This window comes from Modicisalibacter luteus DSM 23508 (genome assembly GCF_000378505.1).
Classification (GTDB): Bacteria; Pseudomonadota; Gammaproteobacteria; order Pseudomonadales; family Halomonadaceae; genus Modicisalibacter; species Modicisalibacter luteus.
The window spans coordinates 291,736-349,406 of sequence record NZ_KB899989.1 but is presented as its reverse complement, the minus strand read 5'-3'; the positions used below and the strand labels follow the sequence as shown (position 1 = coordinate 349,406).

Sequence of the window (57,671 nt, the reverse complement as noted above, 5' to 3'; positions counted from 1 at the left end):
GTCACGGGCGATTTTACGCGCCTCTTTCACTGCCGCGGCGATACCGCCACAGGCCGCGATGTGGTTCTCCTTGATCAGGAAAGCATCGTAAAGCCCGATACGGTGGTTATGCCCGCCACCGCAGGTAACGGCGTACTTCTGTGCAAGACGCATGCCGGGCAGCGTCTTGCGGGTATCCAGCAGGCGCACCCCGGTATCGGCGACCTGGCGAACATAATCGCGCGTACGGGTGGCAGTGCCCGATAGCGTCTGAAGCAGATTCAGGGCAGCGCGTTCACCGGTCATCAGGCTGCGAGCTGGGCCCTCGAGTTCCAGAAAGACACTGCCGGCAGTGATGGCATCGCCGTCGGCGGCATGCCAGTGCAGACTCACGCGCTTGTCGAGGCGCCGGTAGACCTCATCAACCCAGGCTACGCCACACAGTACCGCATCCTCTCGGCTGATGACCTGGGCTGTGGCCCATTGACGCTCGGGAATCAGTTGGGCGGTGATGTCCCCCGGGCCGACGTCTTCCGCCAGCAGGCGGGCAGCGCTGATGCGTATGTCTTCCGCGAGGGCTTCATAATAGTGCATGGCTTTCCGTGCTCTTGGGTGTGCGACAATGGCTTCATTATAGGGAAAGTCCTGGGGTTACGGCAGGGGAGTGAATATGCAGGTTAACCAAGGCTGGCTGGATGGGAGCAGGCGGGTAGTATCGCCCAACGTCAACGAGCGGCCACATGGCGAGATCTCGGTGCTGGTCCTGCACTCGATCAGCTTACCGCCTGGACGCTTTGGCGGCGACGCCATCGAGCGGCTGTTCACCAATACGCTCGACCCTGACGAGCATCCTTATTTTGCCGGCCTTGCGGGACTCAAGGTCTCGGCACATCTACTGATTCGGCGTGATGGAGAATGCGTGCAGTTCGTACCATTCGATCGGCGTGCCTGGCATGCCGGACGCTCGTCCTGGTGGGATGGGGGACGGCTACGTCGTAACCTCAACGATTTCAGTATTGGTATCGAGCTCGAGGGGGATGAGATTCATCCCTACACTGCGCAGCAATATCGTGCTCTGGCCAGCGTCAGTCATGCGTTAATGGCGACCTATCCGGCACTAACAGCGCAGCGAATCACCAGCCACGCGCGAATCGCACCGCTGCGCAAGAGCGACCCCGGCCCGGCATTCGATTGGGCCTATCTGCGCCAGTGTCTCGATCGGCCTTGATCTTAGTGTAGTCAAGCTACACTGGGCAGAGGTGGCCCGGCTGGGCAGTGAAGTGACGTATAAGTGCTTAATGCTGCTATGCAATATGGCTTATGGAATTGTTTTCCAGACTGGCTTTAATTGGCAGCGGTCAGCGTTTGCGGTATCTTCGTGCGCAGAATTTGCGTGCCTGAGGCACCCATCTGTAAAGAAACTACAGACGGTTTACCGGAGACACGACCCGTAGAAGGTCGCGCCCGCACTGAAGAGCGCCATACGCCCCTCCGCCCGATGTGGAGGGCAGACTGACACAATATCTTCACTCGGAGAGACGTCTATGAGTCTGGAGGCAAGAGAAGATCTCGATCCGATCGAAACCACGGAATGGATAGAATCCCTGGAATCGGTCCTGGATCGTGAGGGCGAAGAGCGCGCCCAGTACCTGATGAGCCGTCTGGCAGATCGGTTCCGTCGCGACGGCATGCAGGTGCCCTTCTCAGTGACGACCCCCCATCGCAACACGATCCCTGTGCATCGCGAAGTGCGCATGCCTGGCGATCTGTTCATGGAGCGGCGCATTCGGTCGCTGATTCGCTGGAACATGGCCGCGCAGGTCATTCGCGCCAACAAGAAGCACAAGGGGCTGGGCGGCCACCTTGCCAGCTACATGTCGAGCGCCACGCTGTATGAAGTGGGCTTCAACCACTTCTTCCGTGCTCCCAATGGAGACTTTAAAGGCGACCTGCTCTACATTCAGGGCCACGTGTCCCCGGGCATCTATGCCCGCTCGTTCCTCGAGGGGCGGCTGACCGAAGAGCAGATGGACAACTTCCGCCAGGAAGTCGACGGCAATGGCCTGTCTTCCTATCCGCACCCGTGGCTGATGCCGGACTACTGGCAGTTCCCCACCGTTTCCATGGGCTTGGGGCCGATTACCGCGATCTACCAGGCGCACGTCATGAAGTACCTGGACTCGCGCGGCCTGCAGCCGATGCACGACCGCAAGGTATGGGCATTCCTCGGTGACGGCGAGTGTGACGAACCGGAATCCCTCGGTGCCTTGCACCTGGCCAGCCGCGAAAAGCTCGACAACCTGATCTTCGTGGTCAACTGCAACCTGCAGCGCCTCGATGGTCCGGTACGCGGCAACTCGCGGATTATCGACGAGCTGGAGGGCGTGTTCCGTGGCGCCGGCTGGAATGTCATCAAGGTCGTCTGGGGCCGCTTCTGGGATCCGTTGTTCGAAAAAGACACCAAGGGCTTCCTGCAAAAGCGCATGGATGAGGCGGTCGACGGCGAATACCAGAACTACAAGGCCAACGGCGGGGCCTACACCCGCGAGCATTTCTTCGGCAAGTACCCCGAGACCGCGAAGATGGTCGAGGATCTGTCCGACGACGATATCTGGAAACTCAACCGTGGCGGCCACGACCCCTACAAGGTCTATGCGGCCTACCACGAGGCGGTGAACAGTTCCAACGGTCGTCCCACCGTGATCCTGGCGCATACCGTCAAGGGCTACGGCATGGGTGGCGGTTCCGGCGAAGCCGACATGGAAGCGCACCAGATCAAGTCGATGGATACCGACGCGCTCAAGAAGTTCCGCGATCGCTTCGGCATCCCGGTTACCGACGAGCAGATCGACAGCGGCAATATCCCCTACTTCAAGCCGGCCGAAGACAGCCCGGAAATGAAGTACATGCATCTGCGCCGCGAACAGCTCGGCGGCTACCTGCCGTCACGCAAGAGCGACTTCGAAGCGCTCGAGATCCCCGGTCTCGACGACAAGATGTTTGCCAGCCAGCTCAAGGGCTCCGGTGATCGCGAAGTGTCCACCACCATGGCCTTCGTGCGCATCCTCAACGGCCTGGTCAAGCACAAGGGATTGGGCAAGCAGGTGGTGCCGATCGTGCCCGATGAAGCACGTACGTTCGGCATGGAGGGCATGTTCCGCCAGCTCGGCATCTATACCTCCGAAGGCCAGAAGTACGAGCCGATGGATGCCGGCCAGATCATGTACTACCGCGAGGACAAGGCCGGTCAGATCCTCGAGGAGGGCATCACCGAGGCGGGCGCCATGTCGGCGTGGATTGCCGCGGCGACCTCCTATTCCAACCACCACATGCCGCTGCTGCCGTTCTACATCTACTATTCGATGTTCGGCTTCCAGCGCATCGGTGACCTGGCCTGGCTTGCAGGCGACATGCAGGCGCGCGGCTTCATGCTTGGCGGTACTGCCGGTCGCACGACCCTGAACGGCGAAGGCCTGCAGCACCAGGACGGCCACAGCCATATCCAGGCCTCGACCATTCCCAACTGCCGCAGCTATGATCCGACCTATGCTCATGAGGTCGCCGTCATCGTGCAGGATGGCATGAAGCGGATGTATCAGGACAAGGAAAGCTGCTTCTATTACCTGACGCTGATGAACGAGAACTATCCGCACCCGGAAATGCCGGAGGGTTCTGCCGAGGGCATCATCAAGGGTATGTACCTGCTGCGCGAGACTGAGGGCAGTAAGGCACGCGTTCAGCTCCTGGGTTCGGGCACCATCCTGCGCGAGGTTGAGGCCGCGGCCGATATGCTCAAGGAAGAGTACGATATCGGCGCCGATATCTGGAGCGTGACCAGCTTCAACGAGCTTCGCCGCGAGGCGCTCGAACTCGACCGCAAGGCGTTCCTCGATCTGGACGCCGAGCCGATCAAGCCGCACGTCACCCAGTGTCTGGAAGGACGTGACGGCCCGGCAATTGCTTCAACCGACTACATGAAGCTGTTTGCCGATCAGGTGCGCGCTTGGGTACCTACCGATTACTACGTGCTCGGTACCGACGGCTATGGACGCTCGGATACGCGTGAAAAGCTGCGTTACTTCTTCGAAGTCGATCGCTATTTCGTCACAGTGGCAGCGCTCAAGGCGCTGGCCGATCGCGGCGAGCTCGACCGTAAGGTCGTCGCGGAGGCCATGAAAAAATACGGCATTGATGCGAACAAGCCCAATCCGTTGGTCAGCTGATCAGGCGGCAGGGCAGGCTACGCTTAAGGGGTGGCCTGCCCGTCCCGTGCACGATTTGGAAGGAGCGCGACCTTGAGTAGCGAAATCATCAAAGTTCCCGACATCGGCGGCAGCACCGATGTCGAAATTATCGAGATCGCGGTGTCCGAGGGCGACGTCATTGCGCCGGAAGACACCATGATCACCCTCGAATCCGACAAGGCCAGTATGGACGTGCCTGCGCCCAAGGGCGGCAAAGTGGTCAAGATCCTAGTCAAGGAGGGCGACACCGTTTCCGAGGGCGACGACATCCTTGAACTCGAAGCCGAAGCCGAAGCCGAAGCCGAAGCCGAGGGCGAGGGTAGCGGCGAGGCCGAGCAGGAAAGCGCCCCAGCTGAAGGGGATAAGTCCGAGGAAGACAAGCCTGCCAAGCAGACGACAGGCGACCAGGCGCAGGCCAAGCCAGCCAAGAAATCCGGCGGTGGCAAGCGCACGGTGGAGATCAAGGTTCCTGATATCGGTGGCAGTGAGAATGTCGAGATCATCGAAGTGGCGATTGCCGAGGGCGATGAGGTCAACGCCGAGGATGCCCTGATCACGCTGGAGTCCGACAAGGCCTCCATGGACGTGCCCAGCCCGCATAGTGGCAAGATCGTCTCGCTCGCCGTCAAGGAGGGCGATACCGTCTCCGAAGGTGATCTGATCGGCACCATGGAGATCGCTGGTGAAGGTGGCGGCGAGGACGAGGCGTCGGCGCAGGACGAAGGCCACGGCGGCGAGGAAATTCGCGAGACGGCCGAACCCGACGAGCCTCAGGAGGGCGAGGTCGAAGAGACCGAGGGAGAATCCCAGCGGAAGGAGATTCGTGTTCCGGATATCGGTGGCAGCGAGAACGTGCCGATCATTGAGGTTGCCGTCTCCGAAGGCGACGAGATCAATGAAGAGGATCCGTTGATCACGCTGGAGTCCGACAAGGCCTCGATGGATGTGCCCAGCCCCTTCAAGGGCAAGCTCGTCGAGTTGTCAGTGAAGGAAGGAGATACCGTCTCCGAGGGCGACCTGATCGGCTACGTGGAAGTGACGGGAGCCAAGAAGCCCAAGCAGGCACAGGCGCCCAAGCGTGAAGCGGCATCGAGCGATAACAAGCCTGCCGGCAAGCCACAGCAGGTCGCCGAGGTCGAAGCCACGGCCAAGCCCAGCCCTGAAGCGCAGGTGGCGAACCAGCAGCCTCGCAAGGGTACGCTGGCTCATGCCGGACCGGCGGTACGCATGCTGGCACGCGAGCTGGGCGTCGAGCTCTCTGAAGTCACACCCAGCGGGCCCAAGGGGCGCGTCCTCAAGGAAGACGTGCATGCCTACGTCAAGCAGGTGCTCAAGCAGCGCAAGGAAGCTCCGGCAACAGGGGCGACCGCTACGGCAGGCGGCGGTATTCCGCCAATCCCGGCTGTCGACTTCAGCCAGTTCGGTGAGGTCGAGGAGCAGCCAATGGGACGCCTGCTCAAGGCAGGCGCAACAAACCTGCACCGTAGTTGGCTGAATGTACCGCACGTCACCCAATTCGACGAGGCGGATATCACCGAGCTGGAGGCCTTCCGTAAGTCGATGAAGGCCGAGGCCGAAGCCGAAGGGGCCAAGCTCACACCGCTGCCGTTCTTGATCAAGGCGTGCGCCTTTGCCTTGCGCAAGTTCCCGCAGTTCAATGTCAGCCTGCACCCTGACGGCGACAAGCTGGTGTGGAAGAAGTACGTTCACATTGGAGTAGCCGTCGATACGCCGGATGGCTTGATGGTGCCGGTGATCCGCGATGCCGATAAGAAGTCGCTGTACGATCTGGCACGTGAATCCGTGGATCTGGCCAAGCGCGCTCAGGCCAAGAAGCTCAAGCGCGAGGAGATGCAGGGTGGCTGTTTCACCATCTCCAGTCTCGGGTCGATCGGTGGTACCGCTTTCACGCCTATCGTCAATGCCCCGGAAGTCGCCATCCTCGGCGTCTCCAAGGCACAGATGAAGCCGGTATGGGATGGCAAGGATTTCGCGCCGCGGCTGATGATGCCGCTGAGCTTGTCCTACGACCACCGTGCCGTCAATGGGGCCGACGCGGCACGCTTCACGGCGTTCCTGGCCCAGGCGCTGAGCGACATTCGGCGGTTGTTGTTGTAACGCAGCTCTGTCAGACAAGGCGGCCTTCGGGCCGCCTTTTTTATGGTTAACTCATGGTGGCAAGACGGCGTGCTGGGCAAGCGCAACCAAAGTGCAGTGGCACGATGCCAGGCGGTCGCTAAAGTGGTCGACATGCGTCATCATGACACCCATGACTTAAGTGTGCTTGTCTGGTAACCGCGCCACCGGTATCGTCTGACGCCTCGTTTTTATCCTTGGTCGGCAATGCCGGCCATGACCGACTTCGATAACAAACCATTGATTCGATACTTCAAGGAGCAGTACAGATGCGTTTGATTCTGTTGGGGGCCCCCGGTGCCGGCAAGGGTACCCAGGCCCAGTTCATCTGCGAGCGTTTCGGTATTCCCCAGATTTCCACTGGGGACATGCTGCGCGCCGCGGTCAAGGAAGGCAGCGAACTGGGTCTCAAGGTCAAGGAGATCATGTCCAGTGGCGGTCTGGTGTCGGATGACATCATCATTGCGCTGGTCAAGGAACGCATCAGCCAGCCGGACTGCGCCAACGGCTTCCTGTTCGACGGTTTCCCACGCACGATTCCCCAGGCCGATGCGCTCAAGGAATCTGGTGTCAAGCTCGACCACGTGGTCGAGATCGCCGTCGACGATGAAGAAATCGTCAACCGCCTGGCCGGGCGGCGCGTGCACCCCAGCTCGGGCCGTGTCTACCATGTCGACTACAATCCCCCCAAGGAGGATGGCAAGGACGATGTGACCGGCGAGGGATTGATCCAGCGTGACGACGACCGCGAGTCGACGGTTCGTAATCGTCTCTCGGTCTACCATGAGCAGACCGAGCCGCTAGTCAATTATTATTGTCAGTGGGCCGAGCAGGAACCAGCATCCGCCCCGACCTATCACCGCATCGAGGGCATCGGTAGCGTCGAGGACATCCGCGCACAGGTCATCAAGGCCTTGGAAGGCTAATGAAGACCGGCTAGCTTGCCATGTTGACGGCCCGGACAGTGTCCGGGCCGTCGTCGTTCTGGGGCGGGTTTTGCAGGGCGGGCCACGGTCGTATAATGCCCACTCATTTCATAACCCCGTGAACCGCCGATGTCGACGCTGTTGGCCCTGGATGCCTCCTCTAGCGCCTGTTCCTGTGCTGTCTGGCACAAGGGCGAGGTGATTTCCCGCTTCGCTCTCACGCCTCGTGAGCACACCCGACGGCTGATGCCGATGATCGACGAGGTTCTAGCCGAAGCGGGACTGATGCCCGCCGATCTGGATGCTCTGGCCTACGGGCGTGGACCGGGCTCGTTCACTGGCCTGCGTATTGCTGCTGGGGTTGCCCAAGGGCTGGCCTTTGGGCTCGATAGGCCGCTTATCGGCGTCTCGACCCTCGAGGCTCTGGCGCTGGCGGCGCATCGCCAGTATCACCTGCGCTACGTGATTTCTGCTCTCGACGCGCGCATGAACGAGATCTATGTGGCGGCCTACCGCTGCCAGGACGGTCGCCTGACCCAAGTGCTTGACGAAACTGTCATGCCGCCCGAGCAATTGCGCATTCCTTTGGCCTACCAGGATGCCGACTGGTGCGGTGTGGGTTCCGGCTGGGCGCTTTGGGACGCCATGCCGACGCTGGTCCAGGCGGCCCTGAGCCAACGGCTTCCCGACTTGCAGCCCGATGCGGCCGACATGGTCCGGCTCGCAGTCGATGCTTTCGAGGCCGGTGATGGCCAGTTAGCTCACGAGGTCGTCCCTGTTTATCTACGTGATCAGGTGGCTTGGCAGAAGCGCTAGGCCTCAACGCTCACGATAGGCAATATATCTCGGCGGCCTCGGGCCCATTTCCCCTCCCATGGATACAGGAAACATCAATGGACTGGTTTCAACTGGTAGTGCTGGCCCTCATTCAAGGGGTGACAGAATTTCTGCCTATTTCCTCGTCAGCTCATTTGATTCTGCCCTCGCAGGTGCTGGGCTGGCCTGACCAGGGGTTGGCCTTCGATGTCGCCGTTCACGTGGGCACGCTGGCCGCCGTGATGATGGCGTTTCGACGCGATATCGTCGCGATCCTGTCCGGCTGGTTTGGCCAGTTCGCCGGTTCGGGGTCGTTGGCCTCGCGCCAGAACGAATCCAGCTGGCTGGGCTGGATGGTGCTGCTAGCCACCGTGCCGGCCGTCATCATCGGCGGGTTGTTCAACGATCTCATTGAATCCTCGCTGCGCTCGTCGCTGGTGATCGCGATTACCACCATCGTGTTCGGTCTGCTGTTATGGTGGGCCGATGCCCGGGGTAGCCGTACCCGCGATTTGGCGACGCTGACTATCAAGGCCGCACTTATCATCGGTCTGTTCCAGGCCATTGCCCTGATCCCGGGCACGTCCCGTTCGGGAATTACCATTACGGCGGCGCTATTGTTGGGCTTCGATCGCCTCAGCTCGGCGCGGTTCTCTTTCCTGTTATCGATACCGTTGATCATTGCTGCCGGTACGCTCAAGGGACTGGAGTTGGTAGAGTCCGGCTCGGATGCAGCAATCTACGATGTACTGATTGGGGCTGGTCTCTCTTTCATCGCAGCGCTGATCTGTATCAAGTTGTTTCTGGCAGCGCTGGATCGCATTGGCATGTGGCCGTTCGTGGCCTACCGCCTGCTGCTGGGGGGTGTACTGCTCTGGATGTGGGTGGCGTGACGCAGGAAGCTAGAGAGCCGCAGGGCATCGTCGCGGTAGGTGAAGGGCTGCGCGAGTTGGCCGAACGTCTAGGTATGGCTTGGGTGCCGGTCCAGCCCGAGCACGGCCTGGCACTGCTCGAGACGCCCGCTGGGCTGGCCATCGCCGGTGACCCTAGGTCCTATGGCAATCCGCTCCAGGTTGATTTTATTGGCGGCAAGGCAGCACATCGTCGCCGCTTCGGAGGTGGCCGCGGCCAGTTGGTGGCCAAGGCGTGCGGGCTAGGCAAGGGCGGAATGGCACCGAGCATCGTCGATGCCACGGCAGGATTGGGGCGCGATGCCTTCGTACTCGCGACTCTGGGTGCCGAGGTATTATTGCTGGAGCGGGTGCCGGCGATCTTTGCACTGCTCGAGGATGGCCTGCGTCGGGCCCGGCAAGATGAGGACATCGCCATGATCGCTGCACGCATGCAGGCGGTACATGCCGATGCCGGTTGCGATCTTGCCAATGTCGTGGCGCAGAGTGGGGCGCCGCCGCAGGTTGTCCACCTTGATCCGATGTTCCCTCACCGGGACAAGTCGGCACTGGTCAAGAAGGAGATGCGTTTGTTTCGCGACTTGGCAGGCGACGATAGTGACGCTCCGCGCCTGCTCGAGGCCGCCCTTGACGTGGCAAGCCACCGCGTCGTGGTCAAGCGCCCCCGCAAGGCACCCCCCATCGAAGGTCCCAAGCCCGGTCACGTGCTCGAGGGCAAAACCAGTCGCTACGACCTCTACGTTCATCGTGCCTTGAAATGATGCGGTTGCCGTTTCACTGGCGGGCGATCTGACGCAAGCGGTGGCGCAGCCCAGGGTCGAACAGCACGCGGCCTCGCAACTGCGCAGCTGCCAGTGCCTTGTCGAAGCACAAGTGACTCCCCTCACGCCATAGCCAGCCTTCCTCCTCCAGCGTGTCGAGCAAGCCGCTGAACAGGCGCCGGTCGAAAAACTCCGGGGCGTTGAGACCGGACAGCAAGGTCAGCCGCTCGGCCAATTGGCGGCTGTGTTCCTCGAGTTCTTCCCGGGTCAGGCTACCGCTGGGGTAGCGCAGCAGGGCGGCGAGCAGCAGATAACCGCGTTCCAGTGACGGCTGAATCAAACGACCTAACAGACTGAGGCGTTCGCTATCCGCCTCGTGGCTGGGGGGGCGCCGCCAGATACCGTTCTCGTGGCGTAGCAAGCCCAGGCTTACCAGGCTTTCTAGCGTGGTGTCGAGCGCCTGGCGAAAGTTGCCGGGCAACGAGACGCTCAGCTCATGGTCGATCAATGGCCAGGCCGGGGCCAGCAGTTCGTACAACGTATCGCGATCCAGGCGTGCATTATTGCGGAACGCGAAGGCGACCAGTGCCGGTAGGGCGAACAAGTGAAGTACGTTGTTGCGATACCAGGTGAGTAGTGTGGCCTGCTGGCTGTTGGCCAGAATCAGTTCGCCCAGCGCCTGGTCGCGCCGCTCAATGAAGCCCAGTGTATGCGCGGCGGTGAGCCACTCGTCTGGTGTCCCACCCGGCAAGCTGAGATGCACGCCGCCGGGATGTAATCGCTGCAGGTCGGTCAGCATCACCATCTGTTCCTTGAGTAGCTCAGCCTCGATAGCGCGGTGTGGCGTGGCGAGCAGCACCAGTGCCACTAGATTAACGGCATTGAGGGACGCAGCGGCATTGATGCGACGACTGAGCTCGCGGCCCAGCGCCGGGACCGCGCGGGTCAACCATGGTGGGCGCGTATCATTCTCCGCCTGGCGCCAGCTTGGGATACAGCCATCAAGGAATTCGCCCAGGCGCAGCGGCTCGCCAACGTTGACCGAGACCTGCCCGAAAGGCTGACGCAGTTGCCCTAGCACCCTTACTAGATCGAACGGTGATTCCTCCTTCTTGACGCTGCCCTGCAGTTCCTTGAGATAGCTGCTGCTTTCCAGCACTTTCTCATAACCGATATAAACCGGGACGAAGGCAAGCTCGCGGTGAGTGCCGCGCAGGTAGGAACGCAGGGTCATGGCCAGCATGCCGGGGCGTGGAGTCAGCATGCGTCCACTGCGTGAACGCCCGCCTTCAATAAAGTATTCCACCGGATGACCGCGTGACAGCAGGCGATGCAGATACTCATTGAATACGGCCGAGTAGAGGCGGTTATCCTTGAAACTGCGGCGCATGAAAAATGCCCCTCCGCGTCTTAGCAGCGGTCCGACCATTGGCATGTTGAGATTGCGGCCCGCAGCGATGTGGGGCGGCATCAGGCCTTCCCGGTAGAGGACGTAGGAGAGCAGCAGGTAGTCGATGTGACTGCGATGGCAGGGAACGTAGACCAGGGTGTGGTCGCCTGCTAGCGCCTTGGCTCGTTCCAGCCCGTTGACCCGTACCCCGGCATAAAGCTGATTCCAGAGGCGATGCAGTAGCTGGGCCAGAAAGCGCAGTACCGGGTAGCTCATGTTGGAAGCGATCTCGCGCCCGTAGCGCCAGGCACGGCGGCGCATGCGCTGCGGAGACTGCCCCAATGCGGTGGCGCACTCTTCGATGGTGCGCTGGATTACCGGGCTGGCGACGACACCTTCGATCAGTATGTTGCGGTGCGACAGATCGGGTCCTAGTACGCGAGTGCGGACGCGACGAAAGTGTACGCGTAGCAGTCGCGACACCTTGCGGCTGGTCAGCTCTGAGGAACGGCCATCGGACAGCTCGCGTAGCGATAGCGGGGCACCCAAGTGTAGTTCGACATCCTTGCCGTTGATCAGCACCGACAGCAAACGGCGCATGCGTCCGGTGAGCTTCCAGTCGTCGGCAGCCAGCAATTTCCAGAAACCGAATGTCTTGCCCGGGGCCCTTCCCCAGAACACGCTGACCGGGACCAGTTGCACATCCTGGTCAGGATGTTGTTTGAGTTCATCGATCAAGGCCGCGAACGGCGCGGGCGCAGGCGGCAAGCGGCCCCATAATCGCCGACCCGGCCTGGGCAGTGGAACGCATGCCTTCAGGGCATGGGGGCCCAGGTGCAGCCGTGCATCAGGAGGCGGCAGGTCGTGGCGTGCACAGAAGGCTTCCAGCAGCAGGCTATCGGACAGCGCCGTACGGGACAGGATGTAGAGCGTGGGCTTGTTTGGATCGAGACCCAACGTGTGGGGATCGGGCTCGACCAGGCGCAGGTCGACCCAGCGCGCAAGCAGCTTGCGGAATGGCGGACGCAACGGTTGGAGCAGGGAGGTCAGCAAGGCCACTCCTATGCCGGCAAGGGAATATTGCGGCATTATAGCGATTTGTCTTACGAACTGGAGCGATAAGGTATTGAGAAAGCATACGGCGGAGTCGGGCCGGCGCAGACGCGGCACGTGGCGGGATGGCAATCATTTCACGCTACTGGCCGAAGGTCGGCGATATCTGCCGGTCATGGAAGACGCCATTGCGGAGGCTCGCTCGTTCATCATTCTCGAACTGTACCTGATGGAGTCGGGACGGTTGGCCGGACGGCTCATTGACCGGCTGGCCGACGCTGCGCAGCGTGGCGTGAATGTCCTGATGCTGCTCGATGGCTTTGGGTCCATGGGACTCGACGGCAAGGATTGCGACAAGCTACGCGAGGCCGGCGTGGCCTTGCGCTTCTTCAATCCTCTGGCCTGGGGGCATCTGGGTAACGTACTCATGCGAGACCATCGCAAGCTGCTGATCGTCGACGGCCAGGTGGCGTTTACCGGTGGCTTTGGGGCGGTCGATGAATTCATTGATGCTTGGTTCGATGTCGCGGTACGTATAGAAGGGCCGGTCGTGGCCGACTGGCTGCAGCTCTTTGCTCGTTTATGGGGCTCGCCGTTGACCCGAGGCGATGGCGATCCGGCGCTCGTCCAACGCCTGAAGGCACACGGACAGCCAACGGCGGAACGTACAATGCTAGGTCGCGTGATGTGGGGCCAGGGGTATCGCTACCAGGCCATTCGCCACTCCTTGCATCAGCGCGTGATGACCGCCCGGCAGCGCATCTGGGTGTGTACGCCCTATTTCGTGCCTACCCTGTCGCTGCGCCGGCGCCTGGCCCGGGCAGCCCGACGTGGGGTTGATGTCAGGCTACTGCTGCCCGGCGATACCCACGATCACCCCGGCGTCAGGTATGCCGGACAGCGTTTCTACGGCAGGTTGTTGCGTGCCGGGGTAAGAATCTACGAATACCAGCCGGGTTTCATTCATGCCAAGATCTCACTGGCGGATACCTGGGTCAGCGTCGGTTCCTGCAATTTCGATCACTGGAGCCTGCAATGGAATCTTGAGGCCAACCAGGAGGTGCTGAATGCCTCCTTCGCCGACCAGACGGCAGCCCTGTTCGAGCACAACTTCTCGGTGAGCCGTGAAATACTGCCTGCTCAGTGGGCTCAGCGGCCCCGGCGATACCGATTCCGGGAATGGGTTTTCGGCACTCTCGATTCCTGGGTTACGCGCTTGCGCTGACAGGCGGGCAAGCGCCTCAACGACGTCGCTTGCCGCCGCGTCCGGCGGGTTTTTTCTTGCGCGGTGTTGGTTTGGGACTCTCCGGGGGCACTCGGTAGTGAAGATATAGATCGAGGGTCAGCTCCGGAAGTTGCTGCACGAGGCGTTCTGCCTGGGTGGCATCCCGGCTGAGGTCGGCCATTTCCGGCTCGTCCTCAAACAGGCCCGACAGCACCATGAACGGGAGCAGCAGGGTAGCGGCGTCTTCCTCGTTACCTTCGAACCAAGCCGCCTCGTCGAGGAATACTCCCTCCATGAAACCGGCGCACCAGTCACCGATCGGGGTTTCCTCGGGCGCAATGCCGCCGAGTTCCAGCTCGAATGGGAGTTCTGGCAGGTGACCTTGCTCAAGGGCCTCCACGGCGTTGTTGCGCAGGCGCTCGAGGAGGCTGAGGATCTCGTCGCGCTCGGCGTCGTCGATAAACTCGGGCTCGCCATGGAACAGCTCGCCAACCCAGGTCGTGGCCGGGATGTCACGGGGGGCCACGGCTAGGGCCACCAGGAATCCGTGGGCACCGATCACGTCCAGAGCATCGGCATCGACCCGGTCGGAGTCGAGGAAATCATCCAGGCGATCCAGCTCTTCGTCATCAAGCAGCGGGGTGGGGCGTGGCGTCTCTTGCATGTCGTTTTCACCGAAAAAATGAGTCTGGCGCTGGACGCGCGCCGCATTGAGCGGCATTCTAGCATCGCAATGCAATCCCCTGTGCTTCCAACCCCTGATCCCGAAGAACTCGCTGCCCTCGACAGGCCGGCATTGTATGCCCGCGCCATAGAGCGGGTCGATGCCGCCTGGAGACTCGCCTGCGAGGTGTATCCCGAGCTGCCGCGCCCCAAGGTGTGGCTGGATATCCGTGGCAAATGCGCCGGTCAGGCCCATTTCGGTCGCGGTGGACTGCGCCTCAACCCGGTTCTGCTCAGCGAGAATCGCCAGGCCTTCTTCGTCGATGTGATTCCCCACGAGATGGCGCACTGGCTGGTTCATCACCTCAAGGATGGCAGTCGCGTGCAGCCACACGGCCGCGAATGGCGTAGCGTTATGACGCGCCTGTACGGTCTCGAGCCACGCGTGACACATCGCTTCGATACCCGCTCGGCTAGCCCGGCGCCTCATCGTTATGACTGTGCCTGCCGCAGCCACTATTTTAGCCACCGTCGCCATGCCCGTGCCCGAGCCGGTCAAGCCTATTTTTGTCGACAATGCCGCCAGACCTTGGTCTATAAGGCTTTGGAACAACTTTGAAATTGTCTTCTTAAGTTTTTGAATATTAAGAAGAAATCGCTTCTACCAATGTCTAATAGGGTGCAGCCCCCTGTCTGGGTATATGCTGAATGCACTTTCAGGGGTCGGCTTATTTCCGAAGCCGACAGAAACATGTTTCAAGGTGCAGAGGCTTAGGTATGACCGAACAGCAGAAAGTCTATCCAGTGCGTGACGAGATCGCCGCCAACGCCTGGGCGGACAGGGAAAAATATCAGGCCATGTACCAGCAGTCGGTAGACGATCCTGAAGGGTTCTGGGCTGAGCAGGCCAAGCGCCTCGACTGGGCCAAGGCTCCGACCAAGATCAAGCACACCGAATTCGACGCGGAAAATGTCGACATCCGCTGGTTCGAGGACGGCGAGCTCAACGCCAGCGTCAACTGTCTGGATCGCCATCTGGAAACGCGTGGCGATCAGCCGGCAATCATCTGGGAAGGTGATGACCCCAACCAGAGCAAGACCCTGACCTATCGTGAGCTGCATGCGCAAACCTGCCAATTGGCCAATGCACTCAAGGAACTCGGTGTCGGTAAGGGCGACGTAGTCACCCTTTACATGCCGATGATCCCCGAGGCGGCGATGGCGATGCTGGCCTGTGCCCGCATCGGTGCCATCCACTCGGTGGTGTTCGGCGGCTTCTCACCGGATGCTCTGGCTCAGCGTGTCGTCGATGCACAGTCGAAGCTGGTCATCACCGCGGATGAATCGGTGCGCGGCGGCAAGCACGTGCCCCTCAAGGACAACGTCGATGCTGCGCTGACCCGGACAGGCACCGATGTGGTGGATCATGTGCTGGTGGTCAAGCGCACTGGGGGCGACATCGACTGGAACGATGGCCGCGACGTCTGGTATCACGAGGTGGCCGAAAAGCAGTCCACCGATTGTGCCGCCGAGACCATGAATGCCGAGGACCCGCTGTTCATCCTCTACACTTCAGGCTCCACCGGGGCGCCCAAGGGACTCAAGCACACCACTGGCGGTTATCTGTTACATGCGTCGATGACTCACCAGTACGTCTTCGATTACCACGATGGCGAGGTCTACTGGTGCAGCGCCGACGTCGGCTGGGTCACCGGGCATAGCTATATCGTCTACGGGCCGCTGGCCAACGGTGCTACCACCCTGATGTTCGAGGGCGTGCCCAGTTATCCGTCCCACGGCCGTCTCGGCGAAATCATCGACAAGCATAACGTGTCGATCCTGTATACGTCCCCGACCGCCATACGCGCCCTGATGGCTCATGGTGACAACGTCATGCAGTCCAGCAAGCGCGACAGCCTGCGCCTGCTTGGTTCGGTAGGCGAGCCGATCAACCCGGAAGCCTGGGAATGGTTCCATCGGGTGATCGGCAACTCACGCTGTCCCATCGTCGATACGTGGTGGCAGACTGAGACCGGCGGCATCATGATTGCGCCACTACCCGGCGCCACTGACCTCAAGCCGGGCTCTGCCACGCTCCCGTTCTTCGGTGTCATGCCGGCGCTGGTCGATAACGAGGGCAACATCCTCGAGGGCGCTACGGACGGCAATCTGGTGATTCTGGATTCCTGGCCGGGTCAGGCGCGTTCGATCTGGAACAATCACGAGCGCTTCGTTCAGACCTACTTCTCGACCTACAAGGGGATGTATTTCACCGGTGACGGCTGTCGTCGCGACGAGGATGGCTACTACTGGATCACCGGGCGTGTCGACGACGTTATCAACGTTTCGGGCCACCGGATGGGTACCGCCGAGATCGAGTCCTCCTTGGTAGCTCACCAGGCCGTCGCCGAGGCAGCAGTCGTTGGCTATCCGCACGACATCAAGGGGCAGGGCATCTATATCTACGTTACTCTGGGCGATGAATACGAGCCCAGCGATGAGCTCAAGAAGGAGCTGGTCCAGTGGGTGCGCAAGGATATCGGTCCGATCGCCTCGCCGGATGTCATTCAGTGGGCTCCGAGCCTGCCCAAGACTCGCTCTGGCAAGATCATGCGCCGCATCCTGCGCAAGATCGCGGCCAACGAATGTGAGGGTCTGGGCGACACAAGCACGTTGGCCGATCCGAGCGTAGTCGAGGACCTGATCTCCAACCGCGCCAATCGCTGATTTCGCATTGTCTGTCAGGCCATCTTCCTCTGGACCCTGGGCGCTATGACAGGATGGGGTAAGCCAGCTTACGGTGGCCTGATTCTCATGCCGGCTCAAGGAGCCGGTTTTTTCATGGTTTTTTATGATCCTTTCATTCCAACCTTGGGAATCCGGCAAGGCATGGGGTAACATGCGGAAGGAAAAGGCGGATCGTGTCCAGCACCGCCGAGACGGTGCGGCCGTACGCTGCAGGAGGATCCGGAGGAGACTCAATGGCTTTTGCCCAGAAATTCATCGTCGCTGACGATCATCCGCTGTTTCGCGCCGCATTGACCCAAGCGCTACGGCAGGTGGCGCCGCAGGCCGAAATCGTCGAAGCTGACACCATGGATGCTACGACCGAGGTGGTAACGCGTCATCCCGATGCCGATCTGATCCTGCTCGACCTGCATATGCCTGGTGCGCACGGTTTCTCCGGCCTGATTCAGTTGCGAGGTCAGACTCCGGATATTCCGGTGGCCGTCGTTTCGGGCAGTGACGAGCCGCACGTGGTACGCCGAGCGATCGACTACGGGGCGTCTGGTTTCATTCCCAAGTCGGCCTCACTCAGTGTGATTGCCGAGGCGGTTGGGGAAATTCTTGATGGCGAGGTCTGGCTCCCGGAGGAGATGACCGGTCTGCTCGAGGATTTCAACGAGGAAGAGGCGCGCTTCGCCGAGGCTATCGCTTCGTTGACGCCCCAGCAGTTTCGCGTACTCAACATGCTCACGGAAGGGCTGCTGAACAAGCAGATCGCTTTTGAGCTCAACGTATCCGAAGCCACGATCAAGGCCCATGTGACCGCCATCTTGCGCAAGCTGGGTGTGCATTCACGCACTCAGGCGGTAATCGCGGCTCAGAAGCTCGAGGTCGAGCCACCCAAAGTCGAGAGCTGAGCCAGCTAGGCTGCTGCTCCAGGCGATATAGCGCCCCGTTCAGGCCCGCTCATGATGCGGGTCTTATGCGTTCTACCGTCTACCTCCTTAAACCGTATACCCCCTTCAATAGTCCAGATCCGTTTGAGCCGCCTTCTGTGCGTGGCTACGCTGACAATACGCAGGCCATTCGGTCCGGTAAGCCAGCGTAATCGCCAGTGCCTGCTTGCCTCTCAGGAAGTGCATCATTCAGGGCCTGGTGACGCCTTCGTTGCCGTAGCCCGGCCAGTGGAAGACGGAGTCGGTATGAACTTTCCCCATCGAATCAGCCCTGCATGGAGCCTGAGCGCCGCTCTGGCAGCGTGCTGGTTATCTTTCCCGGCGGTTGCCGCCGAGCGCAACGATTCATCGCCGCGGCCGGTTTCCGCTGTGGGGGAACTCGGCGATATTGCCACTTTCAAGCCCGCCCACACTGGGCGGTGGCATTTTCGGGGCTCGCTTGGCGTGGCGAGCAGCGATTATTCGCGTGGCGCTTACGATAATGAAGGCGAAGACCTCGGTCAGGTTGTTTTCGGTGTCGGACTGAGCGCCACCGCGCAGTTGATTGATGGCGCGACGGGGCCGCTCCACGGGCTCAACCTGACGTTCGGAACCTCGAACGGTATTGCCAGTGGCGACCACCGGCCGGTGATGGACGATGGGCATTGGTACGAGAGCAACTGGTATCTCGGTCTATCGGCGCGTTTGGGAGAAAACTGGCTAGGGGCCGTTACACAGTCGGGTTTCAGTTCGCCAATTGAGGATTTCGAGTTCACTCAGGAAACGACGCTGGCAGCGCAGTATGCCGATGGATCGGCGCTGGGACAGCTAAGTCCTCAGCTCAAGATAACCAAGCCGGTCGGCGAGCAAGACGACGGTTGGTTGGTAGCCGCCAACATCGCGCCGCAGATGCCACTGACCCAGGGACGCTATTCGCTCACGCTGAGCTTCCCCGTGGAGGTCGGGGTCGGCTTTGACGGTTACTATGGTGCTGAGCGTGGCACCGGCCGGTATCTGGACGCCGGTGTCGGGGCGAGCCTGCCGCTCAAGGGGATGGCTGGAGGCGTCGGTAACTGGAACCTGAACGGTCAGATCGGCGTACTGGCGCGAAGCGATGAAATACGTCAGGCCGATCCCGCCTTTTCACGCGATACCTTGATCCCTCATGCCTCGCTGACACTCAACGTGGCCTACTAATTGGATAGATCGAGCAAGCCGAAAGGATGGCAGCTGCGATCAATTTACCGTTTGGCCCAGGAAACGGCGCATGGCGGCGACGGTTTCTTCGCTACAGTGATGCTCGATGCCTTCGGAGTCGGCGCGGGCGATCTCTTCCGGTACACCCAGCTTGCGCAAGGTGTCGAGTACCACTGCGTGGCGAATAGCCACGCGTTTGGCCAACGCTTCGCCGGACTCGGTCAGGAAAATGCCTCGGTAGGGGCGGGCAACCACCAGACCATCGCGTTTCAGGCGCGAAATTACCTTGGAAACAGCTGCCGTACTGACCCCGAAGCGCTCGGCGAGGTCACTGGCTCTCGCCTCGCCCAGGGTAGAGTGAAGATGCGCGATTTCCTCCACGTAATCTTCCACCAACTCGGTCTGGTGATCCTGCCGAACTCGCTTGAAGTGTTCGTGCTTGGGCATGGAGTTCATTCAGGGGCTCTTGTCACTCACCACGAAGAGTAAAAAATAACACGTAACCATTGAGAGCCATAATCGACGTGTCAATGATGGCCGAAAGGCTTAGATGCGGCCTGCATCAGACAACGCAGGCCGTATCGAACCTTGAATGGGTCATTGTGTTTGGCGGACGGCACGGTTGGCCTGCAGGGTACGTGTGAGCAGGGCGCGCAGGGCAGCAGGGCGCACCGGCTTGAGCAGCAGCTGATAGCCGGCACGCTTGATCTCCTCGGCGACTTCGTCGGTGCGGTCGGCGGTGATCACGATGCCCGGCACCGGTCCTTGACAGCGCTCGGCCAAGGCCTCTAACGCCATCAGGCCAGTAACTTCATTGTCCAGATGATAATCGGCAAGGATAGCGTCGGGATCGCTGTCGAGGTGACGCAGGATCGACTTGGCTCCACCGATCGAGGTGGCCGTGAACACTTCGCAGCCCCAGCCGGTGAGCATGGCCTTCATGCCTTCGAGAATCAGCGTCTCGTTGTCGATACAGATCACCCGGGCACCGGCCAGCTTGTTGCCGGCGCGCCGGGAGGGAATATCTTCGGCCGTCTTGTCGCTGGCGCGTGCTGCCACCGTCGGGACCGACACCGAGAATAAGGTGCCCACTCCCTCCCAGGAACGGACCTTGATCGGGTGATCGAGAACCCGACTCATGCGATCGGCAATCGACAGGCCCAATCCCAGGCCCTTTTCGCTCTCCTTGTGTCGCGAGGCCTGGTCGAGACGCCGGAACTCCTGAAAGATCTCGGTCAGCTTGGACTCGGGAATGCCCGGGCCGGTATCCCAGACTTCGATGGACAGCCGCTCGCCGCGTCGCCGGCAGCCCAGCAGCACTCGACCATGCTGGGTGTAGCGCAGTGCATTGGAGAGAAAGTTCTGGATGATTCGACGCAGCATCTGAGTGTCGCTGTCCACCCACGCCTTGGTGCTCACGACGTTCAGATCGAGCCCGCGCTCCTCGGCCATCACTTCGAATTCGGCCCGTAGTGGGCGGAAGATATCGCTCAGGGCGAAATGGCTACGGCGCGGTGTCAGGGCGCCGGCATCCAGCTTAGAAATATCGAGCAGGGTGCCGAGTAATTCTTCGGCGGCCTGCAACGAGTTGTCGATATGTCCGATGGTACGCTTGAGGTCCTCGGCATCGACCTGTTGCGATAGTGCCGAGGTGAACAATCGTGCAGCGTTCAGTGGCTGCAATAAATCGTGGCTGGCGGCGGCCAGAAAGCGGGTTTTCGAGGTGTTGGCATCCTCGGCGACCTGCTTGGCCTGGCGTAAGGCTTGTTCTGCCTCGGCGCGCACGCGGTTCTCCTGGCGCAGCGCGGCGTTGGCCTCCGACAAAGCCTGGGTACGTTCGCGGACGCGTTCTTCTAGATTCTCGTTGGTTTCCTTGAGCGCGATCTCGGCCAGGCGCCGCTCGGTGATGTCCTGATAGAGCGCGAAGAAACCGAGGATGGCGCCGCCATCCCCGAAGTGAGGCGTGTAAGTGACCAGCATATAACGCGTGCCACCGTCGCCGTCATCGAGCGAGATCTCGAAACTCACCCGCTCGCCGCTCAGCGCCAGGCGCATCCAGGGCGCTCGATCCCGGGCGATGGATTGCGACATCACGCTCTCCACTCGCTCTCCGATCACTTCGTTACGGTCGATGCCAAAGGCCTGTTCATAGGCGCGGTTGGTGAAGAGGTAGCGGCAATCCTTGTCGAAGTAGGCGATCAGTGCCGGCACGTTGTCGGTATAGATTCGGATGTTATTTTCCGAGCGGATCAGCGCTTCCTCGGTGCGCTTCTGCTGGGTGATGTCCTGATAGGTGTAGACAAAACCGCCACCGGGCATGGGGTTGCCCTGCACCTCGAGCACGGTGCCATCCTGGCGGTAGCGCACGTAGCGGTGCGGCTGCCCCTGGCGAATATTTTCGACCAGCAGATCGACGTGCTCCTCGGGATCGCCGGGCCCGTACTCGCCGTTATGGGCGTTATAACGGAAGATCTTGTCCATGGGCGCGCCGACCCGGATCAAGTGATCGGGAAAGCGGAACAGCTCGAGGTAGCGCTGGTTCCACACCACCAGGCGCAGGTTCTGGTCGACGACACTGATGCCCTGGTTGATGTTCTCGATGGTTGCCTGCAGCAGGGCACGGTTGAACTCGAGAACTTGCGAGGCCTCGTCGACGATGGATATCACGTCCGAGATACCGATGCCGCGGCCCTGCAGTGCCGAGTTGACGACAATGCGTGCAGACGAGGCCCCGAGCACCGACGCCAGGAAGCGTTCGGTGAACTGGATCACATCGATCGAGGCGCGGGTGTTGTACTCCAGAGCCTGGCCGCTGCGCCGGGCATAATCGTCGAAGGCGCGCTGGACCTGGCTGGCGCCGAGGAAGCGTTCACACAGGACCTTGAGATCGCCCACCGTAGTGGCACCGGTCCATGGCCGATTGACCGAAGTCTGGCGGGTTTCGACGCTGTCGACGAACAATGAGGCCTGGATGCGCTCTACGACCCGCTGCGGGGTGATCTGTGAAACGAAGATATAGCAGAACAGGTTGAGGCCCAGCGACAGCATTACCCCATGGGTAAAGGGATCGCCAAAATGCAGGCCGAACAGTTGCGTTGGTGAGAGCCAGGCAATGCCGAAGGGGCCACCGGCCATCCAGTCGCCGGACACCACCCCGGCCTTGGCCAGGGTCGGCAGCAGCAACGCATAGGCCCATACCGCAAAACCGATGTTCATGCCGGCGATAACGCCGAGACGATTGCCACGCTTCCAGTACAGGCCGCCGAGCAGGGCAGGAGCGAACTGGGCGGCGGCGGCAAACGATAGCATGCCGGTGGATGCCAGCGAGCTGAACTCAGCGGTCAGCTTGTAGAAGCCGTAGGCCAGCGCCAGGATGGCCACGATCGTCACGCGCCGTGCGCGCAATACCAGGCGGCCATAATCGCGGGCCTTGGTGTCGAACCAGCGCATGCGGAACAGCAGCGGAATGACGATCTCGTTGGAGATCATGATGGATACCGCGACTGCTGCCACGATCACCATGCCGGTGGCAGCGGAGAATCCTCCGATGAAGGTCAGCAGGGTGAGCAGATCGTTGCCGGCGGCCATGGGCAGGGCCAGCACGAAGGTGTCGGGCTCTACACTGCCATGCGGGAACAGGGTCAGGCCGGCGGCGGCAATCGGAAGGACGAAGAAGCCGAAGACCACCAGGTAAAGCGGAAACAGCCAGCGTGCCCGGGCGGCATCGTCGGGGTGGGTATTCTCGACCACCATGACATGAAACTGGCGAGGCAGGCAGAAGATCGCCAGCATGGCCAGCAGGGTCTGTGCCCAGAAGCTTTGGCCGAAGTCCTGTTCCGCCAACTGGCGCTGCAGCTCCAGATAATCGTCGGCACGTCCCAGCAGATCGCCAAGCCCATTGAACATGCCCCAGGTGACATAGGCACCCAAGATCACGAACACCACCAGCTTGACCAGCGACTCGAAAGCAATGGCGTGTACCAGGCCTTCGTGGTGCTCGGTGGCGTCGGTGTGGCGGGTGCCGAACAGGATGGCGAAAACGGCCATGACCACGGCAACATAGAATGCGGTATCGGCGAACAGCGGAGCGCGGGTCATGTCCGAAGTCGATGTGAGTACCACGAAGGCCGCCGAGACGGCTTTCAACTGCAAGGCGATGTAGGGCAGCGTACCGATCAGTGCCACCAGACTGGCGAAGGCGGCCAGCGACTGCGTCTTGCCGTAGCGCGAGGCGATAAAGTCCGCGATCGACGTCACGTTCTGGCGCTTGGCGACACGAATCATCTTGGCCAGGATTGGCCAGAACAGCAGGAAGGTCAGCAGCGGGCCGACGAAGATACTGGCGAATGACCAGCCCGAGGTCGCCGCCTGCCCCACCGCCCCATAGAAGGTCCACGAGGTACAGTAGATGGCCAGGGCGAGACTGTAGATCACCGGGCGACGTTGTACGGCGCCGCGCAGCTTGGCGCGCCGGTCGCCACGCCAGGCGATGAAGAACAGAATGGCGATATAGCACAGCGAGATGGCGATCAGCAGCCAGCCAGCAAACATGAGCGTTCCCCCTTGGTCAGCCGCTATTCTAAGGCTTGGCTGAGCGCTCGACGAGCGGTGGTCGGGCACTGCAAGAAGCGACGAAGAAGCGCAGTTTACATGAGTGAGCCCTCCGGCCCGACCTTCGTACGGGCAGATGTTTGACACCTATGGAAGAGCGCAGGCGGATTTCAGGCGAAGCGTAGGGAAGGGGCGGCCGTGAGGGCAGGCGTACGCCTGCCCTTCGGATCGTTAGGCTCAGGCGTTGTCGCAGACCGCCTGATACAGGGGGGCCGAGGCCTCGACGCGGCGCAGCTCCGTGTAGCGGGGCTGGCGGCTCTCTTCGGCGAGGGGCACCATTTCCTGCGCAGAGCAGTTCAGCAGATAGGCCTGATGCGAGACATGATCGGTGTGCTGTCGTTCGAAGCGGTAAAGGATGAACTCGACCAGGCGATCCTTCCCGGTTTCTCGAGTGACGAGGTTGCTCTGGTCGACGACGTTGAAAGCAGTAATCAACGGCACGGCATAAGTCCAGGGACGCCAGGCCATCTGGTCGGTTTCCGTGGATACCACCTGGGCCGAGGCCGGCAGTTGGGCCTGCTTGTAATCGTACCAGGTATATTCGTAATGAATCTGGTAGCCGATTATCCCTAGGCCGCCCAAGGCCGGAACGATCCAACGCGGCAACCGTTTGCCGCTGAGCAGGCGCAGGATCAAGCCGACCCCTGCAGCCCCGAGGCCGGCGAATATTGCTGCTATCAAGTGCCAAATCATACGACGCTCTTCCTAACGAAAATCGGGCTTCCACAGGGAAGCCCGATAAGTGTGGTCCCGCGACCCGGACCAGCCGGGCCGAGGCTATTATGGCTTAGTGATCGATGGCACCACCAGCGCCTTTCGGATAACGCACGCTTTCCACCAGATCCTGGATCTCCTGCGGCGGCTGCTCGGTCGCGTTGGAGACGAGGTAGGCCACGGCGAAGTTGATGATGGCTCCCACAGCACCAATGGAGAGCGGGGAAATACCCAGTACCCAGTTTTCCGGGGTGTCCGGCAGGTTGTTGGTACCCGGAATGAAGAACCAGCCCTTGTAGATGAAGATGTACACCAAGGTGAAAATCAGACCGGAGAGCATGCCGGCGATGGCACCCTTGTTGTTCACCCGCTTGGAGAAGATCCCCATCATCAGCACCGGGAACAGCGAGGCTGCAGCGATACCGAAGGCAAGCGCCACGACCTGGGCCGCGAACCCTGGCGGATTGGCACCGAGATAGGTAGCGACGACGATAGCAACGGACATTGAGATGCGTGCTGCCATCAGTTCGGATTTCTCCGAGATGTTGGGATTGATCGCCCCCTTGATCAGGTCATGGCTAATGGCCGAGGAGATTGCCAGCAGCAGGCCGGCTGCCGTGGACAGTGCTGCAGCCAGGCCGCCCGCAGCGATCAGGCCGATTACCCAACCGGGCAGGTTGGCGATTTCCGGGTTGGCCAACACCAGAATGTCATTGTTGACCTCCAGTTCGTTGCCTTCCCAGCCACGCTCGGAGAAGTCGGCGGCATTGTTGTAGAACTGGATGTTGCCGTCGTTGTTCTTGTCCTCGAAAGTGATCAAACCAGTCTCTTCCCAGGTCCGAATCCAGTCAGGACGGCTCTCGTAGGCGATCGGGTTAGTGGTGGCGTCTTCGTAATTCTCGACCTGGCCCGCCATGTCCGGATAGATGGTGGTCATCAGGTTCAGGCGTGCCATGGAGGCCACGGCCGGTGCTGTCAGGTAGAGTAGGCCGATGAAGACCAGTGCCCAACCGGCTGACCAGCGTGCGTCAGCCACCTTTGGGACGGTGAAAAAGCGCATGATGACGTGGGGCAGGCCAGCGGTACCAATCATCAGCGACAGGGTGAACAGCACCATGTTCAACTTGTTGTCTACCATCGCCGTGTAGGCATTGAAGCCCAGGGCGGTGACCACTTCGTTGAGCTTGGACAGCAGCGGCTCGCCGGACGCGTTGTGATCGGAGAACAGGCCGAGCGCTGGCAGCGGATTACCGGTCAGCTCAAGCGAAATGAAAACCGCCGGGATGGTGTAGGCGATGATCAGTACGATGTACTGGGCCACCTGGGTATAGGTAATGCCTTTCATGCCGCCCAGCACCGAATAGAAGAACACGACCACAGCGGCAATGATCAAGCCGGTAGTTGCGTCGACTTCCAAAAAGCGCGAGAAGGCTACGCCGGCGCCAGCCATCTGGCCGATGACGTAGGTCACAGACGCCACGATCAAACAGATGACGGCCACCATGCGCGCCGTCCTGCTGTAGAAGCGGTCGCCGATGAACTCGGGCACGGTGAACTTGCCGAACTTGCGCAAGTAGGGGGCCAGCAACATGGCCAGTAGCACGTAGCCGCCTGTCCAGCCCATCAGGAAGGTAGAGTTGGCATAGCCCCCGGCGGCGATGAGGCCCGCCATGGAAATGAAGGAGGCCGCGGACATCCAGTCGGCCCCGATCGCCATACCGTTAGTGACGGGGTGGACGCCACCGCCGGCAACATAGAAGTCCTTGGTCGACCCGGCCTTGGCCCAGATGGCGATGCCTATATAAATGGCAAAGGAGGCGCCGACAAAGAGAACGTTAATCAAAAATTGACTCATGCTGGCTTACTCCCCGAGCCCGAATTTCTTGTCCAGCCGATTCATCTTCCACGCATAGAAGAAGATCAGGCCGATGAAGGTCAGAATGGATCCCTGTTGAGCGAACCAGAACCCCAGGTCTGTGCCGCCGACGGGAATCCCTGACAACAGGGGGCGCAGCAGGATTGCAAAGCCGTAAGACACCAGTGCCCAGACGATCATGCAGCCTGTGATGAGGCGTAAGTTGGCCTTCCAATAAGCTTCGGCATTGGATTTATCTTCTGCCATGATATTGCTCTCCGCTTGTTTGTAAGAAGGATTGCTTCGAAGGGGTATCTCTAACCCTGCAGGATACCTGTCTTCCGTTCAGCCATTTCTTCTAGCCATTGGTGCTGACATTAGCGATATTTTCGATGGCATAACTGGCTGAAAAAGTCTCCCCGCTTGTGTTTTTTATCGCGACCAAAGTCGTTGTTACATGATGTGAAGGTTCAGTTTTTTATCTGCTCTCACATGGAATTGCCCTAATAAGGCACGTAGGCAATAGTGGTCAACATCAGGAAAAAATAAAATCCCATACTTTGGTCTTATGAAATAAAGCCGATGCAATAGGCTTCGAATGTTTTGTTTTTATATCAATGGCTTGCTTTATAGTTCGGTTTTAGGGAAACAAGCAAGGGTTTCTGAATAGGACGATGGTATAGGCGCTCATGGCTAGGACAATAGTCTAACAAGATATCCCCTTGAACATTGGTCTATGTTCAGTTGAAAGAAGCGAGGCTGGTATCCTAGCTTTATTCTGTCTATTGGCAGATAAGAGTGAAGTGGAGACGCTCGAATGTCTGGCACTCTTGTCTTTTGTTCAAAGTGATGTTGACCAACGCATCAGGTCGACAAGGACGTCCGAGCTTTCACGTTGCGTTTCGAGGCAACTTCCGTATCGATGAAGGCCTGCGTAGCAAGGTTCATGGCTCGCCTGCTCGTGGTTGTCAGCGGGGTGAAGCCGTCATGAGGGCGACATGATGGTCGACATCGATCTTTCACAAGCACCTTTCTCGCTCCTCGACGAGGCCGGCAGAGCAAGAGTGGCAAATGGCGTGGACATGGCCTACTTCGATACGGGAGAGGTCATTCTGGACGCCGGCCAGCCCGGCGAGTTCGTATTCATCATTCACAAGGGCGAAGTCGCCGAACTGGACACGACGCTACCCAATGCCCGGGCACGTATCGGGCACTACACGGCTGGCGATGTGTTCGGAGCCATCAGTATCCTGAACGGCCAGAGCCGCTACCGCTTCAAGACCGAGCAGGAAACGCTCTGCTATTTATTGCCCAAGGCCCTGTTCGAGCAGTTGTGTGAAGTCTACCCGGCGTTTGGTGACTTTTTTCGTGAGAGTCTGGCCAGCAAGGCGCGTCTGCTCGTCGAGCGCAGAGCCTCGGACGGGGTTTCCATGGCGGGCTTCATGCTGGCCCGTGTGGCCGAATGCATGCGCACCCCCTGCATTGTCACCGAGTCCACCACCGTGGCCGAAGCGGTGGCCATGCTCAACGATCAGCATGCCGATAGCCTACTGGTCAGGGCCGCGGGGCGCGTCGGCATCGTGACCAAGACCGACCTGCTCAATGCGCTTATTCTTCAGGGGCTCGAGCGTGGCAGCCCGGTGCTGAGCATCGCCCATTTCACTCTGGTTACGGCACGGCCGGAGGACTACCTGTTCCAAGCATTGGTCAGCATGACTCGTCACGATGTGGCACGGGTGGTCGTGATGGAAAGCGACACGCCTATCGGGGTCGTCGAGCTTACCGATGTACTGAGCTATTTCTCCAGTCGCTCCTACGTGGTCAGTCTGGAGGTTGAACAAGCCGAAAATCTCGATGCGCTGGCAAGAGCCAGTGCGCGCCTGCCAGAGTTGGTCAAGGCACTGATGTCCCAGGGCGTGAAATTGAACTTCGCCATGGATCTGCTGGCTGCCCTCAACGGGCGCATTATCAGTAAGGCTTTCCAATTTCTGATCCCCCCGCAGCAGCAATCGCAGAGCTGTTTTATCGTCATGGGCAGCGAAGGTCGTGGCGAGCAGATTCTCAAGACCGACCAGGACAATGCCCTGGTGCTCAAGGATGGCAGCGACTGGCCGGCATGCGCCGCGGACATGCAGCGACTGACCGAAACCCTGTACAAGCTGGGTTACCCGCCTTGTCCCGGCAATATCATGGTGTCCAATCCTGAATGGGTGAATAGCGAGTCGGGATGGCGACAAACCATTTCGCGTTGGGTCGAACGTCGTGACGGCGCCTCGCTGATGAATATAGCGATCATGCTCGATGCCCACGCCGTTGCCGGCAATGTTCAGTTGCTGGATGGGATTCGCCGGCATTTGTTCGATAGCTGTTCGCACGATGAAATCTTTCTGTCGTACTTCGCCAAGATGGCCTTGCGCTTTGCCGCTCCGCTGACGTTGTTCGGATCGCTCAAGCGGCCGGCGCACGGCATCGATATCAAGAAGGGCGGCATCTTTCCCATTGTTCAAGGCGTTCGAACGCTGGCACTGGAATGCCGGACACAGCCGACCTCGACGCTGGGGCGGTTGGACGCACTGGCTGCACAGGGGCGCCTCGAGCCGGAATTTGCCGCCGACCTCGGCGAAGCCCTATCGCTGTTTACCGAGTTGCGTCTAAAGCAACAACTGGCTCGTCTCGATGGTAAAGGCAGGGCTGACAACGACCCCAACCTGGTGGTCGTGCAGTCACTGTCTTCTCTGGAACGTGACCTTTTGCGCGAGGCACTGCATATCGTCAAGGATTTCCAGCAGCGCCTGTCGCACCGCTTTCATCTCGAATACTGAGGTCACCCATCATGAAGCCCATGAGCCGATACTTCAGGGAAGTCACATTTAGGCAGGAGGCCTATCTATGATCAAATCACTACGGCGCGCTGCCGACCGCCGCAAGCAGGCCAATGGCCGCTATGGTTGGCTGTTCAACCCTTACACCGGCGATGAGTTGGTCGCTATCGATTGCGAGACCACTGGCCTCGACCCCAAGACTGCCGAACTGGTATCGATCGCTGCGGTACGCATCAAGGGCGACCATGTGCTGACCAGCGATGCGCTGGACTTGCGTCTGCAGCAGCCCGATAGCCTGACCGGAGACTCGATACGCATCCATCGCCTGCGTGGTGTCGACCTCGAGGAAGGCGAGTCGCTTCAGGCGGCCCTGGAGCAGTTCATCGACTTTATCGGCAACCGGCCGTTGCTGGGGTGGTGTGTCGATTACGACGTCAATGTCATCAATCGTCATGTGCGTCCGCTGTTCGGCTTCGACCTGCCCAACGTCAGTATCGATATGGCGCAGATCTATCAGCGCGAGCTGCGCCGGATACGCCCACACCTGGAGCCGCACCTGGGCTTTGAAAGCATTGCCAAGGCGCTGAATGTTCCGGTCATGGGGCGGCATACTGCACTCGGTGACGCGACTACCACCGCACTCATGTACTTGCGATTGACCAAAGGGGCGCTTGAAGCGTGCTAGCCTGTTTAAGCGTGAGTTGCCGCTAACGCCAGCAGGGCGGGAGCACCGGGGGCCATCGCATGTCGGCGGGGGCGGTGGTAGCATAGTCGGCCATCTTTTTCACTGCGTGTCGTCTCATCATGCTGGAACTCACCGGTACCCAGAAACGCGAGTTCAATAAACTCCAGAAGCGCCTGCGTCGCCAGGTCGGCAACGCGATCATTGATTATGGAATGATCGAAGACGGCGACAAGGTCATGGTCTGTCTGTCCGGTGGCAAGGACTCCTACACTATGCTGGAGATCCTGTGCAATTTGCAGCGCAATGCACCGGTAGATTTCGAACTGGTGGCGGTTAATCTCGACCAGAAACAGCCCGGTTTTCCCGAGCATGTCCTGCCCGAGTACCTTGAAGGCATTGGCGTGCCGTACCATATCCTCGAGCGCGACACCTACTCGGTGGTCAAGGAGAAGACACCGGAAGGCAAGACGACATGCGCGCTTTGCTCACGTCTGCGTCGCGGTTCGCTCTATGGGTTCGCCGAGGAGATCGGGGCGACCAAGGTGGCTTTGGGGCATCATCGCGAGGATATCCTCGAGACACTGTTTCTCAACATGTTCTACGGCGGCACGCTCAAGGCGATGCCACCCAAGCTGCTTTCCGACGATGGCAAGAATATCGTCATCCGACCGCTGGCCTACTGCAAGGAGGCCGACATCGCCGAGTTTGCGCGGCTGATGGAATTCCCGATCATTCCCTGCAACCTGTGCGGCTCGCAGCCCAACCTGCAACGTCAGGTGGTCAAGGAGATGCTCGCCGAGTGGGAGAAGAAGCATCCGGGACGTCTCGAGACGATGTTCAAGGCGGTTACCAACGTGGCGCCATCACAGCTCGCCGATCGCGACCTGTTCGACTTTCAGGGGCTCGAGGCCAAGCGTGAAACCCTGCAGGCTAATCGTATCGATGCCTTCGACCTGCTGGCCAGAGAGGCCTGAGCGTCAGCACAGCCCGGTTCTAAGGCTCATTACGACAACGCCCTCGGCCACTACGGTCGGGGGCGTTTCGATTCGCGGTCTGTCGTTCGTACGGCTGACTCGTGATCCGGATCAATGAGCGTGTGAATGCGGTGTCGATGTCGGCATATCGTGTGTGTCCGGCCACAGTTGACAGAGTTGCCATGTCGCGAATGCAATGATCAGTACGGCGGCGACGCTGCGTGTGGCGGGATGTCGAATCAGCGCCGCCATCTGACGGGCGGCCACGCCGGTGACCAGCAATGCAGGAAGAGTCCCCAGTCCGAACGCGCCCATCAGCGCTGCTCCCCGCCAAGGATCGCCACCGGCGAGGCTCCAGGCGAGCATCGAATAGACCAGCCCGCAGGGTAGCCAGCCCCACACGGCGCCAAGGGCGATGGCCTGAGGAATTCTGACGACCGGCATCAGGCGGCGACCCACCGGTTCGAGGTGACGCCAGAGCCGGCGGCCCAGAGCCTCGACATGGGTTAGCCCTCGCCACCAGTTGGCCAAGTAAAGTGCCATGAGTATCAGCATCACGGCAGCCAGCACCTGCAGGGCCAGGCGCAGTATGCCATGGGCGCTACCCAGAAGCGTTCCCAGGCTGGCAGCCAACGCTCCGGCGAGCATGTAGCTGGAGATGCGGCCCAGGTTATAGCCCAGCAGCAGGCCGCCCAGCCGGGCCGGGTTGCGCATACTGGGCGGGACGGCGAAGGTCAGGGCACTCATGATCCCGCCGCACATGCCGATGCAGTGGGCCCCGCCCAGCAAGCCGAAGACGAGCGCCGCAGCCAGCGGTGGCAGGTCAAGTCCGGTAGGGTTCATCAACGTGACTCGCCGGAAGGCGGCGTATCGTCACGCTGGGTGTCGTCGGCAGCGAAGTCGGTCGGGCGCCGAAGAGCTTCCCGCCGCCGCTGACGCTGCTCGGGCGTGAGGTCATTGTCATCCTCATCGAAGAGGATGCGATGTGCTGGTCCTTCCAGATCGTCGAACTGGCCGCTCTTGACCGCCCAGAAGAAAGCCCAGATGGCAAAGCCGAGCAGGACCAGCGACAGCGGAATCAGCAAATAGAGAATGCTCATGGGGCGCTCAACGGCATCGGTGAGGGAGTTGACAGCCGGGCACGGCTGAGGCGCAGTGCGTTGCCGATAACAATCAGCGAGCTGGCCGACATGCCCAGCGCCGCAGCCCAGGGAGGTACCAGGCCCATGGCCGCCAAGGGCAGGGCACAGAGGTTGTAGCACAGTGCCCAGGACAGGTTCTGGAGAATCAGGCGCCGGGTCAGGCGTGCCAGCGTCATGGCTTCGACGATACGCCACAGCCGAGGGCTCATCAATACGGCATCCGCCCGGGTGCGGGCCAGGTCGGTAGCGCCATTCATCGCTATCGATACATCGGCAGCGGCGAGGACCGGCACATCATTGATGCCGTCGCCGATCATGACCACACGCTCGCCGGCAGCCTGTAGCGCCTGGATGTGTGTCAGCTTGCTTTCCGGTGTGGCTTCGGCGGTCCAGGTTGTAATGCCTGCCTCACCGGCCAGCGCTTCGACGGCCGCCCGGCCATCGCCGGACAACAGCTCGACGGTCAGGCCGGCCTCGCGCAGCGCAGCAACGGTATCGTGAGCGTCTTCGCGCAGTAAATCATCGAGCCGAAACCAGGCTAGCGGCTCGGCGTGTTCGACGCTGCTGCCGCGCGACAGAAGTAGCCATTGTCCCGCGCTGGCCGGCGGCGACGGCGGCGCAGCAAGGGCGAAGCCGGGGCGGCCCAGTCGATAATGCTGCCCGTTGATATCGCCCTCCAGGCCCTGGCCGGTATGGTTGCTCACGTTGCTGGCGCGTAGCGACGGGTCGCGAAGGTCGCGGAAGGCGCGTGCGATGGGATGCTCGGAGTGGGCTTCCAGGGCAGCCGCCAACGTGCCGGCCTGATGGACGTCTAGCGCGTCGCCGAGGATTTGCGTCTCCCGAAGGCGCATGTGCCCCTCGGTCAATGTGCCGGTCTTGTCGAACACGATCCGGGTCGCCTGGGAGAGTCCTTCGATGGCGTGGGCGCGGGTGACCAGCACCCCACGTCGACGCATCTGGCCGTGGCAGGCAGTGAGCGCCGTGGGGGTGGCCAGGGCAAGGGCGCAGGGGCAGGTCACGACCAGCACCGAGAGGGTGACCCACAGCACTCGCGACGGATCAATGATGCTCCAGGCAATGACCACGCCAAGCGTGACGACCAACAGCCGTAACACGAAGTGATGGGCCATGCGCGAGGCCTGTTCGGCGATGCGCGGCCGGCTGGCAAAGGCGCGGTCGGTGAGCTCCAGAATGCCGGCGGCGCGTGCGTCGCGTCCGGCGCGGGTCACCTCGATCTCGAGCACACTTTCCACGTTAATACTGCCGCCGGTGACGGCATCGCCGGTCTCTCGGGCCACCGGGAGCGGCTCACCGGTGAGCATCGACTCGTCCAGGCTGGAGTGACCACTTACGATCACTCCGTCGGCCGGTACGCCATGACCGGGCGGCACACGCACCCGGTCGCCCGGGCGCAACTGGTTGGCCGGCAGGACGCGCTCGCTGCTGTCGGTCTCAAGGCGAACCGCACTCGATGGCAGCACACCGAATAAGGCATTGCCGCTGTGCCCGTTGCGGCGACGTGCGCGCATCTCGATGTAGCGACTGAACAGCAGAAAGAAGGTGAACATGGTCACCGAGTCGAAATAGACGTCGCCGCTGCCACTCAGCACGGCGTAGGCACTGGCGAAGTAGGCGCCGAGAATGGCCAGCGAGACCGGTACGTCCATGCCTAGGTGACGGGTGCGCAGGTCGCGCAGCGCATTGCGGAAAAACGGCAGGGCGGAAAACGCCACCACCGGAGTAGCCAGGGCCAGGGACAGCCAATGGAAGAGTGTGTGAAAACTCTCGCTCATGTCGTCGGGGCCGGCGACATACAGCGGGATGGCGAACATCATGACCTGCATCATCGCCACCGCGGCGACGATCAGGCGGCGGATTGCCTGGCGCTCCTCGTGCTGCAACTTCTGTTGGGCCTGGTCTGGCTCGTAGGGCTGTGAGGGGTAGCCGATGGCGGCCAGCTCGGCGAGGATGCGCGAGAGCTTGAGGCGATCTGGATCCCACACCACATGCAGGCGGTGGTGGCTGAGGTTGACCGCACTGGATTCCAGTCCACCGATAGCGTTGAGGCGATGCTCGATCAGCCAGGCGCAGGCGGCACAGGTAATGCCATCGACGGCCAGCGTCACCTGACGATGGGAGTCATCCCCGGTCGGATGAACGAATTCGCGCTGCAGCTCCGGGTCGTCGAACACCGCCCATGTTTCGGCCCGCTGGGTGTCTTGGTCGCCGGGGCGCTCGGGCAGTTCGGTTCGGAATCGGTAATAGCTTTCCAGCCCGCCCTCGACGATAGCGTGAGCCACCGCTTCGCAGCCCGGGCAGCATAGCGGGTGGCTGCGCCCATCGAGCTCGATCCGCCACGTAGCGTTTTGCGGTACCTCGGCGCCACAGTGGTAACAACAGATCGTATTGCCGGCAGGGGCGGTCATCACGCTCATGTCGGTTTGCGATCGGCTCGTAGCGTTAGCGAAGATTTGCGAGGCAGCTCGATCTCACCTCGTAAGCGCCAGTCGGGATCGCTGATGGCCGGTTGTAGGTGCAGATACCAGCGATACTGCAGGGCATGCGGCAGTTGTCCGACGTAGTGACCGTTGCGGACACGCTCGAGCGTCACGCTCTGGTCTCGATTGCCCTGGGTGGGAAAGATCAGTTCGAGGCGTAACTGCTCGGGACGTGCCTGTCCCTTCAGCTCAACCACGACATCGCCGGTCAGGTCGTCGATTCGCAGGTCGGCTTGCATGCCCAGTTCGGCGGCACGCTGATCCTGCTCCAGCACCTGGTTGATGGCCATTCCTTGCTTGTAGTAATCGTCCTCGACCATGCCGTCGAAACCGATGAGGGAAAACACCAGGAAGGTGACCCCCATGACCACGGACAGGCCCAGGATGCCGAGCAGGAACCAGGGCCAGAACTCTTTGTACCAGGGGCGCGGTGCGGTCATCGTTATCTCCGGGCTTGCCCCAGGAAGCGGGCTTCCTTGGACAGGGTTATGTCAGCGTCTTCCAGCGCCTCGATACGAAGGACGATGGCTTCGCTGGGTGCATCGATAGCGTCGGCTGAGACGGCAAGCTGCAGCGGCTGGGTGGCGCTGGAGCGGGCAGCGACGGAGACGGTATCGTCACCGATCAGATAGATCCCTTCCAGCCCTGCCGGCACGATACGGTAACGGTGCGCTTCGTCGTCCAGGTTGCGAATCTGCAGCGTATAGAAATTGGTAATGTCGCCTTCCTGAGTCAAGTTGTAGAGCTGGTTACGGTCGCGCTCGATGTCGACGTCCAGCGGCAGGCGATCGGTCACGATCCAGGCGAACATGCCCATCATGATAACGAGTGCCGCCAGATAACCGAGCAGGCGTGGGCGCAAAATGTGCGTCTTGCGACCTTCAAGAGCATGCTCGGTGGTATAGCGAATCAGCCCGCGCGGGTAGTTCATCCTGGTCATGACGCTGTCGCAGGCGTCGATGCAGGCCGCGCAAGTAATGCATTCGTACTGCAGGCCGTCGCGAATATCGATCCCGGTGGGGCAGACCTGTACGCACAGGCCGCAGTCGATGCAATCACCGATGCCTTCGGCACGTGGGTCGGCCATTTTCTTGCGCGAGCCACGCGGCTCACCACGCGCCGCATCGTAGGATACGACCAGCGTGTCCTTGTCGAACATGACTGCCTGGAAACGGGCATAGGGACACATGTAGATACACACCTGCTCGCGCAGCCAACCGGCGTTCAGGTAGGTAAAGACAGTGAAGAACCCCGCCCAGAACAGCGCCCAGCCTCCCACGTCGAACGTGGCGAAATCGGCCACCAGGCCGCGTATCGGGGTGAAATAACCGACAAAGGTCAGGCCCGTAGCCAAGGCGATCAGTAACCACAGGGCATGCTTGGCTCCCTTGCGGCGGGCCTTGTTAGCGGCCATGGCCTGTCTGTCGAGCTTCATGCGCTGGTGGCGAGAGCCTTCGGTAATGTGTTCCACCCAGATGAAAAGCCAGGTCCATACGCTTTGCGGGCAGGTATAGCCACACCACACGCGACCGGCGAAGACGGTGATCAGGAACAGTCCGAAGGCGCAGATGATCAGCAGCCAAGACAGCAGCATGAAGTCCTGCGGATAGAACGTTGCGCCGAAGATATGGAAGGCGCGCGAGGGCAGGTCGAACAGCACGGCTTGGCGATCCTCCCAACAGAGCCAGGGGATGCCGAAGTAGAGTGCCATCAGCACCCAGTTGGCGCTGCGTCGAAGACGTTGGAAAAGTCCCTTTATCTCTCGAACATAAATATGCCTACGGCTAGCATACATATCCATGGATACGCTGTGCCGGGGGGAATGAGTCCCCACGGCAGGATCCGGGGTCATATCCTGGAGCGGGATCTTGTCCGTCATGAAGCCACCAAAGAGTCATGGTGAGGCAGGGTGCCGGGTGGCAGAAAGCGCTTTCTGGCGTGCGCTTCTCGAACCAAGAGAATTCTAGCGCTTTGGCATAGGAGAAAAGACCGGGTGCGACCGCCGGACGCACCCGGAAAGCTCAATTGGAGAGGCTGTAAATATAGGCGGAAACAAGGTGGACCTTGTCTTCCCCGATATAGGCGGCCTGGGCTGGCATATGGCCGTTGCGGCCGTTGCGCAGCGTCTCGAGGACCGATTCCAGCACGGGCTGGCCGGGCTGGCGGTACAGCCAGATATCATCGGTCAGGTTGGCCGAGCCGATGGCGGGAATTCCCTTGGCATCCTGCCCGTGGCAGGCCACGCAGGCAGAGGTGAAGATCGCCTCCCCCTGGCTCGCGAGGTCGGCATCATGCTCGGCATCGGACAGGCTCAGCACGTAGTGGGCAACATTGCGCAAGTTCTCTTCACCGAGTTGCTGCCAGGCCGGCATCAGACCATTACGCCCCTCGGCGATACTGGCCGTAATGGCTTCGGGCGTACCGCCGTAGAGCCAGTCGTTGTCGGTATGGTCGGGGAAGCCATAGCCGCCCTGTGCGTTGGAGCCATGACACACCGCACAGTTATTGAGATAGATGCGCTCGGCCACGCGCATGGCCTCGGCATCCTGAGCCAGTTCAGGGATGGGAGTTTCCTGATATTTGGCAAAGATCGGTGCGTACTGCTCCTGAGCATGGGCGACCTCCTTCTCCCACTGGTTCTCCTGGGTCCAGCCGAACAGCCCCTTGTAGTTTCCCAAGCCTGGGTAAAGCAGCAGGTAGCCCACCGAGAACACGATGGTTCCGATGAACAACATGAACCACCAGCGCGGCAACGGATTGTCGTATTCGTCGATACCGTCGGCACTGTGCCCGGTGGTCTCGACCTCGCCATACTCGTTGGGCTGCTTGTCGGTCTTGCGGTTGGCAAACAGTACCCACCAGCAGAACGCGATGGTGCCCAGAGTGATGACGATGATCCAGACGCTCCAGAAGCCGGAAAGGGAGTCACCCCACAAGTTACTCATGAATTCTTGTCTCCCTCATCATGGCGGGACGATACCTTGTCCTGTGCTCCGTTGCGGTCACGGGATGTGGCGTCGCCTTCCTCCTCGTCGGCAAACGGTAGGTGGCTCGCCTCGTCGAAATCTTTCTTGCGGCGCTTGGAGTATGCCCAGAACACTACGCCGATAAAGGCGATCATGATAAGCAGCGTAGTGATGCCGCGAAACGTTCCGATATCCATGGCTCAGCGCGTGTCCTTGAGTACGGTGCCGAGCTGCTGCAGGTAGGCCACCAGCGCGGTGATCTCCTGCTCGCCTCGGACTGCCTTGGTGGCGTTGGCGATCTGTTCGTCGGTATACGGCACGCCCAAGCTGCGCAGGGCACGCATTTTATCGGCGGTGTTTTCACCGGTCAGCGTACGCTCGAACAGCCATGGATAGTTCGGCATCTTGGATTCCGGTACCACGTCGCGGGGGTTGTAAAGGTGGGCTCGGTGCCACTCGTCGCTGTAGCGACCGCCGACACGGGCCAGGTCCGGGCCGGTGCGCTTGGAGCCCCACAGGAAGGGATGGTCGTAGACGAACTCCCCCGCCACGCTGTAGTGGCCGTAACGCTCCGTCTCGGCGCGGAACGGGCGGATCATCTGCGAGTGGCAGCCGACACAGCCTTCACGGATGTAGATGTCGCGCCCTTCGAGTTCCAGCGCTGACAGTGGTTTCAGTCCGTCGACTGGTTGGGTCGTTTCCTTCTGGAAGAACAGCGGCACGATCTCGGCGAGGCCGCCCAGGCTGATCACTACCAGGATCAGGACGGCGAGCAGACCCACGTTCTTTTCTACAATGTCGTGTCTCATCAGTCTCAGGTTCCCCGATTGATCAAGCGGTCTGCGCGATCGTTGCCTGCTCGCGTTCGCTACGCTTCACCGTCATGTAGACGTTGAAGGCCATCAGTAGCATGCCGGCCACGAAGAAGCAGCCACCGATCCAGCGCACGACGTAGCCTGGATGGCTGGCTTCGAGGGCTTCGACGAAGGTGTACATCAGCGTGCCGTCTGCATTCACCGCGCGCCACATCAGGCCCTGCATGATGCCGTTGACCCACATGGAAGTGATGTAGAGAACGGTACCGATCGTCGCCAGCCAGAAGTGAACGGCGATAAGCTTCTCGGAGTACATGGCCTGGCCGCCGAACAGGCGAGGAATCAGGTGGTACATGGAGCCGATGGTGATCATGGCGACCCAGCCGAGAGCGCCTGCATGTACGTGGCCGATGGTCCAGTCGGTGTAGTGGGACAGCGCATTGACCGTCTTGACTGCCATCATCGGACCTTCGAAGGTCGACATGCCGTAGAACGACAGGGCCACGACCAGAAAGCGCAGGGTCGGGTCGGTACGCAGCTTATGCCAGGCCCCCGACAAGGTCATAATGCCGTTGATCATGCCGCCCCAGGAGGGAGCCAGCAGGATGATCGACATGATCATACCCAATGACTGAGCCCAGTCGGGCAGGGCGGTGTAGTGCAGGTGGTGCGACCCGGCCCACATGTACGTGGTGATCAGCGCCCAGAAGTGCACGATGGACAGACGATAGGAATAGATCGGACGTTCGGCCTGTTTGGGAACGAAGTAGTACATCATGCCCAGAAAACCGGCGGTAAGTAGAAAACCGACCGCATTGTGCCCGTACCACCACTGGGCCATGGCATCGATGGCGCCGGCGTAGGCCGAGTAGGAGTTCATCCAGCCAACCGGCACTTCTGCCGAATTGACGATGTGCAGTACCGCAACGGTCAGGATGAATGCCGCATAGAACCAGTTCGCCACATAGATGTGCGGGGTCTTGCGCTGCTTGATGGTTCCCAGGAAAACGATGGCGTAGGAGATCCAGACCACGACGATCAGAATATCGATCGGCCACTCCAGTTCAGCGTATTCCTTGGATGTGGTGTAGCCCATGGGTAGCGTGATTACCGCCAGCACAAGCACTGTCTGCCAGCCCCAGAACACGAAGGCGGCTAAACCATCGGAAAACAGACGTGTCTGACAGGTGCGCTGAACGACGTACAGGGAAGTCGCCATCAGGGCCGAGCCGCCAAAGGCGAAGATTACAATGTTGGTGTGTAACGGTCGCAGGCGGCCGAAGCTTGTCCACGGAAGGCCAAAGTTCAGTTCAGGCCAGACCAGCTGTGCAGCGATGAAGACACCCAGGCCCATGCCTATGATGCCCCATACCACGGTCATGATAGCGAACTGCCGAACCACCTTGTAATTGTAGGTTGGGTGTTCAAATGTTGTGTTCATGTCAGGTTCCCATCGAACGCGGTGGTGGGGAGACGTCCCGCGGGGGCATTCTGCCCCAGGTTGACCGCTCACATGATGATGCAGGTCAAGTGCTGGCAATTCTATCCTAGCCCTTCTCCAACCTGAATAAGCCGGACCCGCCGGCTACGACGAAAGAATAGGAAAAATGCCTTATAGCGAACGCGATGGCTGGCGCCACGTGACTGATAATTGCGTGCTAGATGCGCTGCTTGATAACCAAAATGCCCGACTATTTATCGAAGGAATAGGGCCGCTGGAAAAGTGGGGTGAACCACGGGTAGGGCGGCTGCTCCTGGCGCATGGGGCCGGGGCCGGTCAGGACTCGAGTTTCATGCAAGGGTTACGAGAATACCTGGGTCGAAATGGCGTGCAGACACTGTCGATCGAATTCGCCTACATGCAAAGAATACGTCGGGAAAAACGGCGTCGTCCGCCGCCAAGTGTCGATCATCTCGTCGAAGAAATGATCCAGTGGTGCGGTATCCTGACACATCGCAATCTACCGCCATTGTGGCTTGGCGGAAAATCGCTGGGTGGACGTGTTGCCAGTTTGGTGGCATCCCGCCAGGAAACGGCCGGTTTGGTCCTGTGCGGTTACCCCTTCCATCCACCGCGCAAGCCGGAAAGAACGCGCCTGGCCCACTGGCCCCGGATTACCTGCCCGACCCTGGTGCTGCAGGGGACGCGCGATCCCTTTGGCACACGGGACGAGATCGAAGGCTATGATTTGCCCGGCAACGCCAAGGTCACGTTTCTCGAGGATGGTGAACATGACTGGAAACCCCGCAAATCATCAGGGTTGACCCAGAACCAATTGATCGAGCAGGCTGCCATTGGCGTTGCCGGCTTCATGACAGCAAGCCGATGAATTCGAAACGGAAACCGCGATTGTTGGCCTTTGATAAAAAGCGTTGACATTACTCCGTGTCCCTGTAGAATGCAGCGCCACGTGACCGAGGGTGGTTAGCTCAGTTGGGAGAGCACCAGCCTTACAAGCTGGGGGTCACTGGTTCGAACCCAGTACCACCCACCATCGCCTTAGGGCATGGCTCGTTTGCGTAAATCTGGAAATATAGTGGACCGGTAGTTCAGTCGGTTAGAATGCCGGCCTGTCACGCCGGAGGTCGCGGGTTCGAGTCCCGTCCGGTCCGCCATTTCCAATCGGTATTGCCTGGCAATGCCACACCCAGTCGCAAGTTCCGTATCGATGCATTTCGCGCGATACAGTGTCGCGGACCGGTAGTTCAGTCGGTTAGAATGCCGGCCTGTCACGCCGGAGGTCGCGGGTTCGAGTCCCGTCCGGTCCGCCATTATCGATGTCGATTTCAACCCTGAGCCATACGGTTCGGGGTTTTGTCGTTTTGGCCCCTGCCAGCCTTTTCTGAGCCTGAATCTTCGCGCCATGGCGTTTGCGGCGGGTTATCTTGTCCTGCCTGCGGCCTTGGTCGGGATTGAGTGACTTGTCGGTATCGCTACACTGTTCATACAATCGTATGAATAATGCTCAGCGAGGCAATCGCCGTGACCGTGTATCCGCACCTTTTTCGCCCCTTGCGCGTGGGCAACCTGACGCTCAGAAACCGCATCCTGATGGGGTCCATGCATACCAATCTGGAAGAGTCGCCACACGGATTTGCGCGATTGGCGGTGTTTTACGCCGAACGGGCCAAGGCGGGTGTGGCCCTGATCGTCACCGGAGGTATCGCCCCAAACCCGGAAGGGGCGGTCTTTCAGGGCGCAGCCATGCTGACCACTGCCGAGGAATCTGCCCGACACCGAGCGGTCACCGAAGCGGTGCATGCCGAAGGCGGGCGTATCTGCTTGCAAATCCTGCATGCTGGACGCTATGCCTATTCGCCCGCACTGGTCGCGCCCTCGCCACTCCAGGCACCGATCAACCCGTTCGTACCTCGCGAACTTGGCGAAGCAGACATTGAGCGACAGATCGAAGACTACGTGCGCTGTGCACGGCTTGCGCAGGCGGCAGGCTACGATGGCGTCGAGGTCATGGGGTCGGAAGGCTACCTGGTCAATCAGTTCGTCTGCCGGCGCACTAACCAACGCAAAGACCGGTGGGGTGGCGAATTCGCCAATCGCATTCGTTTTCCTGTGGAGATCGTGCGCCGCATCCGGGCAGCGCTCGGTGAGGATTTTCTGGTTATCTTCCGCCTATCAATGCTGGATCTGGTCGAAGAGGGCAGCACCTGGGGGGAAGTGGTGACGCTGGGACGGGCCATCGAGGCTGCAGGGGCCAGTCTGATCAATACCGGCATCGGCTGGCACGAAGCGCGCGTCCCGACCATCGTCACCAGCGTGCCGCGTGCGGTGTTCACCGAAGTAACTCGGCGTATGAAGGCCGAGTTGTCGATCCCGTTGATCACGACCAACCGGATTAACATGCCGGATGTTGCCGAGCGGGTGCTGCACGAAGGGCATGCCGACATGGTGTCGATGGCACGCCCCTTCCTGGCCGATCCTGAGTGGGTAAAAAAAGCCGAGGCTGGACGCGCCGAGGAGATCAATACCTGTATCGCCTGCAACCAGGCCTGCCTTGATCACACCTTTCAAGGCAAGCTGACCTCGTGCCTGGTCAACCCGCGTGCCTGTCACGAGACGGAACTGGTCATCGAGGCGACGACAACGCCCAAGGCCATTGCCGTGGTCGGTGCCGGGCCGGCGGGGCTGGCCTGTGCCGTCACGGCGGCCAGTCGAGGGCATCGTGTCGTGCTCTTCGAGCGAGGCGACGAGCTGGGCGGCCAGTTCAACTATGCGCGGCGGATTCCCGGCAAGGAGGAGTTCGCCGAGACGCTGCGCTACTATCGGGTCATGCTCGATCGTTACGCTGTCGATGTCAGGCTGAATACACCGGCGGATGCGGCTGCCTTGACTGACTACGACGAAGTCGTCCTGGCGACTGGCGTGCGCCCGCGGGGGGTTGACCTGCCAGGCAGCGATCATTCCAAGGTCATCGATTACCCGACGGCGCTTCGCCACCCCGAGCGCATCGGGCGGCGGGTGGCCATTATCGGTGCCGGAGGGGTTGGCTTCGATGTGGCCGAACTCCTGTCTCATGCCGGGAACCCGACACTGGAGCCGGCGGCTTGGTGTCGTGAATGGGGTGTGGACCTGTCGGTGGCTCAGCCGGGTGGCTTGATGGAGCCGGCTACACCGCAGGTGCCTCGCCAGGTCTATCTGCTTCAGCGCAAGGCCTCGAAGCCCGGCGAGGGGCTGGGCACGACAACCGGCTGGGTGCACCGGGCATCGCTGCGCCATCGGGGAGTCGAGACGCTAGCAGGATGCGAGTATCTAGGCATCGACAATCGTGGGTTGCATGTGCGAATCGATGGAAAGGTACGAGTGCTTGATGTCGATCATGTGGTGGTCTGTGCCGGTCAGGAATCGGTCACCGATCTCGTCGAGCCGCTGCGTGATGCCGGGCGGACCGTACACATCATTGGGGGCGCGCAGCGCGCCGCGGAGCTGGATGCCAAGCGGGCCATTGACCAGGGAACACGTCTGGCAGCATCGTTGTGAAACGTGCTGAGACTTTCGTCCACGTTAGGCGATGATAGACTGCAAAGGGTGTGTGATCCGCACCTCTTGTGGCGTTGGCGGCCATCCGCTGCCGCGCACCGAACGAGCGGCGATGGTATCCGGTCGCCGTAGCGAACAAGAAAAGAGAAGGAAACCTCATGACCCCCCACTGTTCCCCGCGTTTTCTGGCCAGCGATAACACCTCGGGCATCTGTCCCGAAGCGCTGGATTACTTGCTCGAAGCCAATGCCTGCGACGATCTCGCTTACGGTAACGACAGCTGGACTCAGCGTGCCACTGATCGCTTTCGTCGCCTGTTTGATTATGATTGCGAGGTTTTCTTCGTTTTCAACGGTACGGCGGCCAACTCGCTCACGCTTGCCGCCATGGGGCAGAGCTACCATAGCGTGATCTGCCACGAGCTGGCGCACATCGAGACCGATGAATGCGGGGGGCCTGAATTCTTCTCTAACGGCGCCAAGCTGCTCACCAGCGCGGGTGAGCACGGCAAGCTCAATGCTGAGGGCATAGAGCGGCTGGTGACCCGGCGAAGCGACATTCATTACCCCAAGCCGAAAATCGTGTCGATCACCCAGGCCACCGAAGTCGGTACCGTCTATGATCGCGAGGAGCTGCTGGCGATCCGTACCGTAGCCGACAAGTATGACCTGCGCGTGCATATGGATGGGGCCCGTTTCGCCAATGCCTGTGCGTCACTCGAGGCATCACCGGCGGAGCTGACCTGGCAGGTCGGGGTCGATGCATTGTGTTTTTCCGGTACCAAGAACGGGCTGCCGATGGGCGAGGCCGTCGTGTTCTTCAATCGTGAACTGGCTGAAGACTTCGACTACCGCTGCAAGCAGGCCGGACAACTGGCATCCAAGATGCGTTTCATTGCCGCGCCCTGGCTGGGACTGCTGGAAACCGGAGCCTGGCTGAGCAATGCCAAGCATGCCAACGCCATGGCCCGCTATCTGGCCGATGCTTTGCGCAGCCTGCCTGGGGCCGAGCTGATGTTCCCGACCCAGGCCAACAGTGTCTTCGTGCAGCTGCCACCGCCGGTCTTGGCGCAGTTACGCGAGCGGGGCTGGACCTTCTATACCTTCATAGGTGCTGGAGGCGCGCGCTTCGTCTGTGCCTGGAATACCACGACTGACCTGCTGGACACCCTGCTGGCTGACATTCGCCAGGCCCTCGAGACCGTCTGATCCGTTTCGTTACATAACTTCCTTATTTGCAGCGGCGAACCAACGCGACGCCCGGCGCTCTTAGCTTTAGACGAGGAGCGTCGCGGGGTTGCGTTGAAAACTCGCGGCCCGCTCTCCTCCGCCGGCCGATTTATCCGTCTACGCTGATAAATACGCCAGCCCGGAAACCCCAGACTGTTTGTCTTGCGACCGGGGGTCGCGATCCAAGGAGGCCTCAATGAGTATCTTCGATCACGTGCAGAACCGATATGAGAAGGTTCAGCAGGAAGAAATGAGTCTTCAGGAGTACCTGGAGTTGTGTCGTTCGGACCCCGCTGCCTATGCGTCGGCAGCAGAGCGCATGTTGAAGGCCATTGGCGAGCCCGAGGTGATCGACACCGCCAAGGACTCACGTCTGTCTCGTATCTTCACCAATAAGGTCATCCGTCGTTATCCGGCCTTTTCCGAGTTCTACGGTATGGAGGAGGCCATCGAACAGATCGTGGCGTATTTCCGACATGCAGCTCAGGGCCTGGAGGAACGCAAGCAGATCCTGTATCTGTTGGGGCCGGTAGGGGGCGGTAAGTCGTCTCTGGCTGAGCGACTCAAGCTATTGATAGAGCGGATACCGTTCTATGCCATCAAGGGCTCGCCCGTCTATGAATCGCCGCTGGGTCTGTTTTCGCCCGAGGAGGACGGCGAGCTCCTCGAAAAAGAATATGGGATTCCGCAGCGCTATCTGAAGAGCGTCATGTCGCCATGGGCGGCCAAGCGCCTCAAGGAATACGGTGGCGACATTTCCGAGTTCCGCGTGGTCAAGTTGTATCCCTCGCGCCTCAATCAGATTGCCGTATCCAAGACCGAGCCGGGCGACGAGAACAACCAGGACATTTCCTCCTTGGTGGGCAAGGTCGATATTCGCCAACTTGAGCTCTATTCCCAAGACGATCCGGATGCCTACAGTTTCTCCGGTGGACTGTGCAAGTCCAACCAGGGGCTGATGGAATTCGTCGAGATGTTCAAAGCGCCGATCAAGGTGCTGCACCCCTTGCTGACCGCCACCCAGGAAGGCAACTACAACCCCACTGAAGGCATGGGCGCGATTCCTTTCGACGGCATCGTCCTTGCCCACTCCAACGAGAGCGAGTGGCAGCAGTTCCGCAACAACCGCAACAACGAGGCTTTCCTCGACCGCGTCTACATCGTCAAGGTGCCTTACTGTCTGCGGGTCTCCGAAGAGATCAAGATTTACAAGAAGCTGCTCGAGCATTCCTCTCTCGACCAGGCACCGTGTGCACCCGATACGTTGCGCATGCTGGCGCAGTTCTCGGTGTTGTCGCGCCTCAAGGAGCCCGAGAATTCCAGTATCTATTCCAAGATGCGCGTCTATGACGGCGAGAACCTCAAGGATACCGACCCCAAGGCCAAGTCGATCCAGGAGTACCGCGACGCCGCCGGAGTCGATGAAGGCATGGACGGGCTATCTACACGCTTTGCCTTCAAGATTCTGTCCAAGGTATTCAACTTCGATACCCACGAGATCGCCGCCAACCCGGTGCATCTGCTCTATGTCCTCGAACAACGGCTCGAGCAAGAGCAGTTGCCCAAGGAAGTCCATGATCGCTACCTGCGCTTTATCAAGGAGTTCCTGGCGCCGCGCTACGTCGACTTCATCGGCAAGGAAATCCAGACTGCTTATCTTGAGTCGTACAGCGAATACGGTCAGAACATCTTCGATCGTTACGTTACCTACGCCGACTTCTGGATTCAGGATCAGGAATATCGTGATCCCGAGACCGGCGAGCTGTTCAACCGCCAGTCACTCAACGAGGAGCTGGAAAAGATCGAAAAGCCGGCAGGCATCTCCAACCCCAAGGACTTCCGTCACGAGGTGGTCAACTTCGTGCTGAGAGCCCGTGCCCAGAACAACGGCATGAATCCCAGCTGGCAGTCCTACGAGAAGCTCAAGGGGGTCATCGAGAAGAAGATGTTTGCCAATACCGAAGAGCTTCTGCCGGTCATCTCGTTCAATGCCAAGGCTTCCGCGAACGACCAGCGCAAGCATGAAGATTTCGTGGCGCGAATGGTCGATCGTGGATATACCGAGAAGCAGGTCCGTCTGCTGTCCGAGTGGTACCTGCGCGTTCGCAAGTCCCAGTAACCGGCCGGGGCTGGATCAGGGCGGAGCGACCGTTGCGGTCGCTCCGCGTCCCGCGGCGCAACCTGCGCAGGGGAGGTGGTAGACATGAGTTATTTTATCGACCGTCGTCTGAACGCCCGCCACAAGAGCGAGGTGAACCGGCAGCGGTTTCTGGATCGTTATCGTACGCATATCAAGCGTTCGGTGGAGGAGGCGGTAAACCGGCGTTCGATCACCGACATGGAGCATGGCGAGAAGGTCTCGATTCCGGCTCGCGATATTTCCGAGCCGGTGTTTCAGCATGGCCAGGGCGGGCATCGCACCATTGTTAGCCCGGGTAACAAGGAGTTCGTCGAGGGGGATCGCCTGCGGCGCCCCGGAGGAGGCGGCGGTGGCGGTGGCGCCGGTGAGGGTAGCGCTTCCAACCAGGGCGAAGGCGCCGACGAGTTTGCCTTCTCACTGACTCGTGAGGAGTTCCTCGACTTCGTGTTCGATGGCCTGGAGCTGCCGCACCTGGAGCGCAAGCAGCTGGTCGATATCGAGGAAGTTCGCCCGGTGCGTGCCGGCATTTCCCGGGAGGGCGTGCCGGCGCGAATGAACATTGTGCGCTCGATGCGCGAGGCCCAGGCGCGACGCATCGCCATGCGTGCGCCGATCCGACGTGCTCTACGCGAGGCCACGGAAGCCCTCGAGGCCGAGGAGCGCAAGGATCCGGTGCTGCGCAACCCTGCCCGCATTGCCGAATTGAAGGCGGAGGTCGAACGTCTCGAAAAACGTCTCGACTCCATACCATTCATCGACACTTATGACCTTCGCTATAACAACCTCGTGAATCAGCCGCAGCCCTCCAACAAGGCTGTGATGTTCTGTGTCATGGACGTGTCGGGGTCGATGACACAGTCGCACAAGGATATCGCCAAGCGCTTCTTCCTGTTGCTGTATCTGTTTCTGGAGCGCAATTACGAGAAGGTCGAGCTGGTATTCGTACGGCACCATACGGCGGCCAAGGAAGTCGACGAGGAGGAGTTCTTCTACTCGCGCGAGACTGGCGGCACCATCGTGTCCAGCGCATTGTCATTGGTCGACGAAATCATCCAGGACCGTTATCCCGCGGCACAGTGGAATCTGTACGTCGCTCAGGCCTCGGATGGCGACAACTGGGACGATGACTCCACAACCTGCCGCAAGCTGCTTGTTCAGTCGCTGATGCCGCGTTTGCAGTACTACACCTATGTTGAGATCACTCCCCATGCGCATCAGGCATTGTGGGAGGAGTACGAGAGCGTGCAGGCCGAGTTCCCCGAACGTTTCGCCATGCGACAGATCGTCGAGGCAGGGGACATTTATCCGGTCTTTCGCGAACTGTTCCGGCGCCGCACCAAACAGTGAGCTCTGGCTTGAGCGGGCCCTGTCGTGGCGGGCGCTGAGGCGCCGGCCCGGCCCGAAAGGAGATGGCATGACCAAGCGTACCCCGATTGCTACTGGCTCCGATTGGAACTTCGAGGTCCTCACCGAATATGAGCGAGAGATCTCACGATTGGCTGACGAATACCGGCTGGATACCTACCCCAACCAGATCGAGATCATCACTTCTGAGCAAATGATGGATGCCTATGCCAGCGTGGGGATGCCGGTTGGCTACCATCATTGGTCGTTCGGCAAGCAGTTCCTGGCTGTCGAGCAGGCCTATCGTCGTGGGCAGATGGGGCTGGCTTATGAATTGGTGATCAATTCCGATCCCTGCATCGCCTACCTCATGGAAGAGAACACCCTGATGATGCAGGTGCTGGTCATGGCGCACGCCTGCTATGGCCATAACTCCTTCTTCAAGGGCAACTACCTGTTCCGTACTTGGACCGACGCGTCGGCCATCGTCGATTACCTGGTCTTCGCCCGCAAGTACGTCTCCGAGTGCGAGGAGCGCCACGGCGTCACGGCCGTCGAGCAGCTGCTCGATGCCTGCCATGCATTGCAGAATTATGGAGTCGATCGTTACAAGCGGCCCTCGCCGATTTCCGCAGATGAAGAGGCGAGGCGGCAGGCCGAGCGCGAGGCCTATCTGCAGTCTCAGATTAACCTGCTATGGCGAACCATTCCCACCCCGCACGAGCATGGCGAGACTCTGGGCCGCGATGACGAGGAGGATCCGTTGGGCCTCCATCAGCAGGGGCGCTACCCGGCCGAGCCACAGGAAAACCTGCTCTATTTCATCGAGAAGAACGCACCGTTGCTGGCGCCCTGGCAGCGTGAAATTGTGCGCATCGTACGCAAGCTGGCGCAGTATTTTTATCCTCAGCGTCAGACTCAGGTGATGAACGAAGGCTGGGCCACGTTCTGGCATTACACTCTAATGCACCGCATGTACGATGATGGACTGGTCGACGAGGGCCTGATGCTGGAGTTCCTGCAGTCCCACACGGCTGTAGTCAACCAGCCGGAATTCGACAGCCCGTACTACAACGGCATCAATCCCTATGCGCTGGGGTTTGCCATGTTCAGTGACATCAAGCGCATCTGCCAGGAACCGACCGATGAGGATCGCCGCTGGTTCCCCGACATGGCGGGTAGTGACTGGCTCGAGACATTGCATTTCGCGATGCGTAACTTCAAGGACGAATCCTTCGTTCAGCAATTCCTGTCACCCAAGGTGATTCGCGATCTCAAGTTGTTTTCGCTAGTCGACGACGACCGTGACGAGATGCTGACCATCGAGGCGATTCACGACGAGCGTGGCTATCAACGTATCCGCGAGGCGCTGTCGACGCAGTACGCCTTGTCGGTGCGTGAGCCCAATATTCAGGTCTGGGAAGCCAATATCCGGGGTGATCGCTCACTGACGCTACGCCACGTGCAGGACCGGCGGCGCCCATTGGCCAAGAGCGTCTATCCGGTCATGCGCCACCTGCATCAGCTATGGGGTTTCCCGGTAAAGCTGGAGTCGATGGAAGGCGAGGAGATCGTGCGCCGCTACCAATGGCCATTGCCTGAGCATGACGGCGAGCGAGGCTGAATGAGGGAGAAGCATAAAGCGCCGGCGACTGCCGGCGCTCGTCGTTAGGCTTCAGTAAAACCGCTCAGGGCTGCTTGGTCCAGGATTGACACCAGCCTTCAGGAGCCACGCTGTGTTGTGGAAACAGTTGGCATCCGTTATTGGCTTCCTTGAAAAACATGCAATTATCACAGCGCTCGCCTTGCGAATAAGCGGGATGGTCGCTGGCTTGCTGGGCATCTGTCACATAATTCAGTGCCTTGGCCTGCGGATTCTCCGGGTCGAGAGGCGGGAGTTCCTGAGCTAAGGCGTGCTGGGAAAGAACGCCGGCACCCAGTGGCAGGGCAGCGAGCCCCAGTAAACTGTGGCGCACGAAGTCACGACGGCTTTGATTGGCCATGGTTTCTCCTTGATTGTGGTTGTCATGCCGATCACGGTGTATGGGCGGTTTTTCCGCCTCTATTTGAATCTCTTTGTAGACGAGGCCTGCAGGGAGCGGGCGAAGTGCGCTACTCTCCGACTCTTCTATCCTAGTGTAAGCGGGGCCTGATTCACTATGGTCCCGTTCGTCGTGCGGCAATCCGTCGCAGTGCTGCGGGTCGTAAAAGCAAGGAGATGGGATGCGCTACACAACTTTCGCTAGCCCGTTGGGGGAGTTGCTTCTGGCGGGCGACAAGCGCGGGCTGCGTCGCCTGTGCTTTCTCGACGAAAAGCCAGGGCTGACCGAAAGGGAGCAATGGCAGCGCGATGACGAATCGCTGGCGGAGGCGCGTGAGGAGGTGCTGGCTTACCTGGCAGGGCGTCGTCGCAGCTTCAACATCGATGTGGCGCCGGAAGGCAGCGAGGTCCAGCGAGAGGTCTGGGCGGCGCTGATGAGAATTCCTTATGGCCAGACACGCACCTATGGCGAGCTCGCCAATAGGCTGGGGCACGGCAAGGCCGTAATTGCCGTGAGCAGTGCCAGTGCAGCCAATCCCTTGCCGATTCTGATTCCTTGCCATCGACTGGTTGCAGCAAGAGGGATCGGCAGTTATAGCGGGGGAGTCGCTATCAAGCAGCGACTTCTCGCCCTGGAGTGTGGTACTGCAGGGGAGCAGTAACCTGCGCGATGCAAGACAGGACTGGTATACTTGCCGCCATAACAGCTCAGGAGTCGACCGATGCAGAACGCCGTGATTCTGATCAATGCCGAGAAAGGCCAGATCCAGGCCGTCGCCCAGCGTCTGGCCGAAGTGGACGGGATCAGTGAAGTCTATTCGACATGCGGCCGTTACGACCTCGTGGCCATAGCCCGCACCCGGGATTTCGAGTCGCTGGCGGAACTGGTCACCGGTCGTCTCATGAACGTCGAAGGAATCCGTGACACAGAGACATTGAATGCCATGCAGGTCCACTCCCGCCATGACCTGGAAACCATGTTTAGCGTCGGGCTCTGACCCGGCCAAGACTCTGTCGCTTTCCCTCGCCTGCCGTCATTGCCGGTCGGGCTAACGTCGCTTTTGGATAGTTCTGCACGCATGATATCTTCCTTGCCGTTCGTCCGGCGCCAGGTGCGCAACGTGGGCGTTTCCCTTCTGTTCGTGCTGGTCGCCAGCGGCTTGTGGTATTGGCAGGAGCAGGATGTCAGGGATCGTCTGAGCTGGATGGGAGTGACAACTTGGGACGAGCCCGGGCTGACCAATTTGCACCGTGTCTTGCGCAATGAGGGCGTGTTGATCGGCTGGTCCGATGTGCGCGTCAATCCTCTATGGGTCAGCTATCGCCTGCATCGCGTCGACGACACCAAAATCGGCCCGCGCCCCGATTTCCGCCGGGACTGGCGAACGCTATGGCCGATCATGCCCGATAGCTATTTCGGCAGCGGTTACGATCGAGGCCACCTGGCGCCGAACTACGCCATTGCCCGGGTTCACGGCGCCGAAGCGCAGCGCGACACGTTCCTCATGTCGAACATCTCGCCGCAGCGTCCCGATCTCAACCGGCGTCTTTGGCAGCGGCTGGAGGAGGTTGTAATCGACCATTTTGTACCTCGTTTCGGTGCCGTTCAGGTCATTACCGGACCGGTCTTTCCGGTAGATTGGCTCGGCAACGTGTTTCACCGTGTCGGTCTGGTCGAGGTGCCTCAGGCGTTCTATAAGATCGTGGTGGTTCCGGGTGAGCGGCCCAAGGCGCTGGCCTTCCTGATGCCGCAGACGGTTCAAGGTAACGAGCCACTGGATCGTTTCTTGGTCAGTATCGACGAGGTCGAGGCGCGTACCGGGCTGAACTTCTTCCCCTTGTTGCCCGATAACGTCGAGATCGTTCTCGAGGCGGAGGTTCGCTCCGGTGGTTGGGCGCTGGACAAGGTGGCAAGATTGCCGTCGCGTTATTGAGACGTTCTGAATGGGGAGATGTCGTCAAGCTGACATGAATGCCGAGGCGTTCATTTGTATGAAAAAGGCAAGGGAGGGAAGTGCGATAAGGCGTGGTGCCCAGAAGAGGACTTGAACCTCCACGTCCGTAAGGACACTAGCACCTGAAGCTAGCGCGTCTACCAATTCCGCCACCTGGGCGAACATGAGAATCTGGCTTTGCCAGGGTGGGGCTTTCGCCCCGATGCCTCACGTAATACCGTATAAGCATCGATTTGGTGCCCAGAAGAGGACTTGAACCTCCACGTCCGTAAGGACACTAGCACCTGAAGCTAGCGCGTCTACCAATTCCGCCATCTGGGCATGCGGAAAATCTTTCTCAGGAGAGAGGATGCGGGAATGGTGCCCAGGAGAGGACTTGAACCTCCACGTCCGTAAGGACACTAGCACCTGAAGCTAGCGCGTCTACCAATTCCGCCACCTGGGCGCATCATCTTCACAAGCTCATGTTCGCGTGGTGCCCAGGAGAGGACTTGAACCTCCACGTCCGTAAGGACACTAGCACCTGAAGCTAGCGCGTCTACCAATTCCGCCATCTGGGCAAGTGGCCACGCATCTTACCGATTTTGTGTGGGATTGCAATAGGGCAGGCGGTGCGGGCTTGAGAAAAATCGGCACTGGAGGCATATGGTTGGGTCGTTATGCACAGAGCGTTATACTGCGGACATGATCGACTACCCTCACTCCGTTCCACGCCCGCTGCCGCTCGCCCATTCTGTCTACAAGGAAGCACGATAAGATGAACCATTGGACGTTAAGCGACGATCCGCACGCGGAACGTGAAGCTCACAAATACGACAAGCCGGTACCCAGCCGGGAGTATCTGCTCGAACGGCTCGAGGAGTATGGCAAGCCCATCACTCACGAGAACATGAGCCGCATGCTGGGCCTTGAAGATGAGGACCAGATGGAGGCGGTGCGCCGTCGCCTGGCAGCCATGGAGCGCGACGGGCAAGTGTTGCGCAACCGGCGCGGCGCCTACGCGCTGATCGACAAGCTCGATCTGATCAAGGGACGTGTGCTCGGCCACCGCGACGGGATAGGCTTTCTGATCCGCGAGGATGGCAAGAAACCCGACCTGGTAATTCCGCCCCGGCAAATGCGCCGGGTCTTCCATGGCGATCATGTCCTGGTACGCGTCAGTGGGCGCGACCGCCGTGGGCGTGACGAGGCCACCATCGTTGAGGTGCTGTCCCGCAATACACAGACCCTTGTCGGCATCTACCGCGAGCGTTCCAGCGAGTTCGGTCTGCTGATACCCGAAAACTCCCGAATCGCTCAGGAAATCATCATCCCCAACAGTGCCACCGGCGGGGCCCGGGATGGGCAGATCGTCTCGGTGCGCATTACCCAGCAGCCCGAAACTCGCGTTCAACCCACCGGTGAGGTGGTAGAGGTGTTAGGCGAGCGCATGGATCCTGGGATGGAGATCGACATCGCCATCCGCAGCCATGATATTCCCGCCGAGTTTCCGCCTGAGGTCGAGGCCGAAATCGCCGGTATGTCGGCGGAGGTCGTCGAGGCCGACAAACAGCATCGCATCGATCTGCGCGATTTTCCGCTGGTCACCATCGATGGTGAAGATGCCAAGGACTTCGATGATGCAGTCTGCGCTTGGAAGACGCGTTCGGGGAGTTGGAAGCTGATCGTGGCGATTGCCGACGTCTCGCACTATGTCCGTCCAGGCACGGCCCTGGACGAAGAGGCGCATGTCCGCGGCAATTCGGTCTATTTCCCGGGGCAGGTCGTGCCGATGCTGCCCGAGTTGCTCTCAAACGGCTTGTGTTCGCTCAACCCAGAGGTCGACCGCCTGACCCTAGTCTGCGAGATGAATATCTCCAAGACCGGTGCCATCAGCCGCTATAAGTTCTATGAAGCGGTGATACGCTCGCATGCGCGCCTGACCTACACTCAGGTCGGCGAGATGCTGCAGTCGCCGGATAGTCCGGAAGGGCAGGAGCTTTGCCAGCGTTACGAATCGCTGTTGCCGTCGCTTAAAAATCTGCACGAGCTTTACAAGCTCTTGCGCCTCTCCCGTGGGGAGCGCGGCGCGATCGACTTCGAGACCACAGAAACACAGATTCTGTTCAACAGTGAACGCAAGATCGAGACCATCGTGCCGCGTACGCGCAACGATGCCCACAAGCTGATCGAGGAGTGCATGTTGGCTGCCAACGTGGCGACCGCGCGTTTCCTCGACAAGCATGATCTGCCGGCGCTGTATCGTATCCACGAACCACCTGCACCTGAGCGTCTCGATAAGCTGCGTCTGTTCCTCAACGAGCTAGGCCTGACTCTGGGCGGCGGAGACGATCCGACCCCTCAGGATTACCAGCAGCTGCGCGAAGTGATCAAGGACCGGCCCGATGCCGACATCATCCAGACGGTGATGCTGCGCTCGATGAGCCAGGCGGTCTATTCTCCGCAAAATGAGGGCCACTTCGGGCTCGCCTACCCGGCCTATGCACATTTTACTTCACCGATTCGTCGCTACCCCGACCTGCTGGTGCACCGCGCCATCCGCTCGGTGATTCGTGGGCCTCGCCAGACGACGACCGTCCAGCGTGCCGAGGGGGCGCCGGTAGAGAAGCCGAGCAAATGGTGCCCGTACACCTTCGAGCAGATGGTTGAGCTCGGCGAGCACTGCTCGATGACCGAACGGCGCGCTGATGATGCTACTCGCGATGTGACGGATTGGCTCAAATGCGAGTTCATGTCCGACAAGGTCGGCGAGGTTTTCGAGGGCACCATCGCCTCGGTTACCCAGTTCGGTATCTTTGTGCGGCTCGACGAGGTCTATGTGGAAGGCTTGGTGCATGTAACTTCCTTGCCCTCCGATTACTACCACTACGAGGCCGAGAAGCATCGGCTCAAGGGTGAGCGCGGCGGTATTTCCTACCGACTGGGCGATGGAGTGACGGTGCAGGTCGCACGGGTCGATCTTGACGAGCGTAAGATCGATTTCGAATTGGTCGGCGACATGCCGCGCAAGCAGCGCCAACCGCGCAAGCCCAAGGCGAATGCCCAGGGTGGTCGCGACGACAAGAGTGGTGGCAAGGACGACAAGGGACCGAAGCGTCCGCGTCGTCGTAGGCCCAGACCCGGCCGCAAGGAGCGGGAACAGGGCGGCGAAAGCAAGAAGCCACGTCGTAGCGGCAAGTCGAGCGGGGAACGTTCATGAGTCGCGGCGGCTCTGCACGCCCGCGTCACAAATCTCAGGCCGGGCGCGGTAAGCCGCACTCGGCCCGGCGAGCGTCCTCGATTAGCGTGCCGGGGGGGCTCGATAGCGTGTTCGGCGTACATGCCGTGCGCGCTCTGCTGGAGCGTGGCGAAGCCCCGCGCGAATTGTGGGTTCAGGAGGGCCAGGCCGGTTCTCGCTTGGAGGCATTGATCGCGCAAGCGCGCGATGCCGGGGCTCATCTGGTGACGCAGCCGCGCGAGGTGCTCGACGAGCTGGCGGGGGAGGCGGCGCATCAGGGCGTTATCGCGTTCTGTCCACCGCTGCTTGCCCAGAACGAAGAGGCATTGCTGCTTAGGCTGGGAGCATGGCAACAGGCGGAGCCACCGCTATTACTGATCCTCGATGGGGTGACTGACGTACATAACTTTGGCGCCTGCCTGCGCAGTGCTGACGCTGCTGGAGCGCATGGTGTCATCGTGCCCAAGGACAAGGCGGCTCCGCTGAACGCCACGGTACGCAAGGTAGCCTGCGGCGCCGCCGAGAGCATGCCTGTCTACCAGGTCACTAACCTGGCACGCGCCATGCAGCGTCTCAAGGATGCCGGCGTGTGGATAACGGGTACCGCCGGCGAAGCCGATGCCAGCCTGTTCGAGGCTGACTTCACCGGCGCCTGTGCCCTGGTCATGGGGGCGGAGGGCAAAGGCATGCGCCGGCTAACCCGTGAAGCCTGTGACGGCTTGGTCAAGCTGCCCATGGCCGGTAGCGTATCGAGCCTCAACGTTTCCGTAGCCACTGGGGTCTGCCTTTACGAGGTCGTCCGGCAGCGCCGTCAGGCTCGGCACATGTCAGGCAAGTGAACCGCGGTTGAGGCATTCCTTGCAAGCACGGGGTGCGATCACTACAATTGTGCGGTTCTTAGAACACCCTCACCCAGTAAATCACGACTCCTTGCTTCCCCTTGGTGGAATTTCCCGTCATCCGGAAGCTGTCAAACCGTAAGGAGACATCATGCGTCATTACGAAATCGTGTTCATGGTCCATCCGGATCAGAGCGAGCAAGTGCCGGCAATGGTCGAGCGCTACACCGGCATCGTCACCGAAAACGGTGGCACTGTGCATCGTCTCGAGGATTGGGGCCGTCGTCATCTGGCTTACCCGATCAACAAGATCCACAAGGCCCATTATGTGCTGATGAACATCGAGTGCCGCGGCGAAACTCTCGAAGAAATCGAGAATATCTTCCGCTTCAACGATGCCATCATCCGTAGTCTGGTCGTGCGTTGCAAGGAAGCCGTCACCGAAGCTTCTCCGATGATGAAGCAGGCTGACGATAAGCGTCCGCGTCGTGAAGAACGCCCCGAGCGTCCGCGTTCCGAGCGCTCCGAAACCGCCGAAGCCAGCTAATTCGCACATCCAGGAGGATAATCCATGGCACGCTTTTTCCGTCGCCGCAAGTTCTGCCGCTTCACTGCCGAAGGCGTGAAGTATATCGATTACAAAGATATCGATACCCTCAAGGCGTACATCACCGAGACTGGCAAGATCGTCCCGAGCCGCATCACTGGCACACGAGCGCGCTACCAGCGTCAGCTTGCCACTGCCATCAAGCGCGCTCGCTACCTGGCGCTGCTGCCCTATACCGACAGCCACCAGTAAGCCGTATCGCGTGATGCTGCCTCTGGCTCGCTGGGTAATGCGCGGCACACCGCATGCTGTGGGTGCCGCCGCCCTTGCCGCCATTATTCCCTGGCTATTCTGGTTCAGTGCTGCAGTGGCCGCCCTGGTGACCTTGCGGCGTGGCCTGGGGCCGGCCATGCCGGTGATCGTTGCCGCCGCGCTACCAACCGGTTGGTGGTGGATGCAAGGCGATACGATTCCGCTGGCCAGCCTGTTACTGGTGACGCTGATGGCGACCGTGCTGCGTTCGCGCATGCGCTGGAGCGAGACGCTGATCGCCGGTGCTCTGGTCGGGGCGGCAATGGTTCAGCTGGGCATCTTCCTACCCCCTGGTGGGGCTGGGCCGTTACTCGATCAGTTGCGCCAATCGTCTCCTGAGATCGAGCGCATGCTCGCAGATCTCACCGAACAGGGTGTGGCGACCGAGCGACTGGCTGTCCTGCTGATTGGCGGGGTAACGGGGTTGATAGTCATGCTGGCCTCGGTGGCTTGCCTGGCACTGGCGCGTAGCTGGCAGGCGGGGTTATACAATCCCGGTGGCTTCCGAGCCGAGTTCCATGCCCTGCGCCTGTCAGGTCGGGAGCTCATCCTGCTGGTAGTGCTGGTAGTGCTGGGCGTGGTCTTCGCGTTACCTGCGCTGACCATGCTGGCTTGGGTCCCGCTACTGGTGGGTGGCGTTGCGCTGATACATGGATTGATTGGTCTCAAGGGGATGAACGGGTTGTGGTTGGTGGCTTTCTATGTGCTGCTGCTGACCACTTGGCCCATGATTCTGATTGTGCTGCTGCTGGGTTTCATCGATACCTTTGCGGATTTCCGCGGCCGATTGGCCCGCAGCCAATGACAAGAGGTTAACGAGATGGAAGTCATTCTGCTCGACAATATCGGTAAGCTGGGTGGTCTGGGTGACAAGGTCACCGTCAAGCCTGGTTACGGCCGTAATTACCTGGTTCCCTACGGCCTGGCCGTGCCGGCAACCAAAGAAAACGTGGAAGCCTTCGAAACGCAGCGTGCCGAACTCGAAGCTCAAGTTGCCGAGCGCAAG

Annotated in this window: 48 protein-coding genes and 7 tRNA genes (2 of these 55 only partly in view); 33 read left to right on the top strand and 22 right to left on the bottom strand. The window is 60.3% G+C overall.

Annotated features, from left to right (window positions below; all coding sequences use genetic code 11):
• Positions 1–573 carry the 5' portion of a carboxylating nicotinate-nucleotide diphosphorylase gene (gene nadC, locus F568_RS0101630; RefSeq protein WP_019016954.1) on the bottom strand. Its footprint begins 282 nt before the window's first position, so only the first 573 of its 855 coding nucleotides appear in the window; it begins with the start codon at positions 571–573; the stop codon falls past the left edge of the window.
• A gap of 76 nt (positions 574–649) precedes the next feature.
• Between nadC and ampD the strand changes: the two genes are divergently transcribed.
• The 7 genes from ampD to F568_RS0101595 all read left to right on the top strand — a co-directional run bounded on the left by ampD (position 650) and on the right by F568_RS0101595 (position 9,773).
• On the top strand, positions 650–1,207 hold the full coding sequence (gene ampD, locus F568_RS0101625; RefSeq protein WP_019016953.1) for a 1,6-anhydro-N-acetylmuramyl-L-alanine amidase AmpD: 558 nt from the start codon (positions 650–652) through the stop codon (positions 1,205–1,207).
• A 316-nt stretch (positions 1,208–1,523) separates the two neighbouring features.
• Positions 1,524–4,202 carry a pyruvate dehydrogenase (acetyl-transferring), homodimeric type gene (aceE, locus tag F568_RS0101620; protein WP_019016952.1) on the top strand — a complete coding sequence of 893 codons (2,679 nt, stop codon included), beginning with the start codon at positions 1,524–1,526 and terminating at the stop codon, positions 4,200–4,202.
• Between the two features lie 72 nt (positions 4,203–4,274).
• Positions 4,275–6,341: a pyruvate dehydrogenase complex dihydrolipoyllysine-residue acetyltransferase gene (gene aceF / locus F568_RS0101615; RefSeq protein ID WP_019016951.1), complete on the top strand. Its 2,067-nt coding sequence runs from the start codon at positions 4,275–4,277 to the stop codon at positions 6,339–6,341.
• A 287-nt stretch (positions 6,342–6,628) separates the two neighbouring features.
• On the top strand, positions 6,629–7,285 hold the full coding sequence (adk, locus tag F568_RS0101610) for an adenylate kinase (RefSeq protein ID WP_019016950.1): 657 nt from the start codon (positions 6,629–6,631) through the stop codon (positions 7,283–7,285).
• Positions 7,286–7,414: 129 nt separating this feature from the next.
• Positions 7,415–8,101: a tRNA (adenosine(37)-N6)-threonylcarbamoyltransferase complex dimerization subunit type 1 TsaB gene (gene tsaB, locus F568_RS0101605; protein ID WP_019016949.1), complete on the top strand. Its 687-nt coding sequence runs from the start codon at positions 7,415–7,417 to the stop codon at positions 8,099–8,101.
• Between the two features lie 77 nt (positions 8,102–8,178).
• Positions 8,179–8,994 (top strand): undecaprenyl-diphosphate phosphatase, encoded by an 816-nt coding sequence (locus tag F568_RS0101600; protein ID WP_019016948.1) that lies wholly within the window; start codon positions 8,179–8,181, stop codon positions 8,992–8,994.
• Between the two features lie 74 nt (positions 8,995–9,068).
• Positions 9,069–9,773: a class I SAM-dependent methyltransferase gene (locus F568_RS0101595; protein WP_051087915.1), complete on the top strand. Its 705-nt coding sequence runs from the start codon at positions 9,069–9,071 to the stop codon at positions 9,771–9,773.
• A gap of 13 nt (positions 9,774–9,786) precedes the next feature.
• Here F568_RS0101595 and plsB read toward each other — a convergent pair whose 3' ends face one another.
• Complete coding sequence (gene plsB / locus F568_RS21955) at positions 9,787–12,222, bottom strand: glycerol-3-phosphate 1-O-acyltransferase PlsB (protein WP_371827857.1); 2,436 nt, start codon at positions 12,220–12,222, stop codon at positions 9,787–9,789.
• A gap of 67 nt (positions 12,223–12,289) precedes the next feature.
• Between plsB and F568_RS0101585 the strand changes: the two genes are divergently transcribed.
• Positions 12,290–13,441: a phospholipase D-like domain-containing protein gene (locus F568_RS0101585; protein ID WP_019016945.1), complete on the top strand. Its 1,152-nt coding sequence runs from the start codon at positions 12,290–12,292 to the stop codon at positions 13,439–13,441.
• Between the two features lie 16 nt (positions 13,442–13,457).
• On the opposite strand, the gene F568_RS0101580 is transcribed toward F568_RS0101585, so the two are convergent.
• The gene (locus F568_RS0101580) at positions 13,458–14,105 is read right to left on the bottom strand and encodes a YecA/YgfB family protein (RefSeq protein WP_026300263.1); all 648 of its coding nucleotides are present in this window, start codon (positions 14,103–14,105) and stop codon (positions 13,458–13,460) included.
• Between the two features lie 69 nt (positions 14,106–14,174).
• Here F568_RS0101580 and F568_RS0101575 point away from each other — a divergent pair, with 69 nt between their 5' ends.
• The 4 genes from F568_RS0101575 to F568_RS0101560 all read left to right on the top strand — a co-directional run bounded on the left by F568_RS0101575 (position 14,175) and on the right by F568_RS0101560 (position 18,963).
• Positions 14,175–14,723, top strand: a complete 549-nt coding sequence (locus tag F568_RS0101575; RefSeq protein WP_019016943.1) for a SprT family zinc-dependent metalloprotease — start codon at positions 14,175–14,177, stop codon at positions 14,721–14,723.
• Positions 14,724–14,881: 158 nt separating this feature from the next.
• Positions 14,882–16,831, top strand: a complete 1,950-nt coding sequence (acs, locus tag F568_RS0101570; protein WP_019016942.1) for an acetate--CoA ligase — start codon at positions 14,882–14,884, stop codon at positions 16,829–16,831.
• Positions 16,832–17,085: 254 nt separating this feature from the next.
• Entirely contained in the window at positions 17,086–17,748 is a 663-nt protein-coding gene (locus F568_RS0101565) for a response regulator (RefSeq protein ID WP_019016941.1), read from the top strand.
• Positions 17,749–18,033: 285 nt separating this feature from the next.
• Positions 18,034–18,963, top strand: a complete 930-nt coding sequence (locus F568_RS0101560) for a hypothetical protein (RefSeq protein ID WP_019016940.1) — start codon at positions 18,034–18,036, stop codon at positions 18,961–18,963.
• A 39-nt stretch (positions 18,964–19,002) separates the two neighbouring features.
• On the opposite strand, the gene mntR is transcribed toward F568_RS0101560, so the two are convergent.
• The 5 genes from mntR to F568_RS0101535 form a co-directional block, all read right to left on the bottom strand.
• On the bottom strand, positions 19,003–19,419 hold the full coding sequence (gene mntR / locus F568_RS0101555) for a manganese-binding transcriptional regulator MntR (RefSeq protein ID WP_019016939.1): 417 nt from the start codon (positions 19,417–19,419) through the stop codon (positions 19,003–19,005).
• A gap of 141 nt (positions 19,420–19,560) precedes the next feature.
• Positions 19,561–23,514, bottom strand: coding sequence for a hybrid sensor histidine kinase/response regulator (locus F568_RS0101550; protein ID WP_019016938.1), 3,954 nt, complete (start codon positions 23,512–23,514; stop codon positions 19,561–19,563).
• A 237-nt stretch (positions 23,515–23,751) separates the two neighbouring features.
• Complete coding sequence (locus tag F568_RS0101545; protein ID WP_019016937.1) at positions 23,752–24,267, bottom strand: hypothetical protein; 516 nt, start codon at positions 24,265–24,267, stop codon at positions 23,752–23,754.
• Positions 24,268–24,361: 94 nt separating this feature from the next.
• Positions 24,362–26,143 (bottom strand): sodium:solute symporter family protein, encoded by a 1,782-nt coding sequence (locus tag F568_RS0101540; RefSeq protein ID WP_019016936.1) that lies wholly within the window; start codon positions 26,141–26,143, stop codon positions 24,362–24,364.
• Positions 26,144–26,149: 6 nt separating this feature from the next.
• The gene (locus F568_RS0101535) at positions 26,150–26,410 is read right to left on the bottom strand and encodes a DUF4212 domain-containing protein (RefSeq protein ID WP_019016935.1); all 261 of its coding nucleotides are present in this window, start codon (positions 26,408–26,410) and stop codon (positions 26,150–26,152) included.
• Between the two features lie 734 nt (positions 26,411–27,144).
• Between F568_RS0101535 and F568_RS0101530 the strand changes: the two genes are divergently transcribed.
• The 3 genes from F568_RS0101530 to ttcA all read left to right on the top strand — a co-directional run bounded on the left by F568_RS0101530 (position 27,145) and on the right by ttcA (position 30,624).
• Complete coding sequence (locus tag F568_RS0101530; protein ID WP_026300262.1) at positions 27,145–28,965, top strand: DUF294 nucleotidyltransferase-like domain-containing protein; 1,821 nt, start codon at positions 27,145–27,147, stop codon at positions 28,963–28,965.
• Positions 28,966–29,032: 67 nt separating this feature from the next.
• Positions 29,033–29,650, top strand: a complete 618-nt coding sequence (locus F568_RS0101525) for a 3'-5' exonuclease (RefSeq protein ID WP_019016933.1) — start codon at positions 29,033–29,035, stop codon at positions 29,648–29,650.
• Between the two features lie 119 nt (positions 29,651–29,769).
• Positions 29,770–30,624, top strand: coding sequence for a tRNA 2-thiocytidine(32) synthetase TtcA (ttcA, locus tag F568_RS0101520; RefSeq protein ID WP_019016932.1), 855 nt, complete (start codon positions 29,770–29,772; stop codon positions 30,622–30,624).
• 111 nt (positions 30,625–30,735) lie between these two features.
• Here the strand turns inward: ttcA and F568_RS0101515 are convergent, their stop codons facing one another.
• The 9 genes from F568_RS0101515 to ccoN form a co-directional block, all read right to left on the bottom strand.
• Positions 30,736–31,467, bottom strand: coding sequence for a sulfite exporter TauE/SafE family protein (locus tag F568_RS0101515; RefSeq protein WP_019016931.1), 732 nt, complete (start codon positions 31,465–31,467; stop codon positions 30,736–30,738).
• On the bottom strand, positions 31,467–31,724 hold the full coding sequence (gene ccoS, locus F568_RS21950) for a cbb3-type cytochrome oxidase assembly protein CcoS (protein ID WP_019016930.1): 258 nt from the start codon (positions 31,722–31,724) through the stop codon (positions 31,467–31,469). The genes F568_RS0101515 and ccoS overlap by 1 nt, the downstream gene beginning before the upstream one ends.
• A complete protein-coding gene (locus F568_RS0101505; RefSeq protein WP_019016929.1) occupies positions 31,721–34,192 on the bottom strand; it encodes a heavy metal translocating P-type ATPase in 2,472 nt (823 codons plus the stop codon). The genes ccoS and F568_RS0101505 overlap by 4 nt, the downstream gene beginning before the upstream one ends.
• Before the next feature lie 5 nt (positions 34,193–34,197).
• Positions 34,198–34,704, bottom strand: coding sequence for a FixH family protein (locus F568_RS0101500; RefSeq protein WP_019016928.1), 507 nt, complete (start codon positions 34,702–34,704; stop codon positions 34,198–34,200).
• A gap of 2 nt (positions 34,705–34,706) precedes the next feature.
• The gene (ccoG, locus tag F568_RS0101495) at positions 34,707–36,143 is read right to left on the bottom strand and encodes a cytochrome c oxidase accessory protein CcoG (RefSeq protein WP_083932952.1); all 1,437 of its coding nucleotides are present in this window, start codon (positions 36,141–36,143) and stop codon (positions 34,707–34,709) included.
• 142 nt (positions 36,144–36,285) lie between these two features.
• Complete coding sequence (gene ccoP / locus F568_RS0101490; protein ID WP_019016926.1) at positions 36,286–37,209, bottom strand: cytochrome-c oxidase, cbb3-type subunit III; 924 nt, start codon at positions 37,207–37,209, stop codon at positions 36,286–36,288.
• Positions 37,206–37,427: a CcoQ/FixQ family Cbb3-type cytochrome c oxidase assembly chaperone gene (locus tag F568_RS0101485; RefSeq protein WP_019016925.1), complete on the bottom strand. Its 222-nt coding sequence runs from the start codon at positions 37,425–37,427 to the stop codon at positions 37,206–37,208. The genes ccoP and F568_RS0101485 overlap by 4 nt, the downstream gene beginning before the upstream one ends.
• Before the next feature lie 3 nt (positions 37,428–37,430).
• Entirely contained in the window at positions 37,431–38,039 is a 609-nt protein-coding gene (ccoO, locus tag F568_RS0101480; protein WP_019016924.1) for a cytochrome-c oxidase, cbb3-type subunit II, read from the bottom strand.
• A 22-nt stretch (positions 38,040–38,061) separates the two neighbouring features.
• On the bottom strand, positions 38,062–39,486 hold the full coding sequence (gene ccoN / locus F568_RS0101475; protein WP_019016923.1) for a cytochrome-c oxidase, cbb3-type subunit I: 1,425 nt from the start codon (positions 39,484–39,486) through the stop codon (positions 38,062–38,064).
• A 166-nt stretch (positions 39,487–39,652) separates the two neighbouring features.
• Here ccoN and F568_RS0101470 point away from each other — a divergent pair, with 166 nt between their 5' ends.
• The 9 genes from F568_RS0101470 (at position 39,653) to F568_RS0101430 (ending at position 49,378) form a co-directional block, all read left to right on the top strand.
• On the top strand, positions 39,653–40,375 hold the full coding sequence (locus tag F568_RS0101470) for an alpha/beta family hydrolase (protein WP_019016922.1): 723 nt from the start codon (positions 39,653–39,655) through the stop codon (positions 40,373–40,375).
• An 89-nt stretch (positions 40,376–40,464) separates the two neighbouring features.
• Positions 40,465–40,540, top strand: a tRNA-Val gene (locus tag F568_RS0101465).
• A 44-nt stretch (positions 40,541–40,584) separates the two neighbouring features.
• Positions 40,585–40,661 (top strand) — tRNA-Asp (locus F568_RS0101460).
• Between the two features lie 79 nt (positions 40,662–40,740).
• A tRNA-Asp gene (locus tag F568_RS0101455) sits at positions 40,741–40,817 on the top strand.
• Between the two features lie 190 nt (positions 40,818–41,007).
• Complete coding sequence (locus tag F568_RS0101450) at positions 41,008–43,041, top strand: NADPH-dependent 2,4-dienoyl-CoA reductase (RefSeq protein WP_019016921.1); 2,034 nt, start codon at positions 41,008–41,010, stop codon at positions 43,039–43,041.
• Positions 43,042–43,199: 158 nt separating this feature from the next.
• Positions 43,200–44,249: a threonine aldolase family protein gene (locus F568_RS0101445; RefSeq protein ID WP_019016920.1), complete on the top strand. Its 1,050-nt coding sequence runs from the start codon at positions 43,200–43,202 to the stop codon at positions 44,247–44,249.
• Between the two features lie 217 nt (positions 44,250–44,466).
• The gene (locus F568_RS0101440; RefSeq protein WP_019016919.1) at positions 44,467–46,389 is read left to right on the top strand and encodes a PrkA family serine protein kinase; all 1,923 of its coding nucleotides are present in this window, start codon (positions 44,467–44,469) and stop codon (positions 46,387–46,389) included.
• Positions 46,390–46,473: 84 nt separating this feature from the next.
• Entirely contained in the window at positions 46,474–47,757 is a 1,284-nt protein-coding gene (locus tag F568_RS0101435) for a YeaH/YhbH family protein (RefSeq protein ID WP_019016918.1), read from the top strand.
• 67 nt (positions 47,758–47,824) lie between these two features.
• On the top strand, positions 47,825–49,378 hold the full coding sequence (locus F568_RS0101430; RefSeq protein ID WP_019016917.1) for a SpoVR family protein: 1,554 nt from the start codon (positions 47,825–47,827) through the stop codon (positions 49,376–49,378).
• A 64-nt stretch (positions 49,379–49,442) separates the two neighbouring features.
• Here F568_RS0101430 and F568_RS0101425 read toward each other — a convergent pair whose 3' ends face one another.
• Positions 49,443–49,757 (bottom strand): high-potential iron-sulfur protein, encoded by a 315-nt coding sequence (locus F568_RS0101425; protein WP_019016916.1) that lies wholly within the window; start codon positions 49,755–49,757, stop codon positions 49,443–49,445.
• Between the two features lie 220 nt (positions 49,758–49,977).
• Here F568_RS0101425 and F568_RS0101420 point away from each other — a divergent pair, with 220 nt between their 5' ends.
• From F568_RS0101420 to F568_RS0101410, 3 genes are all read left to right on the top strand, one after another.
• Positions 49,978–50,457 carry a methylated-DNA--[protein]-cysteine S-methyltransferase gene (locus tag F568_RS0101420; RefSeq protein WP_019016915.1) on the top strand — a complete coding sequence of 160 codons (480 nt, stop codon included), beginning with the start codon at positions 49,978–49,980 and terminating at the stop codon, positions 50,455–50,457.
• A 60-nt stretch (positions 50,458–50,517) separates the two neighbouring features.
• Positions 50,518–50,793, top strand: a complete 276-nt coding sequence (locus tag F568_RS0101415; protein WP_019016914.1) for an Lrp/AsnC family transcriptional regulator — start codon at positions 50,518–50,520, stop codon at positions 50,791–50,793.
• An 81-nt stretch (positions 50,794–50,874) separates the two neighbouring features.
• Positions 50,875–51,729, top strand: coding sequence for a DNA/RNA non-specific endonuclease (locus tag F568_RS0101410; protein WP_019016913.1), 855 nt, complete (start codon positions 50,875–50,877; stop codon positions 51,727–51,729).
• Positions 51,730–51,822: 93 nt separating this feature from the next.
• Here F568_RS0101410 and F568_RS0101405 read toward each other — a convergent pair.
• The 4 genes from F568_RS0101405 to F568_RS0101390 all read right to left on the bottom strand — a co-directional run bounded on the left by F568_RS0101405 (position 51,823) and on the right by F568_RS0101390 (position 52,310).
• Positions 51,823–51,909, bottom strand: a tRNA-Leu gene (locus F568_RS0101405).
• Between the two features lie 75 nt (positions 51,910–51,984).
• Positions 51,985–52,071, bottom strand: a tRNA-Leu gene (locus tag F568_RS0101400).
• Between the two features lie 37 nt (positions 52,072–52,108).
• Positions 52,109–52,195 (bottom strand) — tRNA-Leu (locus tag F568_RS0101395).
• A gap of 28 nt (positions 52,196–52,223) precedes the next feature.
• A tRNA-Leu gene (locus tag F568_RS0101390) sits at positions 52,224–52,310 on the bottom strand.
• 197 nt (positions 52,311–52,507) lie between these two features.
• Between F568_RS0101390 and rnr the strand changes: the two genes are divergently transcribed.
• The 6 genes from rnr to rplI form a co-directional block, all read left to right on the top strand.
• Positions 52,508–54,949 carry a ribonuclease R gene (gene rnr / locus F568_RS0101385; protein WP_019016912.1) on the top strand — a complete coding sequence of 814 codons (2,442 nt, stop codon included), beginning with the start codon at positions 52,508–52,510 and terminating at the stop codon, positions 54,947–54,949.
• On the top strand, positions 54,946–55,806 hold the full coding sequence (gene rlmB / locus F568_RS0101380; RefSeq protein WP_019016911.1) for a 23S rRNA (guanosine(2251)-2'-O)-methyltransferase RlmB: 861 nt from the start codon (positions 54,946–54,948) through the stop codon (positions 55,804–55,806). Before rnr ends, rlmB begins: the two co-directional genes overlap by 4 nt.
• A 151-nt stretch (positions 55,807–55,957) precedes the next feature.
• Positions 55,958–56,353, top strand: a complete 396-nt coding sequence (gene rpsF, locus F568_RS0101375; protein ID WP_019016910.1) for a 30S ribosomal protein S6 — start codon at positions 55,958–55,960, stop codon at positions 56,351–56,353.
• Positions 56,354–56,377: 24 nt separating this feature from the next.
• Positions 56,378–56,605: a 30S ribosomal protein S18 gene (gene rpsR / locus F568_RS0101370; RefSeq protein WP_019016909.1), complete on the top strand. Its 228-nt coding sequence runs from the start codon at positions 56,378–56,380 to the stop codon at positions 56,603–56,605.
• Between the two features lie 13 nt (positions 56,606–56,618).
• Positions 56,619–57,470, top strand: coding sequence for a YybS family protein (locus F568_RS0101365; RefSeq protein WP_019016908.1), 852 nt, complete (start codon positions 56,619–56,621; stop codon positions 57,468–57,470).
• A 15-nt stretch (positions 57,471–57,485) separates the two neighbouring features.
• Positions 57,486–57,671, top strand: the 5' end (the start) of a protein-coding gene (rplI, locus tag F568_RS0101360; RefSeq protein WP_019016907.1) for a 50S ribosomal protein L9. 261 nt of this gene lie beyond the right edge of the window; only the first 186 of its 447 coding nucleotides appear in the window; the start codon lies at positions 57,486–57,488; its stop codon lies beyond the right edge, outside the window.

Coding starts and splice junctions, on each gene's coding strand:
- ampD (WP_019016953.1), top strand. CDS start 650: ATGCAGGTTAACCAAGGCTGGCTGGATGGGAGCAGGCGGGTAGTATCG.
- aceE (WP_019016952.1), top strand. CDS start 1,524: ATGAGTCTGGAGGCAAGAGAAGATCTCGATCCGATCGAAACCACGGAA.
- adk (WP_019016950.1), top strand. CDS start 6,629: ATGCGTTTGATTCTGTTGGGGGCCCCCGGTGCCGGCAAGGGTACCCAG.
- tsaB (WP_019016949.1), top strand. CDS start 7,415: ATGTCGACGCTGTTGGCCCTGGATGCCTCCTCTAGCGCCTGTTCCTGT.
- F568_RS0101600 (WP_019016948.1), top strand. CDS start 8,179: ATGGACTGGTTTCAACTGGTAGTGCTGGCCCTCATTCAAGGGGTGACA.
- F568_RS0101595 (WP_051087915.1), top strand. CDS start 9,069: ATGGCTTGGGTGCCGGTCCAGCCCGAGCACGGCCTGGCACTGCTCGAG.
- F568_RS0101580 (WP_026300263.1), bottom strand. CDS start 14,105: ATGCAAGAGACGCCACGCCCCACCCCGCTGCTTGATGACGAAGAGCTG.
- F568_RS0101575 (WP_019016943.1), top strand. CDS start 14,175: ATGCAATCCCCTGTGCTTCCAACCCCTGATCCCGAAGAACTCGCTGCC.
- acs (WP_019016942.1), top strand. CDS start 14,882: ATGACCGAACAGCAGAAAGTCTATCCAGTGCGTGACGAGATCGCCGCC.
- F568_RS0101565 (WP_019016941.1), top strand. CDS start 17,086: ATGGCTTTTGCCCAGAAATTCATCGTCGCTGACGATCATCCGCTGTTT.
- F568_RS0101560 (WP_019016940.1), top strand. CDS start 18,034: ATGAACTTTCCCCATCGAATCAGCCCTGCATGGAGCCTGAGCGCCGCT.
- mntR (WP_019016939.1), bottom strand. CDS start 19,419: ATGAACTCCATGCCCAAGCACGAACACTTCAAGCGAGTTCGGCAGGAT.
- F568_RS0101550 (WP_019016938.1), bottom strand. CDS start 23,514: ATGTTTGCTGGCTGGCTGCTGATCGCCATCTCGCTGTGCTATATCGCC.
- F568_RS0101545 (WP_019016937.1), bottom strand. CDS start 24,267: ATGATTTGGCACTTGATAGCAGCAATATTCGCCGGCCTCGGGGCTGCA.
- F568_RS0101540 (WP_019016936.1), bottom strand. CDS start 26,143: ATGAGTCAATTTTTGATTAACGTTCTCTTTGTCGGCGCCTCCTTTGCC.
- F568_RS0101535 (WP_019016935.1), bottom strand. CDS start 26,410: ATGGCAGAAGATAAATCCAATGCCGAAGCTTATTGGAAGGCCAACTTA.
- F568_RS0101530 (WP_026300262.1), top strand. CDS start 27,145: ATGGTCGACATCGATCTTTCACAAGCACCTTTCTCGCTCCTCGACGAG.
- F568_RS0101525 (WP_019016933.1), top strand. CDS start 29,033: ATGATCAAATCACTACGGCGCGCTGCCGACCGCCGCAAGCAGGCCAAT.
- ttcA (WP_019016932.1), top strand. CDS start 29,770: ATGCTGGAACTCACCGGTACCCAGAAACGCGAGTTCAATAAACTCCAG.
- F568_RS0101515 (WP_019016931.1), bottom strand. CDS start 31,467: ATGAACCCTACCGGACTTGACCTGCCACCGCTGGCTGCGGCGCTCGTC.
- ccoS (WP_019016930.1), bottom strand. CDS start 31,724: ATGAGCATTCTCTATTTGCTGATTCCGCTGTCGCTGGTCCTGCTCGGC.
- F568_RS0101505 (WP_019016929.1), bottom strand. CDS start 34,192: ATGACCGCCCCTGCCGGCAATACGATCTGTTGTTACCACTGTGGCGCC.
- F568_RS0101500 (WP_019016928.1), bottom strand. CDS start 34,704: ATGACCGCACCGCGCCCCTGGTACAAAGAGTTCTGGCCCTGGTTCCTG.
- ccoG (WP_083932952.1), bottom strand. CDS start 36,143: ATGACGGACAAGATCCCGCTCCAGGATATGACCCCGGATCCTGCCGTG.
- ccoP (WP_019016926.1), bottom strand. CDS start 37,209: ATGAGTAACTTGTGGGGTGACTCCCTTTCCGGCTTCTGGAGCGTCTGG.
- F568_RS0101485 (WP_019016925.1), bottom strand. CDS start 37,427: ATGGATATCGGAACGTTTCGCGGCATCACTACGCTGCTTATCATGATC.
- ccoO (WP_019016924.1), bottom strand. CDS start 38,039: ATGAGACACGACATTGTAGAAAAGAACGTGGGTCTGCTCGCCGTCCTG.
- ccoN (WP_019016923.1), bottom strand. CDS start 39,486: ATGAACACAACATTTGAACACCCAACCTACAATTACAAGGTGGTTCGG.
- F568_RS0101470 (WP_019016922.1), top strand. CDS start 39,653: ATGCCTTATAGCGAACGCGATGGCTGGCGCCACGTGACTGATAATTGC.
- F568_RS0101450 (WP_019016921.1), top strand. CDS start 41,008: ATGCTCAGCGAGGCAATCGCCGTGACCGTGTATCCGCACCTTTTTCGC.
- F568_RS0101445 (WP_019016920.1), top strand. CDS start 43,200: ATGACCCCCCACTGTTCCCCGCGTTTTCTGGCCAGCGATAACACCTCG.
- F568_RS0101440 (WP_019016919.1), top strand. CDS start 44,467: ATGAGTATCTTCGATCACGTGCAGAACCGATATGAGAAGGTTCAGCAG.
- F568_RS0101435 (WP_019016918.1), top strand. CDS start 46,474: ATGAGTTATTTTATCGACCGTCGTCTGAACGCCCGCCACAAGAGCGAG.
- F568_RS0101430 (WP_019016917.1), top strand. CDS start 47,825: ATGACCAAGCGTACCCCGATTGCTACTGGCTCCGATTGGAACTTCGAG.
- F568_RS0101425 (WP_019016916.1), bottom strand. CDS start 49,757: ATGGCCAATCAAAGCCGTCGTGACTTCGTGCGCCACAGTTTACTGGGG.
- F568_RS0101420 (WP_019016915.1), top strand. CDS start 49,978: ATGCGCTACACAACTTTCGCTAGCCCGTTGGGGGAGTTGCTTCTGGCG.
- F568_RS0101415 (WP_019016914.1), top strand. CDS start 50,518: ATGCAGAACGCCGTGATTCTGATCAATGCCGAGAAAGGCCAGATCCAG.
- F568_RS0101410 (WP_019016913.1), top strand. CDS start 50,875: ATGATATCTTCCTTGCCGTTCGTCCGGCGCCAGGTGCGCAACGTGGGC.
- rnr (WP_019016912.1), top strand. CDS start 52,508: ATGAACCATTGGACGTTAAGCGACGATCCGCACGCGGAACGTGAAGCT.
- rlmB (WP_019016911.1), top strand. CDS start 54,946: ATGAGTCGCGGCGGCTCTGCACGCCCGCGTCACAAATCTCAGGCCGGG.
- rpsF (WP_019016910.1), top strand. CDS start 55,958: ATGCGTCATTACGAAATCGTGTTCATGGTCCATCCGGATCAGAGCGAG.
- rpsR (WP_019016909.1), top strand. CDS start 56,378: ATGGCACGCTTTTTCCGTCGCCGCAAGTTCTGCCGCTTCACTGCCGAA.
- F568_RS0101365 (WP_019016908.1), top strand. CDS start 56,619: ATGCTGCCTCTGGCTCGCTGGGTAATGCGCGGCACACCGCATGCTGTG.